39 protein-coding genes are annotated in these 47,565 nt (G+C 41.4%); 9 read left to right on the forward strand and 30 right to left on the reverse strand.

Features of this window, described 5'->3' with window-relative positions; genetic code table 11:
• Positions 1-115: 115 nt before the first annotated feature.
• Positions 116-1,666: a bifunctional GNAT family N-acetyltransferase/carbon-nitrogen hydrolase family protein gene (locus tag EGM47_RS15670; protein ID WP_124981783.1), complete on the forward strand. Its 1,551-nt coding sequence runs from the start codon at positions 116-118 to the stop codon at positions 1,664-1,666.
• A 69-nt stretch (positions 1,667-1,735) separates the two neighbouring features.
• Here EGM47_RS15670 and EGM47_RS15675 read toward each other — a convergent pair whose 3' ends face one another.
• From EGM47_RS15675 to EGM47_RS15710, 8 genes are all read right to left on the reverse strand, one after another.
• Positions 1,736-2,401, reverse strand: coding sequence for a peptidoglycan-binding domain-containing protein (locus EGM47_RS15675; RefSeq protein ID WP_124981784.1), 666 nt, complete (start codon positions 2,399-2,401; stop codon positions 1,736-1,738).
• A 161-nt stretch (positions 2,402-2,562) separates the two neighbouring features.
• Positions 2,563-3,957 carry a hypothetical protein gene (locus tag EGM47_RS15680; protein ID WP_240642496.1) on the reverse strand — a complete coding sequence of 465 codons (1,395 nt, stop codon included), beginning with the start codon at positions 3,955-3,957 and terminating at the stop codon, positions 2,563-2,565.
• Positions 3,954-5,441 carry a cellulose synthase family protein gene (locus tag EGM47_RS15685; RefSeq protein WP_124981785.1) on the reverse strand — a complete coding sequence of 496 codons (1,488 nt, stop codon included), beginning with the start codon at positions 5,439-5,441 and terminating at the stop codon, positions 3,954-3,956. The genes EGM47_RS15680 and EGM47_RS15685 overlap by 4 nt, the downstream gene beginning before the upstream one ends.
• Positions 5,438-6,139, reverse strand: a complete 702-nt coding sequence (locus EGM47_RS15690) for a glycosyltransferase family 2 protein (RefSeq protein WP_124981823.1) — start codon at positions 6,137-6,139, stop codon at positions 5,438-5,440. Before EGM47_RS15690 ends, EGM47_RS15685 begins: the two co-directional genes overlap by 4 nt.
• A gap of 62 nt (positions 6,140-6,201) precedes the next feature.
• Entirely contained in the window at positions 6,202-6,693 is a 492-nt protein-coding gene (locus EGM47_RS15695; RefSeq protein ID WP_124981786.1) for a toxin-antitoxin system YwqK family antitoxin, read from the reverse strand.
• Between the two features lie 136 nt (positions 6,694-6,829).
• Positions 6,830-9,592: an outer membrane beta-barrel protein gene (locus EGM47_RS15700; RefSeq protein ID WP_124981787.1), complete on the reverse strand. Its 2,763-nt coding sequence runs from the start codon at positions 9,590-9,592 to the stop codon at positions 6,830-6,832.
• A 123-nt stretch (positions 9,593-9,715) separates the two neighbouring features.
• Positions 9,716-11,017: a ribosome biogenesis GTPase Der gene (gene der / locus EGM47_RS15705; protein ID WP_124981788.1), complete on the reverse strand. Its 1,302-nt coding sequence runs from the start codon at positions 11,015-11,017 to the stop codon at positions 9,716-9,718.
• Between the two features lie 176 nt (positions 11,018-11,193).
• Positions 11,194-12,171 carry a polyprenyl synthetase family protein gene (locus EGM47_RS15710; RefSeq protein WP_124981789.1) on the reverse strand — a complete coding sequence of 326 codons (978 nt, stop codon included), beginning with the start codon at positions 12,169-12,171 and terminating at the stop codon, positions 11,194-11,196.
• 207 nt (positions 12,172-12,378) lie between these two features.
• Here EGM47_RS15710 and EGM47_RS15715 point away from each other — a divergent pair, with 207 nt between their 5' ends.
• A complete protein-coding gene (locus EGM47_RS15715) occupies positions 12,379-13,851 on the forward strand; it encodes a T9SS-dependent choice-of-anchor J family protein (protein ID WP_124981790.1) in 1,473 nt (490 codons plus the stop codon).
• Positions 13,852-14,611: 760 nt separating this feature from the next.
• Here the strand turns inward: EGM47_RS15715 and rlmN are convergent.
• The 13 genes from rlmN to EGM47_RS15780 form a co-directional block, all read right to left on the reverse strand.
• A complete protein-coding gene (gene rlmN / locus EGM47_RS15720; RefSeq protein ID WP_124981791.1) occupies positions 14,612-15,652 on the reverse strand; it encodes a 23S rRNA (adenine(2503)-C(2))-methyltransferase RlmN in 1,041 nt (346 codons plus the stop codon).
• 127 nt (positions 15,653-15,779) lie between these two features.
• Complete coding sequence (locus EGM47_RS15725; RefSeq protein WP_124981792.1) at positions 15,780-17,468, reverse strand: T9SS type A sorting domain-containing protein; 1,689 nt, start codon at positions 17,466-17,468, stop codon at positions 15,780-15,782.
• 170 nt (positions 17,469-17,638) lie between these two features.
• Positions 17,639-18,691 (reverse strand): tRNA preQ1(34) S-adenosylmethionine ribosyltransferase-isomerase QueA, encoded by a 1,053-nt coding sequence (gene queA, locus EGM47_RS15730; RefSeq protein ID WP_124981793.1) that lies wholly within the window; start codon positions 18,689-18,691, stop codon positions 17,639-17,641.
• A 67-nt stretch (positions 18,692-18,758) separates the two neighbouring features.
• The gene (locus EGM47_RS15735; protein WP_124981794.1) at positions 18,759-20,015 is read right to left on the reverse strand and encodes a 3-phosphoshikimate 1-carboxyvinyltransferase; all 1,257 of its coding nucleotides are present in this window, start codon (positions 20,013-20,015) and stop codon (positions 18,759-18,761) included.
• Positions 20,016-20,018: 3 nt separating this feature from the next.
• Positions 20,019-20,348 (reverse strand): nucleotide pyrophosphohydrolase, encoded by a 330-nt coding sequence (locus EGM47_RS15740; RefSeq protein ID WP_124981795.1) that lies wholly within the window; start codon positions 20,346-20,348, stop codon positions 20,019-20,021.
• 3 nt (positions 20,349-20,351) lie between these two features.
• Positions 20,352-22,331 carry a DUF3857 domain-containing protein gene (locus EGM47_RS15745; protein ID WP_124981796.1) on the reverse strand — a complete coding sequence of 660 codons (1,980 nt, stop codon included), beginning with the start codon at positions 22,329-22,331 and terminating at the stop codon, positions 20,352-20,354.
• Positions 22,328-24,238, reverse strand: coding sequence for a DUF3857 domain-containing protein (locus EGM47_RS15750; RefSeq protein WP_124981797.1), 1,911 nt, complete (start codon positions 24,236-24,238; stop codon positions 22,328-22,330). Before EGM47_RS15750 ends, EGM47_RS15745 begins: the two co-directional genes overlap by 4 nt.
• 83 nt (positions 24,239-24,321) lie before the next feature.
• Positions 24,322-24,774 (reverse strand): D-aminoacyl-tRNA deacylase, encoded by a 453-nt coding sequence (gene dtd, locus EGM47_RS15755; protein ID WP_124981798.1) that lies wholly within the window; start codon positions 24,772-24,774, stop codon positions 24,322-24,324.
• Positions 24,771-25,778, reverse strand: coding sequence for a ribosome small subunit-dependent GTPase A (rsgA, locus tag EGM47_RS15760; protein ID WP_124981799.1), 1,008 nt, complete (start codon positions 25,776-25,778; stop codon positions 24,771-24,773). Before rsgA ends, dtd begins: the two co-directional genes overlap by 4 nt.
• 85 nt (positions 25,779-25,863) lie before the next feature.
• Positions 25,864-26,946, reverse strand: a complete 1,083-nt coding sequence (locus EGM47_RS15765; RefSeq protein ID WP_124981800.1) for a bifunctional 3-deoxy-7-phosphoheptulonate synthase/chorismate mutase type II — start codon at positions 26,944-26,946, stop codon at positions 25,864-25,866.
• On the reverse strand, positions 26,936-27,796 hold the full coding sequence (locus EGM47_RS15770; protein ID WP_124981801.1) for a prephenate dehydrogenase: 861 nt from the start codon (positions 27,794-27,796) through the stop codon (positions 26,936-26,938). The genes EGM47_RS15765 and EGM47_RS15770 overlap by 11 nt, the downstream gene beginning before the upstream one ends.
• Entirely contained in the window at positions 27,793-28,953 is a 1,161-nt protein-coding gene (locus EGM47_RS15775) for a pyridoxal phosphate-dependent aminotransferase (protein ID WP_124981802.1), read from the reverse strand. The genes EGM47_RS15770 and EGM47_RS15775 overlap by 4 nt, the downstream gene beginning before the upstream one ends.
• On the reverse strand, positions 28,950-29,762 hold the full coding sequence (locus tag EGM47_RS15780) for a prephenate dehydratase (protein WP_124981803.1): 813 nt from the start codon (positions 29,760-29,762) through the stop codon (positions 28,950-28,952). The genes EGM47_RS15775 and EGM47_RS15780 overlap by 4 nt, the downstream gene beginning before the upstream one ends.
• A 303-nt stretch (positions 29,763-30,065) precedes the next feature.
• Here EGM47_RS15780 and gldA point away from each other — a divergent pair, with 303 nt between their 5' ends.
• On the forward strand, positions 30,066-30,977 hold the full coding sequence (gene gldA, locus EGM47_RS15785; RefSeq protein WP_124981804.1) for a gliding motility-associated ABC transporter ATP-binding subunit GldA: 912 nt from the start codon (positions 30,066-30,068) through the stop codon (positions 30,975-30,977).
• Between the two features lie 10 nt (positions 30,978-30,987).
• On the opposite strand, the gene EGM47_RS15790 is transcribed toward gldA, so the two are convergent.
• The 4 genes from EGM47_RS15790 to EGM47_RS15805 all read right to left on the reverse strand — a co-directional run bounded on the left by EGM47_RS15790 (position 30,988) and on the right by EGM47_RS15805 (position 34,072).
• The gene (locus tag EGM47_RS15790; RefSeq protein ID WP_124981805.1) at positions 30,988-31,692 is read right to left on the reverse strand and encodes a TIGR04283 family arsenosugar biosynthesis glycosyltransferase; all 705 of its coding nucleotides are present in this window, start codon (positions 31,690-31,692) and stop codon (positions 30,988-30,990) included.
• Positions 31,693-31,727: 35 nt separating this feature from the next.
• Entirely contained in the window at positions 31,728-32,504 is a 777-nt protein-coding gene (locus tag EGM47_RS15795) for a DUF547 domain-containing protein (protein ID WP_124981806.1), read from the reverse strand.
• A 129-nt stretch (positions 32,505-32,633) separates the two neighbouring features.
• The gene (locus EGM47_RS15800) at positions 32,634-33,452 is read right to left on the reverse strand and encodes a purine-nucleoside phosphorylase (protein WP_124981807.1); all 819 of its coding nucleotides are present in this window, start codon (positions 33,450-33,452) and stop codon (positions 32,634-32,636) included.
• Positions 33,446-34,072, reverse strand: a complete 627-nt coding sequence (locus EGM47_RS15805) for a TIGR04282 family arsenosugar biosynthesis glycosyltransferase (protein ID WP_124981808.1) — start codon at positions 34,070-34,072, stop codon at positions 33,446-33,448. The genes EGM47_RS15800 and EGM47_RS15805 overlap by 7 nt, the downstream gene beginning before the upstream one ends.
• 443 nt (positions 34,073-34,515) lie before the next feature.
• Between EGM47_RS15805 and rpsO the strand changes: the two genes are divergently transcribed.
• The 5 genes from rpsO (at position 34,516) to EGM47_RS15830 (ending at position 39,783) form a co-directional block, all read left to right on the forward strand.
• On the forward strand, positions 34,516-34,785 hold the full coding sequence (rpsO, locus tag EGM47_RS15810) for a 30S ribosomal protein S15 (RefSeq protein WP_124981809.1): 270 nt from the start codon (positions 34,516-34,518) through the stop codon (positions 34,783-34,785).
• Positions 34,786-34,961: 176 nt separating this feature from the next.
• Entirely contained in the window at positions 34,962-37,214 is a 2,253-nt protein-coding gene (locus tag EGM47_RS15815) for a polyribonucleotide nucleotidyltransferase (protein WP_124981810.1), read from the forward strand.
• Positions 37,215-38,173: 959 nt separating this feature from the next.
• Positions 38,174-38,833, forward strand: coding sequence for a ribulose-phosphate 3-epimerase (rpe, locus tag EGM47_RS15820; protein ID WP_124981811.1), 660 nt, complete (start codon positions 38,174-38,176; stop codon positions 38,831-38,833).
• Between the two features lie 141 nt (positions 38,834-38,974).
• The gene (locus EGM47_RS15825; protein WP_240642497.1) at positions 38,975-39,577 is read left to right on the forward strand and encodes a MarC family protein; all 603 of its coding nucleotides are present in this window, start codon (positions 38,975-38,977) and stop codon (positions 39,575-39,577) included.
• Between the two features lie 2 nt (positions 39,578-39,579).
• Complete coding sequence (locus EGM47_RS15830; RefSeq protein WP_124981812.1) at positions 39,580-39,783, forward strand: hypothetical protein; 204 nt, start codon at positions 39,580-39,582, stop codon at positions 39,781-39,783.
• Here the strand turns inward: EGM47_RS15830 and EGM47_RS15835 are convergent.
• The 3 genes from EGM47_RS15835 to EGM47_RS15845 all read right to left on the reverse strand — a co-directional run bounded on the left by EGM47_RS15835 (position 39,780) and on the right by EGM47_RS15845 (position 42,568).
• Entirely contained in the window at positions 39,780-41,384 is a 1,605-nt protein-coding gene (locus EGM47_RS15835; RefSeq protein WP_124981813.1) for a S41 family peptidase, read from the reverse strand. The genes EGM47_RS15830 and EGM47_RS15835 overlap by 4 nt on opposite strands.
• The gene (locus EGM47_RS15840) at positions 41,384-41,812 is read right to left on the reverse strand and encodes a deoxycytidylate deaminase (RefSeq protein ID WP_124981814.1); all 429 of its coding nucleotides are present in this window, start codon (positions 41,810-41,812) and stop codon (positions 41,384-41,386) included. The genes EGM47_RS15835 and EGM47_RS15840 overlap by 1 nt, the downstream gene beginning before the upstream one ends.
• Positions 41,813-41,977: 165 nt before the next feature.
• The gene (locus EGM47_RS15845) at positions 41,978-42,568 is read right to left on the reverse strand and encodes a HupE/UreJ family protein (RefSeq protein ID WP_124981815.1); all 591 of its coding nucleotides are present in this window, start codon (positions 42,566-42,568) and stop codon (positions 41,978-41,980) included.
• Between the two features lie 328 nt (positions 42,569-42,896).
• On the opposite strand from EGM47_RS15845, the gene EGM47_RS15850 reads away from it, so the two are divergent.
• A complete protein-coding gene (locus EGM47_RS15850) occupies positions 42,897-45,053 on the forward strand; it encodes a response regulator (protein ID WP_124981816.1) in 2,157 nt (718 codons plus the stop codon).
• A gap of 2 nt (positions 45,054-45,055) precedes the next feature.
• Here EGM47_RS15850 and EGM47_RS15855 read toward each other — a convergent pair whose 3' ends face one another.
• Together EGM47_RS15855 and EGM47_RS15860 are read right to left on the reverse strand one after the other, a co-directional pair.
• Complete coding sequence (locus EGM47_RS15855) at positions 45,056-45,520, reverse strand: CBS domain-containing protein (RefSeq protein WP_124981817.1); 465 nt, start codon at positions 45,518-45,520, stop codon at positions 45,056-45,058.
• A 399-nt stretch (positions 45,521-45,919) separates the two neighbouring features.
• Positions 45,920-46,252: a hypothetical protein gene (locus tag EGM47_RS15860; RefSeq protein WP_317126906.1), complete on the reverse strand. Its 333-nt coding sequence runs from the start codon at positions 46,250-46,252 to the stop codon at positions 45,920-45,922.
• Positions 46,253-47,565: the final 1,313 nt, after the last annotated feature.

A 47,565-nucleotide genomic window follows, 5' to 3' on the forward strand; every position in this document is an offset into this window, starting at 1 on the left:
GATATTGTATCTTAAAGCTACCTGTTGATTGATGCATGTGGATGATGTCGCTTTCGCGAAAGCGAACCATATCTTATTTAATGGCTTTAAATAATACTAAATAGAAGAAATAACAATGAGCGAACCTGTGGTACCCAAAGTGGAGAACTTAAGTCTGGAATTCCTCAAAATTGAGGACTATGACGACTTGAAGTCGGCCATGATCGATGCCTATCCGCAATTGCCAGATTCTTATTGGTTGAAATCCGAAATTAAAGCGCTCTGTACCAAATTTCCAGAGGGCCAGGTCGTGCTGAAGGCCAACGATGAAATTGTAGGCTGTGCATTGAGCATCATAGTGACTTATGACGCTTACAGGGGACCTTACACCTATGAACAAGTTACCGGTAATTATAAGTTCAGCACCCATAATCCGGATGGTGATGTACTGTATGGCATAGAAATATTTATTCGCCCTGGTTACCGCGGTTTACGATTGGGTCGACGCCTGTACGACTACAGAAAAGAGCTTTGTGAAAACCTGAATTTGCGTGGGATCGCCTTTGGGGGACGCATACCTATGTATCACGGATACGCCCAAGAAATGACACCCAAGCAATACATTGAGAAAGTCAAATCCAAAGAAATCGAGGATCCTGTACTTAACTTTCAATTGAGCAACGATTTCCATGTCTCCCGCGTTTTAAAAAACTATCTGGATGGCGATGAGGCCAGTAAGGAATACGCCGTGCTGATGGAATGGGACAATATTTATTACACCAAACCAGTCACAGAAAACACCACCACCAGCCTGAAAAGTACCGTACGCCTAGGCTTGGTGCAATGGCAGATGCGTCCTTATTCTGGCTTTGAGGAATTGATGCAGCAGGTCGAATATTTTGTAGATGCGCTGGCTGCCTATCGTGCAGACTTTGCCTTGTTCCCAGAATATTTTAATGCGCCCCTAATGGCAGCCTACAACGATCGAAGTGTTAGTGAAGCCATGCGCGAACTCTCCAAGTATACCACCATGATCAGGGATAGGTTTTCTGAATTGGCGATCAAATACAACATCAATATCATTACCGGCAGCATGCCTGAAGTAATCGATGGTCAGTTGTTCAATGTCGGAAATTTGTGTAGACGTAATGGAAGCATCGAGCGATACGAAAAAATCCACGTCACTCCAGACGAGGAAAAGCTATGGGGTTTACAGGGAGGTAACCTGATCCAAACTTTTGACACGGATTGTGGTAAAATCGGTATCCTAATTTGTTATGACAGTGAATTTCCAGAATTGAGCCGAATTATGGCCGAGGATGGTATGCAAATCCTTTTTGTGCCCTTCCTGACAGACACCCAAAATGCTTTTGCCCGGGTAAAACTATGTTGCCAGGCCAGAGCCGTAGAGAATGAGTGTTATGTCGCTATCGCAGGAAGCGTAGGTAATCTGCCTGCGGTAGAAAATATGGATATCTCTTATGCGCAGAGTGCGGTATTTACGCCCTGTGACTTTGCCTTTCCTTCCAATGGTATAAAAGCTGAGGCTACGGCCAATACTGAAATGATACTGTTGGCTGATGTGGACTTGGATCTTTTAAAAGAATTGCACAATTACGGCGCGGTCAAAAATCTCAAGGACAGAAGGACGGATTTGTATGAGGTTTACCCAAAAAGAAAGCGTTGATAAGTTCAACGGCAATTTGACTTTCCAACTATCTTTTCCCTTTTTCTTACCCACCAAAAACTAGCTAAATCAAGGTTGATTTTTAATTAATTGGGAAAAAGTAAGTACATCCAATTGGCCGTCAGGATACAAATTATTTTGTTCTTCAAATGCTTGTACGGCCTCTGAGGTAATACGGCTATAAACCCCATCTACCGGAATTTCCTGACCTGACTGAACCAGCAATCGCTGAGCTTCAAAGACAAGCGGACCTCGATCGCCGGCCTCAAGGCTGGCAGACGGCTTATCTTTCAGCATTTGTTGGAGCAATAATAACCTTTTTTGATGGTCGGTAGGTAGAGGTTGTGAGATACCTAATTCCTTGTTGCGGATACGCTCATTGTCCCATCCCTGCGCTTTCCATTGTGCCGACTGTTCTAGTTTTCGCTCATAATAAGCGACCGTGGCTTGAAGGTCTGCATATTCTTCCAAACTTACCCAGGTCATATCGTCATCTGATTCTGGATAGCGCAGGTCAATATCGTGAGCCGTCCATTGCAGCTGTACAAAATTGTCCAAAGCAGCAACAGCCTTGTAATAATCACGTAGCGTTTGCGAGTCATGATAGTTGACATCTATCTTATTGCTCTTTTTGTAGGCCGCAACAGAAGGGTGAAATCGCCTCCAGTCCCCATAAAAGTCATAAACGATAAAACCCAAAATGACGAGCAGGAGAAAAATGATGATTTGTTTCATGGTCAGTGGTTTAGGGTCTCGTAAATATAGTCATACGATGCTATTCTAAATTATCAGACATCCACTATCTCAGCACCAACAGTCACCCAACCATATCTTTTGGCTAATGTATTTAAGCAGTTCTGTCATTATATCTTCTGCTGGATTGATATAGGGAATACTTAACCTAGCTCCTTTACCCCATTTCTACCCTTGTAGATTTCTATTATTAATACGCTTAGGGTAATCAGGTATTCCACTGCAATCAGAAGCAAATTTTCCTTGTAGTCTGGATGTGAATAGGCCTGATAACTTAAGAATACGAGCAGGCTCCATACCAGCATAAACCGAAATCTGGTAAATATGCTGAAAAGCAATGGAATGGTTAGATACCATGGATGTACGGTAGTGGAACATAGCAGATAGATAACATAGCTAAAAAGAAGACTAGATATCCAGAGGTCTGGACGGCTATTATTTCTTAAAAAGGTCAACCCTAAAACGCAAATTAGTGTTACTACAGGTAAAACCTTTCCAACGGTACCGATGATGTTATAACCTGCCGTTTGAAACCCTATCCACCTGATCATATAGTACAAACTGGCGTTGAACTCAAAATTTCCAAACCAAAGCCCTACTGAACTCGAATAATGTTGGATAACCTCAGCAGAGAAGAAGGGTATAAACGCAGCCAAAACGATGATGCCCACCAAGCTGTAGTAGAAGAAGGCTTTTTTGAAATTCAACTTTCTCATCACCAATGGTAGGGCAATCAGTGGCAATAATTTGATGATTACGCCTGCTCCCATGGCAATCGCGCTTTTCCAAGTTTTTGCCACAAATAGCCAATAGACTGCTAGCAACATTAAAAACGCCATAACACCTTCCCAATGTAAGTTACCGGTGAGTTCGATGATCACAAATGGATTTAAAAAGTATAACAGGATAAGATAGGGAGGCTTGTTGAGCCATTGCAGTAACTTGACCCCAACGAAAAAGACACCTATGTCGGCCGAGATGATCATCAATCGCATCCAGATCATAGTGGCTTGGATGCTATCCCCTCCCCACCATGCCGCCAGGCCAAAACAAAGTTGGTTCAAAGGTGGATAATTCGTGTAATTCCCTGCAGAAAGCGCTCCCATTTTGGCGTGTAGAAAAGAGGCATTTGGTATATGTTGTGCACCAGTAAGTAGAACCTCATCGGGCAGGTACAAATACGGGTTGTAGCCATTGATCAGTTGATGACCATCCCATATAAATCTGAAGAAGTCTTGGGAAAGATTGGGTGTTTGGTTCAATAACGCGAGTCGGCAAATCAAACCGATCACTAAAATGGCCAGGGAAGTTGAATGGAGCTTGAATACCTGAGTAAAAATTACAGGAAGCAATTTAATATCCGATCTGGCTGCACGAGAGATAACGATATACAATCCACCGAATAGGAGAAAAAGGCCGAGATAAAGTAGGGAGATTTGGGTAAACTGCTTTCGCGAAAGCGAGAAAAAAAACACATAAGCCAATACGCTAAGCAAACCGAGAATACCATAGATATTTCCCAGCTTGGCGTTGATCATTGCTTATCGGTTAAACTGCGGAAAAAAACAAAACCAAAACCTAAAAAGAGCATTAAGTGGAAAGGAAATAAACCAAAGTCTCCACCCTGGTCACCCACAATGAAAGCTGAGTACATTCCAAAGGCAAAATACAACATCAAGACCCCCTCGATCACCACATGCGGACTCAGTTTCCGGCGCAGGTATTTATTGGCTTTCCAGTTGCCTCCCACTGCGGCCAGGTTAAACTTGGGCGTACGTACGAATTCGCTGCGTTTTCCCAAATGTCCTTCAATGACTGCGATAGAATTGTGAAAAGAAAAGCCCATTGCGATAGAGAAAAAGGTAAAAAACATCCCGATATAGGAAATAAAATTTTTGAATCCGCCGCCGTAGGTGTTTTTGTACATGTACCAGTAGCAAACAAAAAAAATGATGGTGCTGATGACAAAAAAGCTCATGACAATGAAGTATTCCCTTAAATGACCGTATTCATTTTTAATGTAGAGCATAGGTATGCTTAAAACACCAACAATAAGGACATTGAGAAACATGGTACTGTTCAATAAATGTAGGATACCATGCACTTTGGATTTGAAAGACAGTTTGGAGCTTACTACCCTTTTAAACATTTTCCTGAAATTTTCTGCCCCTCCTTTATTCCAGCGAAACTGTTGGGAACGGGCAGCACTGATCACGATGGGTAATTCTGCTGGCGTGGTAACATCTTCCAGGTATTTGAATTTCCAGTTTTTCAGCTGGGCGCGGTAACTGAGGTCAAGGTCTTCGGTAAGCGTGTCTCCCTCCCAGTTTCCAGCATCAATAATGGTTTCTTTACGCCAGATTCCAGCAGTCCCATTAAAATTGATAAAATGACCTTTTGAATTACGGCCCACTTGTTCCAACGTAAAATGGGCATCCAAAGCAAAGGCCTGGATTTGGGTTAGAATAGAAAAATCTCGATTCAGGTGAGACCATCTGGTTTGAACGACTCCAATAGAGGGGTCTTTGAAATAGATCACGGTTTTCTTGAGCCAGTCCGGAGCAGGCAGAAAGTCAGCATCAAATATGGCTATAAACTCACCTTTGGCAATCTTCAGACCTTCTTTTAAGGCACCGGCTTTAAAACCACTGCGGTTGGTCCGCGTGATATGCGTAATGTTCAATCCAGCGGCGGCCAATCTGGTGACATGCTCCTTGGTCGAGATGAGGGTTTCATCAGTAGAGTCGTCTAATACTTGAATCTCCAGTCGATCTTGTGGATAATCCATCAGTGCGATATTATCCAGCAAGCGGTCCATTACATAAGCCTCGTTGAAAACAGGCAGTTGAATAGTGACATACGGAACCTGATTGACTTGATCAAGATCAAAAGTTGGCGCATCAGTTACCTTTTTTTGCGCACTCAGGTAGTTAAACAACAAATTGAGTTGGGCAAAAGCATAAAATAAGATCAGCAATAATGCTACTGAATATACAGTTATACATATCCACTCTAAAATCATTTTTTAAAACCGTATTTAAAAATCCAAGTTAAAATTTTAACGCCAGCAAAGATAGCACCTTTGAGTGTTCCTGACACTTTAGAGACACCTATTCTATTCCGATATCTCACAGGCACCTCTTTATAGGCCATTGATTTTTTCAGCACCTTGAGCTGCATTTCTACCGTCCAACCATAGGTTTTATCCTGCATATCTAATTCTAGCAGGCGCTCGTATTTGATGGCACGGAAAGGTCCCAAATCCGTAAACTTAGAATTAAAAAACCATCGCATTAAGGTTGTCGCTAGCCAGTTTCCAAAAATCTGAGGACGGGTCATGGATCCCTTTTCGCGCAAAGCGGCATCCCTTGCTCCTACCACCAAATCTATATTTTCCTCAAGAATAGGGTGGACTAATTTTTCCAATTCCTCTGGGTAATCACTGAAATCGCCATCTAAAAAAACGATGATATCTGTTTCTTCCTTTAAAGCCTTCACATAAGCCAAGCCTTTGAGGCAGGCATATCCATACCCTGGTCTGCTCTCCTCTACAACTGTAGCTCCGTGTTGGCGAGCACGAGCCACTGTGCCATCCGTTGAATTATTACTGGCTACAATGATTTCCTGCACATTGGAAGGAATAGCATCAATCACTAGACCGATAGAATCCTGCTCGTTATAGGCCGGAATAATAACACGTATGATAGGACGCTGATGCAGCAAGAGGGCAGTTTAAAAAGTGGCGCAAGTTAAGTATAATGAATGAGTGGGAAATAAAATACTCAGTAAGAATTCCCCTTAAGTTCATTTAATCGAAAATTTGGATGATCCGACTTAAATTTCCACCAACTGGTCCAGGATCCTAACTTAATGCCGTTGTCATATTCAGTTACCCGTTTGAGACTGGAGTTTTTGTAATATAGGCTAAAACCAGACTTCTTACCTTCTTTGTAATGAACTTTAGTTTTGGAATTTGTTATCGGCTGATATTGTATCCACCAAGCTTCTCTAGCCCCTTGATTGTATCGACCTTCTTCAACTAATTGCCCTTTACTATAAAAAAACCAATAGCCGTTTTTAATACCACGCTCAAAGGCACCTTTTCTGACCAAATGATCGTCTTGATAAAACTTCCAGTAGCCATGTCTTTCTCCATCACGAATCCAGCCTTCCTCTTTCAAATTTCCATCCTGATATTTTTTAATATAATACTCTTCAGGTACGGCAAATGCAATTTGAAAAGTCAGGAGCGCCAGTATGGTTAGAGATTTCATATCCTATTGTATTTGGATATAAAGAAATAGAGGCCAATTCACAAAGCAATCACAGCAAGGTCACATTTAAAACACAGGTTGCGGGTAGAAGTTATTTTTTACCGAGAAAGAAAGCATTTGGGATGACAACAAATCCTTATCCTTTATTGGGGTCTTTACCTCCAAATTTTGAGAATTTATAGGTGAAGCTGAGCATAAAATATTGCTGAAGGACAAGGCTACTGGTATCGGCCACAAAATCATCTGTAATGGTACGTCTGGTGTTAATCACTTCATTGAGTATGTCGTAGGCCTTGAGTTTGACCACCGCTTTGTCTTTGGCAAATTTATAGCCCAAACTACCAATCAGCACAAATGAGTCATTATCAAACTCATCTGATACATTACCAAATTTGTTGTATTCTCCCCTTAAACCAAGGATAACATTTTCTGGCCAATAGGTGGTCAAGTCAATGGCGGCATTCTGATTTAAAAAGTCTTGTTCCTGAATGCTACCAATGGAATACTGGGTGCTGTTTTGCGTGATCCCTAACTCTACATCCAGGTCAAATATGTCCTTGATCTCATAATTAAAATCCAATCCAGGGGACAATCCGTAACTGTCAGATTCATAAGCTACGCCATTGGAAAATCCCTTATTAAAGTTAACATCAGCGTTCATTCCGACTCTAAAACCTATGGTACGATCGTCTTTTTTCCAAGATTTACGGTAATTGGCATACATATAGCCACTATAAATACCATCAATATTCCTATAGGTTGTGGTTCGGATCAGGTTATCATCTGTGGTGGTGATTGCAGCGACCCTATTATCGGTGTAGGTAAAACCTCCTCCAGCATAGAACCCAGAACCTTTTTCCCAATCGTATTTGCTCAAATTAAAGTAGATATTATGACGCTGGCTTGCATCTAGATCAGGATTACCTACCACAATATTTTGCGGATTGGTACGATCTTCCACAGGTTGTAATTGTCGTACAGCAGGAACTCCAATACTGTTTCTATAATTGATGTATGCACGTCCAAATTTCCCAAATTTGTAGTTGACATATGCCCGAATATATGGATCAGTAAATTCCTTATCAAAGCTATTGTCCAACAAAGCGTCTTCACTTTCCAACGCCTGGTTGATGATACCCATGTCAAGATTAATCCTTAATTTGTCTTTTTTATACCTCAACCCGAGACTAGGTCTATTTTGGGAAGTCGTGATCCGGTAATCATTACTTAAGTTGGGGTTGAAGACTTCCCCTCCAGTACCATCCCGATCAAAAACACTTCTGATGTTTTCCTGTTGTCCATATTCAAGATTATAACTGGCAGATAAACTGAGGACTTCGGAGATTTTTTTGGTAAAATTGGGGGTGATGGACAAACTGTTCCCCTCTCCATTTTCAGTGATGAGTTGGTTTTGGACTTCCTGATCATCTTGATTCCCTGCGTCGTCAAAGGTCGTCCTCACACTGTTGAAATCACTAGAAGATTCGTTAATACTGCGATTCAGATTACCATATACCCCATAATAGGTGCCTTTTTCCTTAGTGCGTCTGGAAAAGTTAAGATTTATTGTTGCGCTGTTATCTGAGGCATCAGAATTTCTAGACGTGGTCGCTGTATTTATTATTGAACCATCAGACGCAGTTGCTGTTGCATTGGATGAACTCGAATTGACACGATCAGACAGGTTGATATTAGGACGTATGGAAATGCTGGTTAATGTGTCAGGCTTTACTTCCAGCCTACCACTTATGCGATGCGACATCCCATCAGTTTTTCCATTGGAAGTTGAATTGGTATTAAAGCTACGATCCGGCAGAAAAGTAGTTCGCCTGGATTCTCTGGCAGAGACAGTGTTGTTGCCTCCGTAGAAGTAATTCAATTGCATTTCTACAACTTCTCCCCAATCATTGGAAAGATTGACCCCACCGCTTTTACTGGAAGTTATTCCTCCACCTCCACCACCAAAGTTGACCCCATTGATGCCAAAACTACCGTTACTACTGCGGCTGACAGAATAAGCACTACTACCCATGGCATCATAGATCTCATCAAAACTAAAACCTGGGCTATTTATATTGTTACTGCTGCCCAGCACACTGACTTTAAAATCTTTATTGAAATAGTTGGCAATTCCGCTCATTGAGTACCGGTCATCCGTTCCTCCCCCTAATGTCAGTCTGGAAAACCAGCCTTTATTTTTGTCCTCGTCGATGGTAATATTGATCTCACTCACATTGGCATCTCCATCTTCCCCGGTAGCTTTTTGGGCGTCAGTCTTTGATTCAGTAACTTGGATTTTATCAATAATTTCTTTCGGCAGATTTTTCAGAGCGATTTTTGGATCATCTCCAAAAAACTCTTTCCCATTCACCAAAATTTTAGACACTTCTTTTCCATTGACGGTAATCTGACCATCCTTGTCTACTTCGACCCCAGGCAACTCACTGATCACATCTTCCAAGGTGGCATCCGCTTTTGTATTAAATGACTTGGCATTAAACTCTAAGGTGTCCTGCTTGATTGTAACAGGTGCTTTTCGAGCGACTACAGTTACTCCATCAAGGGCTTCAATATTGCTATTTAAAGATAGAACACCCAAGTCCAAGTCTCTGCCCTGGCTCAAATCCAGCGCTTTGGTATACTCCTGATAACCTTGATATGAAGTGTAAAAATTAACCTGCTCATATCCCGTATTTCCTGTCAGATTAAACTTCCCATCTGCGTCTGTGATGCTGTAGGTGATTAAGGTGGAATCACTCACACTTTCTAAGAAAACGGTGGCGCTTTGTAATTTTTCTCGGCTTAAAGAGTCTTGAACAGTTCCGGTAATATTGAATTGCTGAGCTGGGCAAGTAAAGGTTAGGGCCATCGTAGTGATGACGGCGATCCATAATCTCATAAATAATTGGAATAGTTGGTTGATATGACTACTAACGCAATGATAGGCTCGCAAGTCTACACCGGTAAGGAACTTAACAAAAAGTTAGGAAATCACTTTATTGAAAAGACGAGGAATACAATTCTATTTTTTTCGCATATAGACGCTTACAGGCACTCCGGTAAAATCAAAGTTTTTTCTAAGTTGGTTTTCCAGATAGCGCTTGTAAGAATCCTTAACATATTGTGGTAGATTACAAAAAAACGCAAACTGCGGTTGGGGCGTAGGTAATTGGGTAACAAATTTGATTTTGACAAATTTACCTTTTAACGAGGGCGGCGGATAACTTTCTATAAGTGGCAGCATCACTTCATTCAAGGTACTCGTTTTAATACGCTTACTGCGATTTTTATAAACCTCCACAGCTGTTTCAATAGCTTTAAAGATGCGCTGCTTATTGAGCACAGAAATAAAAACGATAGGAACATCAGTAAAAGGTTCCATCTGTTTTCTTATGTAAGCTTCAAATTCTTTGGCCGTATTGGTTTCCTTGTCCACAAGGTCCCATTTATTGATCAGGACGACGATGCCTTTTCGGTTGCGTTCTGCCAACCAAAAAATGTTTTGTACCTGACCGTCAAAACCTCTGGTCGCATCCAGCATTAATAAGCAAACATCACAATGCTCAATCGCACGTACACTGCGCATTACGCTGTAGAATTCAAGATCCTCGCGTACCTTTTTCTTTCTTCTGATTCCAGCAGTATCCACCAGGTTAAATTCAAAACCAAATCTATTGTACTTAGTATCTATAGAGTCGCGGGTTGTTCCAGCAATATCGGTGACGATATATCGGTCCTCTCCGATTAATGCGTTGATGAATGAGCTTTTCCCTGCGTTAGGGCGTCCCACTACGGCAAATCTAGGCAGGTCATCCTTTTCTTCGTCCACCTCATCAGGCAATATCTCTACCAAAGCATCTAGGAGTTCGCCGGTTCCGTTCCCATTCATACTGGAAATACTGAAATAATCGCCTAGTCCAAGGTTATAAAACTCAAAGGCATCCTGCTCGCGCTGGTTGTTATCCACTTTATTCACGACCAAGAAAACAGGTTTTTCCACCCTGCGTAGGAGTTTGGCAACATCTTCATCCATGCCTGTGATGCCAGTTTCAGCATCTACCATAAAGATGATGGCATCGGCCTCATCGATGGCCAGTTCAACCTGACGGTCAATTTCGGCCTCAAAAATGTCGTCACTACCAATGACGTATCCACCGGTATCAATCAGTGAGAATTCCTTTCCATTCCAATCGCTTTTTCCATAATGCCGGTCCCTAGTCACCCCACTGACAGCATCGGTAATCGCCTCTCTACGTTTGATCATACGGTTGAAAAGGGTGGATTTACCTACATTGGGTCTTCCTACGATGGCTACTATACTCATGACGCGGTTTTTGCAGTTGCAAAGGTAGTTTTTTAATTGGGATCCAGACAGATTTAAAATTACCGTTGGGGAGCTGTTGAGTTCGCTTTCGCGAAAGCTTACAAACCTGATGTACTATACAAAATAACTGAATTAAATAGCTGATTTACAACCTGATAAAAAGAAAGGTCTTTATTTTACTTTTTACGGTCGATCACATAGTCTACCATCATCATGAGCGATTGTTTATACTCTGACGATGGATAGGTTTCCAAAATGGTGAGGGCTTCATTCTTGTACTCATACATAGCCTTGATCGCGTAATCCAATCCACCGTGATCCTTGACAAATTGAATAACCTCCCTTACTCGTTTCTTATCCCGGTTGTACTTTTTGACACTGTTGACCAACCACTTGCGATCTTTTGGCGAAGCGTTTTGAATCACATGTATCAACGGCAATGTCATTTTTTGTTCTTTAATATCAATTCCGGTGGGTTTACCAATGCGCTGGTTACCATAGTCAAAAAGATCATCCTTGATTTGAAAAGCTATACCGATAAGTTCGCCAAACTTCCTCATTTTTTCCACATCTTCACTTCCAGGAGATACGGCACAGGCTCCAAGACTACAACAAGCAGCAATTAAGGTGGCCGTCTTCATGCGAATGATATCAAAGTAAACCTCTTCGGTGATATCAAGTCGTCTGGCTTTCTCAATTTGTAGGAGTTCGCCCTCACTCATCTCCCGCACTGCCACACTTATAATTTGCAAAAGGTCAAAATCTTTGTTATCGATGCTAAGCAGCAGACCTTTGGAGAGCAGGTAATCACCTACCAAGACAGCAATTTTATTTTTCCAGAGGGCATTGATAGAAAAGAAACCACGTCTTTTTAAGCTGTCATCTACTACATCATCGTGTACCAAGGTAGCCGTATGTATGAGCTCAATGACCGAAGCACCTCTGTAGGTACGCTCATTGATCTGACCTTTCCCAATCATTTTGGCGACCAGAAACACAAACATGGGTCGCATTTGTTTCCCCTTTCGGTTGACAATAAAATGAGTGATACGGTTAAGCAGTGCTATACGGGATGCCATCGAAAGCTGGAATTTCTTTTCAAACAATTCCATTTCCAAGGCAATAGGCCGCTTAATCTGTTCAACGATTTTCATGCAATGCAAATATAAGTCAGAGAGCGGATCGCATACGAATGAAGAAGAGCATTATCAATGAACTTCATTATTCATTCATCGATAAATCGATTAAGTTTATCGAATAAACAACCAGTAAAAAGCGAACGGATCAATATGTTGAACATATCTTTTATAAAATCTAGATTATTCTTTTATATTTAGAGCCAAAGAATTAAATCCATAACTATGAAAAAAATTACTTTATTGATTATGCTTCTGGCGACAGCTTTAGCTCATGCCCAGCTACCAGAAGATTTTAACGGCGCAGCATTTCCACCAGCCGGGTGGTTGATAGCTGATGGCGCTAATGGTCTTGGGACTACAGAGCAATGGCAACAAGACGGAACGAGCCCTGAGTTCTTTGCTTTAAGCCTCTGGGAGGCTGTAGCAACAGGTCAGTCGGCAGAAGATTGGTTGGTTACTCCATTAGTCTCTATCACTTCCACTGAAAATCTTTTACAGTTTTTGTCCACCGACCTTAACCAAGGAGAATTTGGTTCCGTACTGTCAATAAGGGTATCCACCACTTCTCAGAGCAACCAAGCCAGTTTTACTGAGGTGGCAAGTTTTACGGAAGATGATTTAGGAAATGATCAGAACGCAGCATTTGCTCAATTTACTGTAAATCTTAACGCATATTTGAATCAAAGTGTTTATATCGCTTTTGTCCATGTTCAAAACGACGGTGATGGAATTGTCGTAGATAACGTTGAACTGGTTGAAGCGGCAGCAGGGCCTCCAGGACCGGCCAACACACCTACGCCAGCGGATATGGCCACAGGAGTTGTTGTCGACATTACCGATGGTGCTGATGCGAATACCTTACCTGATAATGCGGTAACTTTTGCCTGGTCTGCAGACACCTCATTAGGAAGTGTGCCACCTTCTGAATTTGAATTCTTATTGGGAGATAGTCCAACTACTTTGGCTTCTTTGGGAGTAGTTCCAGCTACCACAACCAGTGTTCCTGTTCAAGGGTTCCAATATAACACCACTTATTACTGGCAAATTATTCCTAGAAATAATGCGGGTGATGCTACAAATAATCCTGTATGGAGCTTCACCACCGAAGCAGGAAATGTTAGCGCACCTGGCGTAGCCACTTCCCCTGTCCCGGCAGATATGGCCACCGGAGTACTACTAAGAGGTGATGACTTGAATATGGATGGTAATCCAGATAATGCTGTAGATTTTTCTTGGGGCGCACCTGTAACAGGTGATCCTGTAGAATCCTACATTTTTAATTTGGGTACCACAAGTGCAGTGGATTTATTTGTAAGCAATCGAGGAAATGCAACGACTTTACGATTGAGCGGATTACAGCCTAGCACAACTTACTTTTGGAGACTTGATACTTCTAACGTGGGTGGAACAACAACTGGTCAAGTTTGGGAATTCACCACCGACTCCACAGCTGGAATTGACGACGAGAAAACCAAACTATTCACCATTAGCCCTAATCCCACTAGTGATTTCTTGAATATAACAAGTGGTTTGCAAATCGACCAGCTAGAAATTTACAACGGGTTAGGTCAACAAGTAAAATCCTTTAAGCAGTTTACAGATAATGTAGATGTACAAGATCTTCCACAAGGAACCTATTTTGTGCGAGCTCAAAGTGGTGAGTTGACTCAAACGATAAAATTTATTAAGAAATAAATTTTTATAAATAACTAAAGGAAGCCGTTTTACCTGTGCGTAAAACGGCTTTTTTATTTTTGATTCCATTCTTTGTTGTTAGCTGACTTGGATAATCAAAGCATGAACACGGACAACAAAAATCCAAACGACAAATGACTTTATTCTGCTATGCCTGCAAATGCAATAATCCAACATTGTACTAGACCTTAATTTCATTTATTTTTCTTTGTGCCTATGCTCAGGCATAGCTGTTTGAGGCAAAAGACTTTAGTAAACGTACTTGTCATGATGTGAAAACAATGTCGACCTTGGCGCAATTAACCGAGTCGGATAATTTCCATTTACCAGTAGGTGTGAAGTAATTTTATGAACGACTGGCCTTCCCATAATAGGCATGCACAATTAGAACTTGTTGTAGGTAGAGGAAAAGGCACGAAAGGTCTACAAATTATTAAATAAAAGATTGTGAACAACCTTAACGAATCCAGTAGCTTACCGGTACGATGCAAGCAAAAAATTGGCAACAGTACAGCTGAAACCGAATATTTTATTTACACTAGGTTAAATAGTACTGGTGACACGTCAATGGTTTGTTATCAGGTAATAATGTAGGAGTAACTAGCCAAAATGTGGTTAGTTTTTAAATAACCAGGATGGATTTTAACTTTAGATCTGATCCACTGACCTATTCTGGAATTTGTTGCCTTAATCAATTGGAGTGAATAACAGAAATACAACACTACTTTGGATCTCATTTGTATCGATCTAAAAACAAATTCTATTTTTTATTAGCCAATTGACCACAAGCAGCATCTATGTCTTTACCTCGACTGCGACGCACGTTAACGATAATTCGGTTTTTTTCTAGTGCATTTTGATACATTTGAATTGCTTGCGATGATGCCTGTTCAAACCTTGGGTCATCTATACTGTTATATTCAATAATATTGACTTTGCACGGGATGACTTTACAGAACTTGACTAATTCGTGCACATCCTCTTCGGTATCGTTGATGCCTTTCCATACCACGTATTCATAGGTGACTCTGGTACCAGTTTGATCGTACCAATATTTTAATGCCTCCTTAATATCAGACAACGGAAATTGCTCATTGAAGGGCATAATTTGGGTGCGTTTGCTATCTATAGCACTGTGCAAAGAAAGCGCAAGGTTGAATTTTGGTTGGTCATCGGCCAATTTTTTGATCATCTTTGGCACTCCGCTGGTAGAAAGTGTAATGCGCTTGGGGGACATGTTCAATCCTTCTTCACCAGTTATTTTTTCGATGGATTTAAGTACATTTTTGTAATTCATCAAAGGCTCACCCATTCCCATGAAAACGATATTGGATAAGGGCATATGGTGGTAGGCCCTGCTTTGTGCGTCTATGGCAACAACTTGATCGTATATCTCGTCTGGATTGAGGTTACGCATCCGCTTTAAACGGGCTGTAGCGCAGAAGGCACAATTCAAGCTACAACCTACTTGAGAAGAAACACAGGCGGTTGTCCTGGTAGCAGTAGGTATAAGAACAGATTCAACGGTAAGCCCATCATGCAGTTTAACAGCGTTTTTAATGGTTCCATCATTGCTACGTTGCATATCGTCAACCTGAATATGATTGATCACAAAGTGCTCCTCCAGAAAAGCCCGAGTTGACATAGACAGGTTGGTCATGTCATCAAAGTTATGAGCACCCTTTTTCCACAACCACTCATAAACTTGGTTTCCTCTAAAAGCCTGTTCGCCATTGTCCACAAAAAATTGTCGTAAGGCTTCCTTATCCCAAGACCTGATATCTGTTTTTTCTTTCTTCAAATTCCTCAAATAAAAACGCGTTGCAAAATTAAGGGTTTTGCAACGCGTTCTGGAAATTTGACTGAACTTATTCAGCCACTGGTTCCGTTCATGATTGATTTTACAAGATTAAAATCAATACTTGAAATTACTTTTTAATGATTTTCTTTACCTCCCTTTTACCAGAGAGCTCGATGGAAAAGAAGTACATACCACTCCTTAATTCAGCGATATTCAATTGTGGTTTGTTCTGTTCAACGACACCAGTCATCAGTACAGCACCTGTGATATCATAAATATTATATCTAGCTGTTTCCTGTACCTCAACGTTGAGGATCTCATCTACGGGATTAGGGTAGATACTCCAGTCAGCTTGCTCATTTGCAATTCCATCTACACTAAGTGTAGAAAAGTAATCACCATCAAAGACAGACACACCAAGATTGGCAGGATCTAGCCAGTTCCTTAATCTTGTACTATTTGTTCCACCACCATTCCATGCGATATTGAATCTTCCATAAAAATCAGGAGATCCATTATCAGTAGTTCCGGAACAAGCTGCTCCACCTCCCAATAATTCACCGACAATATGTCCTGATGGACTGAGTAGCACGCTTCCTGAAGAACCTCCTTCTGTAACGCCATAGTCCCAATCTCCAACTGTATAAATATCCACTATTGCACCTCCAAAACTAATAGTTTGATTTACAGCAGGCTGATCATTTCTACATAATTTCATTATGTCAAAAGCTGGATGATGAACTCCAAGTTGAGAACTAGGTACATTAGTGGATCGATCCCAACCTGCATAATATAAGTCCCAACTGGCCGGAGGAGTCTGGTTAAGCTCTAGCAAGGCTGTATCACTTCCAGAGTGGTTTGCTCTTAAAACAGCTCCGCTAAGAACTTGCGAAGGGTTGGCAGGCCCTTGAGTCGGATTAAAGGTCGCACAATCTGGGGTGTTCGTATACCATTCAAAACCAAATGAATAGTTGCTGCCATTAAAAGCTCCTGTAGCTCCATCTGCCGTATCTATACAGTGGTTTGCTGTGTAAAAATAAGGTACTGTATCAGCATTGGTATTATTGATCATGGTTCCCGTACAGGTGAACGTTGCACCGTTTCTCGGAATTATTATCCTGGCAACGGCATGTATAAAATCATCTCTCACTGGTGTCCAATCCTGGCCATTGCTGGAGCCAAAATTTGGATCACACAAAACATCCACATTACATGGACCTGAGTTGTTCAGCATTTTTGCATTTACCTCATCTGCTTTAGATAGTCCCCTGTAACCGTGACCGATCTCACTGATGGACAATCGGCCTAATCCTTTAACCGCTGCAGGTTCAAAATACTCCAAAACAACATGATCTCCACGGATAACCCAGGAACCTAATTGACCGTCTGGTTGATTTTCTTTGGCAGTATATGGACCAATACGATCACTTTTATCCTTGGAATAAATATATAATTCAGCGCCTTCAGGCAGGTCGTAACGATCAAAAATAAAATTGATAGTAGTGGCATCGTTAGCATGCACTTCCATCATCCAAATACGATCGCCATTAGGCAGTACAGTCCATGACCCAGAATCGAATAAATTAATCTGAGCAGGAATATTGATGGCAAATCGATAAGGCACACCTAATAATTTGTCATTGACTGCATCTTGCTTTTTGACCGATTCAAAGTCAATTGCTGGTAAATCTTTTACCGGAACATTGTTTTTTGAAATGGATAGTCCCCAGCTTCTGGGAATAGCTTCATTCGTAACCTGCGCCGTGGACCATTGAAACAAGAATAAAATAACAGGAATAAATAGTATTTTTTTCATCTGAATAGTTTAGGGATTTGACTGGGCAATATACTAACTCCATTTAATTTTCCCTTAACTTTTATCTAAAAAATGAACATAAGACACTAATTGTTATAGTTTTGTGATAAATCAGCAAAAAACCTGCTACAAATCATATCGTAGCAGGTTTGAACATATTGTTGAAATGATTAATCCAATATCAACATGGCGTCGCCATAAGTGCTGAACTTATAATCTTCCTTCAACGCGATATCATAAGCTTTCTTTAGAAAATCATATCCTGCAAATGCTGCGGCCTGCATCATCAATGTGGATTTGGGATGATGGAAATTAGTAATCATACTATTGGCGATACTGAATTCGTAAGGAGGGAAAATAAATTTGTTGGTCCATTCATTGAATGGGTTCAAATGTCCATCACTACTCACTGAACTCTCCAGTGTACGCATAGTCGTTGTACCTACCGCACATACATTCTTCTTTTGATCGATTGCTTTATTGACCATATCACAGGCTTCCTGCGTGATAATCGCCTGCTCACTGTCCATTTTGTGTTTCGACAAATCCTCTACCTCTACAGGAGAAAAAGTCCCCAAACCAATATGCATGGTCACGTGAGCAACATTTACACCTTTGATTTCAAGACGTTTTAATAAATGCTTTGAAAAATGAAGACCCGCAACTGGAGCAGCAACAGCTCCTTCATTAGCAGCAAAAATGGTTTGGTATCGCTCTTCATCCTCAGGTTCAACATCTCTATTTAATTCTCTAGGAAGAGGTGTCTCACCTAATTCGTTCAATTTCTCACGAAATTCCTCATAGCTTCCATCGTATAAAAATCTCAAGGTACGTCCACGGGAAGTCGTATTGTCGATAACCTCAGCCACTAGACTTTCATCTTCGCCAAAATACAGTTTGTTACCAATTCTAATCTTTCTGGCAGGATCAACCAGCACATCCCACAATTTGGTCGTAGGATTTAATTCGCGCAGCAAGAAAACTTCAATACGCGCACCAGTCTTTTCCTTATTCCCGTATAATCTTGCCGGAAAGACCTTAGTATCGTTCATGACAAAAATGTCATCCTCATTAAAATAATCGATTACATCCTTGAACAACTTGTGTTCTATCTCACCAGATTTCCTGTGCAGCACCATCAATTTTGACTCGTCTCTATTTTCTGATGGATACTTGGCAATACGATCTTCTGGCAAGTCGTACCCGAATTGTGATAATTTCATTCAACGATTTTTAAGATAAACGACAAATATACAATTTGCAGACAGGGGTTGTCAAGTAAATTAAGCGTTAAATTTCTGTCGCGCTTACATTTAGACGACTAAGGTCTTCCCAAAAGGACTTATAACTCTTAGTAACTACCTGGGCATCCTTTACAATGATGTCAGTTCGACAAACTAAGGGAGCAAAGGCCATCGCCATCCGATGATCTTGGAATGTATCCACCACAACCCTATCATTAAATGGGGATGCGGTCGGAAAATTGAGTTTAATTTCCTTATCCGTGGTAGTTATTTCGCTTTCGCGAAAGCGAGAACCTACGAGCTTCATGGCTTCAATACGATCCGTTTCTTTAATCTTTAAGGTATGAAGTCCAGTCAGGTGCGCATTGACACCAAGGCCCAAACAGGTGGCAAAAACCGTTTGTGCCTGATCTGGTTCATGCGTCATATCCAACATAAACAGATCAGGAAGTTCCTTTTCTGTTTTGGTCAATACGATTTGCTCCCCTTGGTGTTCCGTAGTTACACCAAAAGAGGTGTAGATACCAGCCAACGCACGATCACCCTGTAAGGAATCCTCGAGGAAACTGGAAATAGAAATGGTATATCCAGGATCTTGGAGGGCTGTCCAGGCGTACCAATAACCAGCACTACTCCAATCACTTTCTATCTTTGCATTGGTCTGGCCAGCAGTTTCTAGTGATTTTACAACAATGGTTTCCAAACGATCGACCTGAGTGGCAGACCAATGCACGTCTACCCCTAATTCTTGTAAAATACGAACCGTCATTTCTAAATATGGTCGTGAGGTTAGCGCTGTCTTTAGTTTCAACAGCAGACCATACTCAAAGGTAGGAGCCATCAACAGCAAGGCTGTAAGGTACTGACTGGAAACACTCCCGTCCATAGTGAGCTCTCCTCCCAACAATTTTTTCCCTTTAATCGATAGCGGTGGGTAACCTTCTTTTTCCAAATACTTAATATCTGCACCCAATTCTCTCAAAGCCTCCACTAAAATACCGATGGGCCGTTGCTTCATGCGATCGCTTCCAGTAAGACTGATCTGTCTTCCTGGCTGACAAGCAAAATAGGCGGTACCAAATCGCATGGCCGTCCCTGCGTGACCTATATCCAGTACTTCATCCTTACTGTACAACACTTGTTTTAAATGGTGGGAGTCATCACTATCTGACAAATTATGGATTTGAATTTGTTGATAAATAGCTTGCAGGATGAGCCATCTATTGGACTCACTTTTTGAGCCCGATATCCTGAGGTGCCTCCCTGAAGGGGGAGAATCTAACTGTTCAAGTTTTATATCCATGACTCAGGATTTTAATTTGTCATTGTTGTGATGTCGATCGTGATCTCGCCTTGTCTTGAGCTCCATTTTTTTCTGAAAAGCTTCCTCCAGATCAGTCCCTGTTTGATTAGCGAGACAGAGTACTACAAATAGTACATCGGCCAGTTCTTCCCCCAGATCCTTATCTCTATCGCTCTCTTTTTCACTTTGCTCTCCATACCTTCTTGCGATAATTCGGGCCACCTCTCCTACCTCCTCGGTTAGCTGAGCCATATTGGTCAGCTCATTGAAGTATCTGACCCCATGGTCTGCAATCCATTGATCAACTTGTTCCTGTGATTTTTTGATGCTCATAGGTCATATCTTTTTCAGCACAATTTTTTCTGCATCCAAATCTACGATGGAAATAAAGAACTCTCTCCAAGAGGGATAAAGATCTGGCATGACCAAACTCTGGGTCATTTCAAATTCTGCTCTTATATTAACAGCTCCTGGGGTTAAACTGGTGTAATAGGAGTAACTTCCGATATTATCGCCAAAAACAAGCTTTTTAGACTCTGGAAGTGATTCGACTTCGTAGCCTTCTGGTATGTCTATATTTACGATGGTCTTGGTCAGAAATGGATATCTCAAATCCACAGGTAGGTTCCTTTCTTTTTTCTTAAATGGGTTTTCATCGTTCGCCTCAAACAACAAAGGAGTGAGATAGATCTTGTCCCCAATCTTTTCGGCCGCGTCTTTATAAGTTAGATTATACTTAAAGGTAATGGGACTCGACTTAGTTTCATAACCGTCGACTTTTAAATCAGATATGTTGAGGTTTTGAGCATCATCAACGAGCATTTTTTTTAATTTATCTTTTTGTCCAGAAGTCTCATTTCTGGTATGATAAGCCCGGTAATCGGTTTGTCTTCTTTGGACAGCCCCCTTTGCGACGAGGTCATCATCTAAGCTTAAATTCATCATGATTAACTCCTTGGTCGGATTCTCACTCATTAATGAGACCCAGCTAGACTGACCACCTTCCTTGATCACCCTTCCTTGCCAGTTGAGCGCTCTGACCGGCAATAAGTTTGGAGCTGCATTAGGTTCTGTTGCGTCTAATAGGATTAAGCCTTTTTCAGATTGCACGCTCGCTATCACATAGTTAAAACCATCTTGTGTAGGGAATAAAGGAATTCCATGAGATTTTGAGCTGAGAAGCACTGGGTATGAAGTGAGTCCTGCTTCTTTAAAAGCTGCAATCAGGAATAAATTAATGTCAGCTACGTTTCCAGCACCTTCTTTATATGCCTCTTTGATCCCTTTACGAGCGAACTTTCCATAATAGCCGTCCCACTTTATTTTAGACTTGACCATTTCATAAATCACCATCATTTTTTCCTGATCAGAAGTCACACCATAAAGTAAGGCCTCCAGCTCGTCCCTGAAAAATCTGGTATTTTTAAGCTGATCCCCAAAGTTGGGATGATCCAATATTTTTTTTGAAACATCCTCCCAACTGGAAGCAAAATTCTCATAGGGCTCTTGCGGGAATCTGCTACCAGATAACTCAATGATCATTTTTGCCCTATAATTCTCCAGACTTCCAGACATGGGTTCTGGGGTCAAGGCCGGCACATTGTTAGTATCCAAGCTAAGTATTTCATTCCTTGCAGTCCTGTTTGAAGCTGCTCCCGTCTGGGCACCGTTTCCTACAAAAAAGGTTTGATTTCCCGAAGTTTTGTCAAAACTAGGGAGATAATTGGCCCTCGGATTAAACATGACATTGTAGACATAATACTCTAACATCTCTACCTTGACATGCAGGTTGGCTATAGGGATAGTATATTGTAAATCTATATCGTCAATGCTAGGAAATGGAGACCTGATCGTGTATTCGTATTCTACAATAGAACCTATATTCACGTTGGGCATGGTAAAACTTTCTTGTTTCCAAACATCATCCAGATCCTCTTCAAAAGTCCCTGATCTTCTCAACTTGGTTTTTTTGACTTTACCATCGACCATGGTGTAAGTCGCCCCCTTCAAACCTGTCATCTTTTCTTTGGTTCGATTGTTTTTGTTATACAAACGCACCTGGTGGGTAGCATATTCCAAACCTTTCTCACTATTGATTTTGATACGTTCTTGCACGTTACGCAGTTGGGAAAAGCCTTCCCCTGGAACATATTCAAACCGAACTTCCACACTGCGATAGATCACATGGGCATCCTGATCACCCTCCACACTTGGTATCTCAAAATCGAGCTTACTTACATCACCATAGTCCAGGTCCTGGGCATTGGAAATGTAGGCTATAGCAACTATCGCTAAAAATAAAAATCTGTACTTCATATCGTTTTAATTACGGCCTTTCTGTTATCACTTTTTACTATCTCTGCGCGGAATTTTCTAAATTCCTCATATTCTTCTTTTGCATATTGACCATTATTGATTTTGAGGTAGCGGTAAGCTTGTATATTACCTGACTCATTCTTCTCAAATCTAGATTCGTACCGACCAAATTTTGTTTCCAAGTGAATGGGTTCAGGCAAGGCATCTATAGCCATACCTTCATCCAATTTAATCTCATAGGTATCTTCATCTATATAGCCTCTTTCAATGACAAGATCATACTTCCGGTTGTCATAGGCCTCAGGAAGAACATCATTATGATTAAAAATTAAAGGCGAAAAGAGAAAAAGATTCCCTGCCTTTGAAGCAAATTTTCTGATCGACAAATCCAGCTGTTCCCGAAAGATCGCCCTCTCATCATCTCGTTGAAATTCTTTGGATACAACTTCTAACCCATTGATGTCTCCCCACTGCTGTTGATACACACGATCAGCTTTGTTATCATCCAACTCCCTGAGACCTTCCCTAAGCTGAAACTGATAACCTTGGGTTTGAATCTTAATCTTAGCATCTGCACTTCCATCTTTGTTAAGTTGAATACTGATATCGGATGTTTGTGTATTTTCTTCTGTAGGGTAGGCCGTGGTGTGTACAATCCTTCCCCCATCCTTATTCACAACCAATGCATCCCGATCATCAGTCCAGCCTGCGATATAACCAAATGGATTGGTTTTGCTGGTGCATTCCAGCCACACATCTTCCTGATTATCCAGCTGAGGCAAGTATAGTACAACATGATTACCTTGAGTGGAGCTGAAATCCTTGTCAATATTCTTGATACCTCTATCACCATAAATTACTGCATATTCGGCTTTAACGCCCACGGTTTCCATGAGTGCCCTGGTATAATTACTTAACCCCTTACAATCTCCGTAGGCCATTTTATGAACCTCATCAGCCTCAATAGGTTTCCAACCACCTATACCTACTTGAACACTGATATATCGAGAGCGATCCTGCATGAATTGATATATCAACTTAGCTTTTTCCCTTTCGGTCTTTGCATTGGCTGTAAGCGCCAATACTTCTTCTTTTACAGCTTGGTCCAACTCACCCACATCAGACAACAGTTCGTCGTGCATCCATTTACCGAATGTTTGCCAATCTTTATTAGTTCCTTCAACGCCTTCCATCTTAAAATGCTCTAAAGCAATCTTAACCTGAGGACCGAATGTGAGGAATTCAGGACTGTAGTCTTGGGGTTGTATCGCTGGAATATTTGTAGCGCTGTAGGACAAGTTCCCTAGTTTCTCAATATTATAATCTTCCAGATTGGACTCCTTTACTTTGATAACCTCATCCGCATCATTGATCACTTTAAAGTGGGAGGATTGGGTACTGGCATAGTAATAATTCAAAGGCGTCCAGCTGGGTAAAAAGGCAGTGCTTTTGAACTTAACTTTGGATGTAAAATGAAAAGTGATAGGATATTGTCGTGGGATATATCTCAGAAATTTGACCCTACTATCACTGTACAAGGTACCGTTGGACACCGCACTTTCTTCTACAAAATCTCTTTCCTTTATTTCAGTCAATTCGTTTCCGTCGCTATCATATACGATGACGTTCAAATCACGGATGGAAGTCTGGTCGTCAAAAAATTGATGAGCCAGGACATCTCCCATTCCAGATTCATTGCGGACAGTAACAATCCTGTCGCGCTCCACTGTGACTTGATCGTAGCTTTCAATATGGACGGTGACTTCATCCTTCCTGATGATGGCATTGGCATCTTCGATCAGCTCGACTGGAATGGAAGAATAGGTAAGATAATCAGGTTCCTGACCGAAACCAACGGCAGCAACCAGTATGCCCCATATAAGGGCGGGTTGGCGGAAATTACTCATAATCACAAATAAAGCCAAAAAAAGCTATAGCGACAACTTCTTAACGGTTTGTTAAACTTGAAATGCTACTTTATCGATAATTACTATTCCTTCCGTTTAGAATCCATCACAATAGTGACTGGACCGTCATTGGTCAGAGCTACTTGCATATCTGCACCAAAAACTCCTGTCGCTAGTGGACGTCCCAGCTTTCGCGAAAGCGATGCGACAAAAGCGTCGTATAAAGGAATGGCGCTTAAAGGTTTTGCAGCCTTGATAAAACTAGGCCGATTTCCCTTTCTCGTGCTAGCCATTAATGTAAATTGTGAGATCACCATGGCATCCCCATCTGTATCGGCCAGGCTCAAATTCATTTTACCATTTTCATCAGAAAATAGGCGCATACCTGCGATCTTAGCGACCAGCCAATCCACATCTTCTTTGGAATCCTCTTCTTCAACACCCAATAGAATCAACAAACCTTTACCAATAGCTGCATGCTCTTTGTCTTCGATGGTTACCTGAGCCTGGGATACGCGTTGCAATACGACTCTCATGATGGCAAGGCGTGTTTATCCTGTCGATAATTATCTTCATCGCCTGTGACAATCTGCACATAACTCTCATACCTACTGAGCATGATATCTCCCGACTCCACAGCTTCTTTAATCGCACATTTGGGTTCTTCTAGGTGCAAACAATTATGAAATTTGCAGTCCTGCTTTAAAGCAAATATTTCAGGGAAATAATCACCGACCTCTTCCTTTTCCATATCCACCACACCGAATCCCTTGATTCCTGGAGTATCAATCAATCTCGCCCCAAAATCCAAATCAAACATCTCTGCAAAAGTGGTCGTGTGTTGACCTTGGCGATGCTGATCAGAAATCTCCTTGGTTTTCAGATTTAGTCCTGGCTGGATAGCATTGGCGAGCGTACTCTTTCCAGCGCCGCTATGTCCAGCAAACATGCTGGTGGCACCTTCCATTTTTGATTTGACCTGATTAACATTTTTACCATCGGCCGCACTGATGGCCAGACATTCATAACCTATAGATTTGTACAAAGCCATTAAGTATCTGACTTGATCCAACTCGGTCATGGTAAGCATTTCCTCGCCGGTATCCGGATCCAGAGTGACAACATCCTGGTCATCATTGTAAGTATCTACTTTATTAAAAGTCAAGACTACAGGAATATGGTAGGCCTCGGCCGTCACCAAAAACCTATCGATAAAGCTGGTAAAGGTTGGTGGGTTGTTCAACGTCACCAATAAAAATACCTGATCTATATTGGCGGCAATGATATGGGTTTGTTTAGACAGATTGACCGATTTCCTGACGATATAATTTTCGCGTTCATGAATCTCATGAATAATTCCGATCTCTTCATCTCCTTTGGTTTCTGTTTCAAAATCTACACGGTCGCCCACCGCTACCGGATTGGTACTCTTGATACCTTTTAAACGGAACTTTCCCTTGATCCGACAGGAATAAAACTGCCCGTCGCTTCCCTTGACCTCGTACCAGCTTCCGGTGGATCTGTAAACCGTACCCGTCATTTAAACCGTGTTTTCAACCTCATTACACAAAAATAGGTGTTTTCAATCATCGGTAGGAAATTACCCGTTGAACAAAATACGGCAATTACCCATTGATCACTTTCTCCTGATGATTGATCGATTCTTGGTGAACGGCTTTAAACACGCGCAGTATAAATTCTTCACTAAGCCCATGCTGCTCCCCTTCCAAGATCATTTTACCCAAAATCTCATTCCATCGTTTAGATTGTAAAACGGCCACATTGCGCTCTTTTTTAAGTACACCAATCGCATCAGCAGTTTTCATGCGTTTCCCCAGGGTCTCAATGATGGAATTGTCCAACACGTCAATTTGCGTTCGCAACTGACCCAATTTTGATTGATATCCTGCCTCATCATCCTGCTCCTTTCTGATACGCAAGTCTTTGAATATTTGTAGCAAGGTGGTTGGTGTCACTTGTTGAGCAGCATCACTCCAGGCATTGTCAGGGTCGTGGTGTGTTTCAATCATCAAGCCATCGTAATTCAAATCTAAGGCAGTTTGAGAAACATCAAAGATCATATCTCTTTTCCCTGTAATATGTGAAGGATCGCAGATCAATGGTATATCTGGATATCTGGTTTGAAAGTCAACGGCCAACTGCCACTCCGGATTGTTGCGGTATCTACTTTTATCATAGGTAGAAAAGCCACGATGAATCACTCCCAGATTTTTAATATTGGCGGTATGAAAACGTTCCAAAGCACCTATCCATAACGCCAGGTCCGGATTCACAGGATTCTTAACCAACACCACTTTATCCGTTCCTTCCAATGCATCAGCAATTTCTTGAACGATAAAAGGGCTCACGGTAGATCGGGCTCCAATCCACAATAGATCAATATCGTGTTCCAGTGCCAGCTCCACATGAGCGCGATTGGCCACCTCGGTAGCTGTAAGTAGTCCGGTTTCCTCTTTGGCTTTTTGCAACCATTTGAGTCCGATGGCGCCAACACCCTCAAAATTACCTGGACGAGTTCTGGGTTTCCATATCCCAGCTCTGAGATATGTCACATCACTATCCTTTAATTCATTGGCAATCCTGAGCACTTGATCCTCTGTCTCTGCACTACATGGCCCTGCGATCACCAGTGGATGCTCCAATTCATGGGCATCTAACCAGTTTCTGAATTCCTTTTTATTTTCCATTTTCCATTCCTTTTAATATGGTTCTGATTCTATTGGTTTGTTCCATATCCTCAAATATGGCATTAAAGTCATTGTTTTTTACGCTTTCGCGAAAGCGGGATAAATTGGCGATATAACCGTCTAGGCTATCCAGTACATGCTCCCTATTCTGGGCAAATATGGGCGTCCACATGGCAGGCGAACTCTTGGCGAGTCGCACTGTACTTTCAAATCCGCTGCCTGCCAAATCAAAAATATCCCGTTCATTCTCCTCTTCCTGGATCACGGTTTTCCCCAACATAAAGCTGGAGATATGGGATAAGTGTGACACATAAGCAATATGTCGATCATGGGCAGCTGGGGTCATATAACGCACCCGCATACCTAAATGTTCAAATATCTCTTTGGCACGTTCTTGCAAGGCAAAGGCGGTTTGCTCTACCTCGCATACAATCATGGTTTTTTGACCAAACAAACCTTTATGCGCTGCCTGCGGACCTGAAAACTCAGTTCCAGCAATCGGATGGGCAGCCATAAAATGGCGTCGATGAGCGTGGCCTCTGACTGTCTTACAAATTGCTTCCTTGGTAGAGCCAACATCCATCACCAGAGACTGCTCTCCTATTTGATCCAAAACCTTTGGCAACAGTTGTACCGTTGCATCAACGGGTATGGCAATCACCACCAGATCTGCGGCTGACAGCACTTCCATTCCAGACACTAGGTCTATTAGACCCAATTCTTTTGCTTTAGCAGCATGTTGCTTATCAGCATCGATCCCATGAAATACGGCAGATGGGTAAGCTTCTCGCAAATCCAACATCATTGATCCACCTATCAATCCTGTGCCTATGAGAACGATCTGCTTCATATCTCAACGGTTTTTTTCAAACGCTGGTTGATTTCATCGATACTTTCTTCATCAATACACAAAGAAAATCGAACGTATCCACGGCCATTGCTACCAAAAATGCTTCCAGGAGCAATAAAAATATGATGTTCATGAAGCAACCGATCTACAAATTTTTTATCGTCTAGATCGTTGTTGAGAGCACACCAGACAAACAAACCTCCTTGTTGCTCTAGCACCTTTACATCCAATTTACCAGCAACTTCTATCATCTTGCGGCGTCTGCTGGCATAAATCTCATCTTGCCTGAGCATCCAGGATGGATCAGTTTCCAAGGCTGCAATGGCTCCCTTTTGGATCGCATAAAACATCCCGCTGTCCATATTGGTCTTCACTTTTAATATTTCCTTTAAAAAAACAGGATTACCAGAGAGCATTCCTACACGCCAACCAGCCATATTAAAAGTTTTGGAGACAGAATTGAGCTCCAGGGCAATCTCCATTGACCCCTTCACTTGGTGAATACTATGCTTATCAGGGTAACCTACACAACTGTACGGATTGTCATTAACGATCAGGATTTGGTGTTTTTTTCCAAAATCTATCAGCTTGCTGAACAACTCGTTTGTGGCAGGTGCGCCTGTGGGCATGTGCGGGTAATTCACCCACATGATTTTTACATTGGACAGATCCATTTGCTCCAGTTCATCCAGATCCGGCAACCAATTATTTTCTGCTGTCAGCGCATAAGGAATAGCGGTAGCCTCACATAATTCGGTGGCGCTAGTATAGGTCGGGTAACCAGGATTGGGCAACAACACCGCATCGCCAGGATTTAAAAAAGCCATAGAAATATGCAAGATACCTTCTTTACTCCCCATTAAAGGCATAATGTCTGAAACGGGATTGAGCTTTACTCCATAATGACGCTTGTAAAAGGTGGAAATGGCCTCTCTTAATTCAGGTAAACCCAAATAACTTTGATAACCGTGGGCTTTGTTGTCCCCCAAAGCTTTAGTCAAGGCTGGTACGACTTGTGGCGGTGGAAGCAAATCAGGATTACCGATTCCAGCATTAATTACTGGTAAACCCTGGTCAATCATGGCTTTCACCTCACGCAATTTAGCAGAGAAGTAGTATTCCTGCACCGAGTTCAATCTGTGGGCTGTTTTGATCATAACTGCTCCGCTTTATAAATTCCTAGAATATTCATGGATTCCACCAAAATACCGATCTCCAACTGTGCCACCTCAAATTGAGCCAGGTCTTCAAATTCAAGATCAGCTACAAAGGAGTAAAGAAATGGTTTGTCCACGATCGGAATAGACTGGATTTTTGATAAGTTGACTCCCAGATCTCCCAAGGTATTCAGTATCCTACCCAAACTACCGGGTTGGTGGCTAGCGGTGAAGTTGATCGTAGCCTTGTTAGCCCCTTGTACAGTTCTGGGTTGACGCTCCAATACCACAAACCTGGTGGCATTGTTACGAACCTGCTGTATTCTTTTTTCAATAATGTCAAGGCCATACATTTGGGCCGCTTGGGCAGAAGCGATGGCAGCGACTCCTTTTTGTCCATTTTGGGCAATGCGTTGTGCTGCCGCTGCGGTATCATCTGTCTCAACGGCACGAATTCGCGGATGTTTCCTAAAAAAATCCCTGCACTGCAACAAGGCCATAGGATGGGATTGGACCTCGTGAATACTATGGATGTCCTGACCCTTTAAACACATCAGCTGGTGGTTGATATTCAGGTAATGCTCTGCAGTAATAGCCAACGCCTCGCTCTGGATCAAAGCATAGTTGGGCAAAATGCTTCCAGCGATGGAGTTACCTATGGCCATTATCCCACAGTCCACTTGGCCTGTCGAAACCAACACAGCGAGTTCGTCAAATGTACTGCACTCGCTCAGCTTTTGATTTCCAAACAATATCGTGGCGACCTGATGATGGTAAGAGCCTTTTATTCCTTGTATGGCTATTCTCATTTTGAACTAAAAAAAAAGTCCCGATTGGATCAGGACTTTATTGTTTATCGTGTTTGACTTATTACAATACCGCCCTGACCTCTGTAAAATAGAAGTAAAAGTTATACCAGAAATAAGCAGTTGTTATCATAATATGGGACTAATGTAAATCAGAAAATCTAAATTACCGCAGTATCAACACATTTTATGCGATTTTTGTAACGTTAACGTTATAGTTGTCGTATCTAAGTAGCTTTACGTACGTGACAAAAAATTGATCTGCTTTCGCGAAAGCGCTTACCACACAATCATTATCTTTACCCTATGTCTATAGTTGTTGATCAAATCACCAAATATTACGGATCCCAAAAAGCTTTGGATAAAGTGAGCTTTAACATTCAAGAAGGTGAAATTGTTGGGTTTTTAGGTCCTAATGGAGCAGGTAAATCTACCATGATGCGCATTCTGACTACTTATCTCAACCCAGATGAAGGCCATGGCACAGTCAATGGTCATGATTTAATCACCGCATCCAAGGCAGTACGAAGCAGCATAGGTTATCTGCCCGAGCAAAATCCTTTGTATCCAGAAATGTATGTCAGGGAGTATCTGCAATTTAGCGCTAGCGTATACGCTCTGTCAGATGTTCAACATCGAATTGATACAATTATCGGAGAAACCGGCCTGGATTCCCATGCCCACAAAAAGATCAGCGAACTCTCCAAAGGCTACAAGCAACGTGTAGGATTAGCCAATGCCTTATTGCACCAGCCCAAGGTACTGATCCTGGATGAACCCACAACTGGACTGGACCCGAATCAACTGGTGGGCATTCGGCAACTGATCAGAAAAGTAGGACAGCATACGACCATCTTGTTATCCACCCACATCATGCAAGAAGTAGAAGCTATGTGTGATCGCGTGATCATCATAAATAAAGGAAAAATAGTGGCCGATGATTACCTGGCCGACCTGAAAAGTGATGCGGTACAGGAGATCGAAGTAGAATTTGACTACAAGGTCGAACCAGAACTACTGCAGCAGATAAATAAAGTACGAGAGGTCGAAGATCTAATCAAACAACAAGGATTTTATTACCGACTGAAATTTGAGACCACAGAAGATATGCGCAGCGCCGTTTTTGATTTTGCTCACGATAATGAATTGCGCATTTTGGCTTTGAATAAAAGGAACAAAAATCTGGAATCCATGTTTCAGGAACTCACCAAGGATTGACAAGCCTGCTTTAACTGCACTTGCTCAAATAATATTGATAGATTTCATCTATACTGGCTCCGCGGAATTTGCGCCAGTAAATCGTTAGATAAAACCATTGTAATTTGAAAACACCCTTATCATGGTAACGTCTGGCACTGGTCTCGAGCCACTGCGGAATCACATAAAACTCTTCCCGGTCGTATAATTTGTGGATGAGGTCATAGTCTTCATAAATTGGGATTTGGGTATTATAACCACCCAGTTCATGATATAAATCTTTGGTGATATATTGAGATTGATCCCCACCACGACTGGCCCTCCAGGAAAACCTCGTAAACCATCCCATCAGCTTCAACCAAGGGTGCCTACTTTTGAATTTCATTCTAAAACAACCTGCGTTGCGACCTTCTCCTACCGCAGCACGAATGTACATATCATAAAAGGCTGGTGGAAATGAATCGGCGTGTAGAAAGTAAAGGATGTCACCCGTGGCTTTTAATGCCCCCGAATGTAATTGCTTGCCCCTACCCTTTTCTGATTCGATGCATTTTACCGCTAGCTCAGGATGCTTTTGAGCAAATAGATCAATTCTATCCACTGTATTATCCATACTACCGCCATCAACTACCAGGACCTCGATTTCCTCTGGGCATCGAGCCTGATCGTGAAGATGAGTGAGCAACGTCTGGATGCCGGCTTCTTCATTGAGAACGGGAATGACAATACTTATCATGGGCTCAAATATACGTAAGCACCATGGCTTTAGTTTTAATCTTGTTTATTTAAACTCCAATCATAATCCTTATAACTTAGCTCCGCTCCAGGATTGATTTTGTTGTCTGCATATTGATTGACATATTCAATAATACTAAGCCCGCCAGCTTTGAAGTCACTGGGGTAGAATTTGAATATGGAACTCAATTTTGGATGGTTCGGATCTGTCAGATCATTCTTATCAGAATTGACAAAATCATCGGCCGCCTGATCCATCATCTGATCGACATTCTCTGCAGTATAGGCTTTATTCATAAGTTTGGGGCAAGAATAACTTGCACAATTAATAGCAAAATGTATCCTAGGGTCACCCATTTTTTGCAGGACACTTTTTTCAATATCCGCTAGGGAGTAATCCTTTTTACCTACCTTAATAAAATCCTGGATCCATACTGGATTGAGTGTAGAGCCAATGTCTTTGATACTTCCCGGCTGGTCATTTTCCAAAATGATCTCTACCGTAGCAGCATTGTATAGGTTGATGTAATAGGCAAACTGCTCGCTGATACTCCAGGATTTCTGAGGTGGATTTGTCCCCAGGTAAGTTAGATATTCTTTGAGTGCGGACCGGTCCTCTTCCATGCCGTCATAATCCACGAATCCCTCCTCGTTTACATGTTTGTTAAGGAGCTGATCCCATTGACTGTGGTCCAACTGACCTTTGTCTGAAGGAATTTCTTGGTCTTTTTGGAGGCTTTGGTAATAAAGATCCCCACTACCTATGCAGGAAACGGTAAATATTAATACTAAAAACGTGCAGATGTATTTCATGATCATTGATTTGGTCATACGAATGTCTAATTTTTCCAACATCGGATGATTGGATAATAAAACTACCAGTATGGTATCACATGTTCATCACGATTAACACAAGGCTAACCCTTATTAACAAGGAAATAACTAAAGACGCTCAATCAAGCCCTTGAACAAATCCACCATTAAAGGTTCAGCTTTACCAGCGATCTCAATAATTTCGGGAACATTTACTGGCTCTAGGTTATCAGGATCACACTCATCGGTAAGTACAGAAACTGCAATAACGGGAAGCCCCAAATGATTGGCTACGATAACTTCGGGAACCGTACTCATTCCTACGGCATCAGCACCCATGATTTTAAGCATACGGTATTCTGCCCTGGTTTCTAATTGAGGCCCCACCACGCTAGCATAAACTCCTTCATGCAAAGGAACCCCTTTTTCTTTTGCGAGTTCTTTCAGGATTCCGTTCATTTTTTTATCGTAGGGCGCACTCATATCTGTAAATCGCTCTCCAAATTCGCTCACGCCTTTAAACGCCAGCGGGCTACCTCCCTGCAAGTTAATATGGTCATCGATCAACATCATATCTCCTTTTTTCATATCCAGGTTAATGGCTCCGGCGGCATTAGAGACCAAGAGTTTTGTAATCCCCAAGGCGTGCATCACACGAATGGGATAAGTAATATCGATAAAGTCGTAACCCTCGTACAGGTGAAATCTCCCCTGCATCACCACTACTTTCTTCCCTCCGAGGTTACCGTAAATCAATTTACCACTGTGGAATTCGACCGTAGCCAGTGGAAAAGAAGGGATTTGGTTGTAATGGGCCAAGAGCGGATTTTCAATACTGTCCACCAATTTGCCCAATCCAGTACCAAGGACGATGCCTATTTCTGGTGCATCAAAGCCTTGTGCTTGTAAATATTCAACCGATTTTTCTATTTGTATACTGCTTAACATACCATGTGTTTTAAATAAGGTTCAAAAGCCGGTTCATCCTTGATGTCTTCATAGTAATCTACATCATTCCGTGTTTCCAGCATGTGGTATCCCACTTTGTTTAAGTCATTGATGGTAGCTTGTAGCACTTGATCCGTGCCCCATTCTTTGTTTTGAAAAACTCCCTCTACCAACTCCTTCTTAAAGCCCAGCAAATAATAACCCCCATCTTGCGCAGGACCGATGACTGCCGGATGAGTATCCAGGGCTTGAAAAGCTTTTTGCAGATCAGAGGATTGTAGATCAAACAAATCTGAACCTATGATCACCACTTTTTCATGCTGCTCCAGCGCCTGTTCAAATGCGTTTTTCATACGTTCACCCAGGTCTGTACCCTTTTGGGCATACTTGTCATAAATGGTCTCATCCCACTGATCGCCCCGGTGTACTTTTTCACTGTACCAAACCTTTTTGTTTACGGATAGATCGCGGGTGACCTCGCGGGTATGGGCCAAAAGAAACTTATAGATCTCAAAAGCAGCCTGATCACCTACGCTAGCCGCGAGACGTCTCTTCCCTTTACCCAATTCAGGATTACGGGTAAATATAATCAGGCAAGAATCTGTTTGTTGGTCTTTCAAGATATTGGGTTTTGCTACAATATTAAAACATAGTTGGAATCCTGAGGTAAAAGTTTGGTATGAAATAGTAGAAATTTAAAAAGAAAAAGACGCTATGAGAGAGTTATAACCGATGCTTAAAACAGCACTCCTCGCAGGTGCCAACCCTGTTTTACCGGTTTTCTTTAGGATTGAACAAGGTATGGTCAAAGGCATTTATTTCCGACTGATTTTAAACTGTTCGATCAAATAAAAGTTGGTAATCATGCTATGTAGTGAGCCTTAACTTTTAAAGCAGTCCATGGTGAGCCATGAATTACAAGCTTTTAACCATTAAAAATTTAAATGATAGACACTATTTAATCCAACTATTGTTGTACTTTTGCAGCCGCTTTGGAATCCAATTCCGGGCGACGTCAGAAAGTCTGGCATACATAATATTCATTATTTCAAATAATTTTGGCATGTATCTAAGTGCAGAAAAAAAAGCAGAAATTTTTGCTAAATACGGTAAAGATGCAAATGACACCGGTAATACTGATGCGCAAATCGCATTGTTTACTTACCGTATCAATCACCTAACTGAACACCTTAAGAAAAACCGTCACGACTACAACACAGAGCGTAGTCTGGTGAAGCTTGTTGGTAAGCGTCGTTCTCTTCTAGACTATAGAATGAAGAAGGATATCGTAGCCTACCGTGAGTTGATCAAGGAACTAGGTATCAGAAAGTAAGAACCAAGGGGACTTTTTTGAGTCCCCTTTTTTATTATATTGCAGTAAGGATTTTCCTGGGTACGCTTTCGCGAAAGCGTCACAAAACAATTATCGCGACATATAAAAGCTGGTTTCTCAATAAGTAAACGCCTTCTCTTACACACACAACTTGAGATAACGTTTAAACCATAAACATGAAACCACAAGTTTTCAAACAGGTCATCAAGATGGCCAATGGTCCAGACATCACCATTGAAACCGGTGCACTGGCCAAACAAGCTCATGGTTCCGTAGTCATCACTTGCGGAAAAACCATGCTACTGGGTACGGTTGTATCCAGCTATAAATCTACTGGATTGGACTTCTTACCACTAACGGTAGATTTCCGTGAAAAATTTGCCTCTGCTGGTAAATATCCAGGCGGATTCTTCAAGCGCGAGGCGCGCCCTAATGATGGAGAGGTTCTTACCATGCGTTTGGTAGACCGAGTATTGCGCCCATTGTTCCCTAAAGATTACCATGCCGAAGTACAGGTCATGATCCAATTGATGTCTCACGACGAAGATGTCATGCCAGATGCATTGGCTGGACTTGCCGCTTCTACAGCTATCCAATTGTCTGACATTCCATTTGAATGCGCTATTTCTGAGGTGCGTGTTGCCCGAGTGGACGGTGAGATGATTATCAATCCGAGTTTTGAGCAACTGGAAGCTTCTGACATCGATATGATGATTGGTGCCAGTGCTGATTCCGTAATGATGGTTGAAGGTGAGATGAGCGAAATCTCTGAAGAAGAGATGATCGAGGCCATCAAGGCTGCTCACGAGGCGATCAAGGATCAGTGTGCCGCACAGTTGGCACTGGTGGATCAGGTAGGACGCAAGGAAGTACGTGAATATGAAGGAGAGGATGAAGATGAAGCTATCGAGCAAAAAGTAGCTGAGCTTGCCTATGACAAGGTCTATGAAATTGCTAAAAAAGGCAGTGAAAAGCATGAGCGTAGCGCGGCTTTTGGCGAGTTGAAGGAAGAGATCAAAGCCAGTTTCTCTGAAGAAGAGCAGGAAGAAAAAGGAGATCTGATTTCTAAGTATTTCAACAAAACCCATAAGAAAGCTGTACGTGACGTACTATTGAAAGAAGGTATTCGCCTGGATGGTCGTAAGACTACAGATGTGCGAGATATCTGGTGTGAGGTAGATTACCTGCCTTCTACTCACGGTAGTGCGATCTTCTCTCGTGGAGAAACGCAGGCCCTGGCCACCGTAACCCTAGGAACTTCCAGAGATGCCAACATCATTGATATGGCTTCCCAAGAAGGTGAAGAGCGTTTTTACCTACATTATAACTTCCCACCTTTCTCTACCGGTGAGGCAAGACCATTGCGTGGTACTTCAAGACGCGAAGTTGGACATGGAAACCTGGCCCAACGTGCTTTGAAAAACATGCTTCCAGATGATCTTCCGTACACGGTAAGAGTAGTATCTGAAGTATTGGAATCCAACGGATCATCTTCTATGGCAACCGTATGTGCGGGAACCATGGCATTGATGGACGCTGGATTGCCGATGAAAAAACCCGTTTCTGGTATCGCCATGGGATTGATCACTGAAGGTGACAACTATGCGGTTCTTTCAGATATCTTGGGAGATGAGGATCACTTGGGTGATATGGACTTTAAAGTAACCGGAACCGAAGATGGTATCACTGCCTGCCAGATGGACATCAAAGTAAAAGGACTTTCTTATGAAATCCTTACCAATGCATTGATGCAAGCTAAGGAAGGCCGTATGCACATCTTAGGAAAGCTTACCGACACCATCGCTACACCTGCTAGTGACGTGAAGCCACATGCTCCAAAGATGGAATCTATGGAAATTGAGGGTAAATACATCGGAGCCGTTATTGGACCTGGTGGAAAAGTCATCCAAGAAATGCAAAAAGAGACCGATACCGTCATCAACATCAAGGAGGAAGACGAGATGGGAATCATTGAAATCGCTGGTACGGATCGTGCCAAGATCGAAGCAGCTCTTGAAAAGATACGCAACATCATCTTTGAACCAGAAGTAGGCTCTGTTTACGAGGTGAAAGTGGTAAAAATGTTAGACTTCGGTGCAGTGGTTGAATTTAAGCCAGGTAAAGAAACTTTACTACACGTCAGTGAATTTGATTACAAGCGTATAGAGGATCCATCTACAGTGTTGAGCGTAGGGGATGTATTGGATGTGAAGTATATGGGAATCGACCCACGTACTAAAAAGCAAAAAGTATCTCGTAAAGCGGTGTTGCCTAAGCCAGAAGGCTGGGAAGAGCGTCCACCACGCAAACGTGATGATAGTCGCGGTCGTGGTAGGGATGACCGCCGCGGTGGTGGAGGACGTCGTGACGATCGTCGCAGAGATGACCGCCCACGTCGCGATAACGACAATAATAAGTCGGAAGACTAGGATACCGCACTTCGAGGGCCTCATTGCTCAGAAGTGTTATAAAATAAAATGCCTCTTGATGAATTTCAAGAGGCATTTTTTGTTTGCTTTCTTGAAAGTGTTTAAAGAAAAAACCCGCAGATATAAAGGTAATTGACTTTCACCTTAGCATAGAATGTGATGTCTTCTAGCCGAATTGAGTTTCGATTGGAGTGTTTCCTCGTGTTTATACTTATTTGCCAGATAAAGTCTGTATTTCTTCGAAGACCATACATAATAGCAATAAATAAAGGCTATAAACACCACAAGGCTATAAATTTGAGGTTCGGTATTAAAAATAAATACTAGATATAATATCAAAAACAGATATAACGGTATCGTAATCAATAGCCAACCTTTGTGCAAATCCTTTTTCATTATTTTTTATTTATCTGGTTCACAAGAATGACAATTTACAGCACAGGCACTCATATCGCTTTTCGGCTTTTTGCGTCAACGGATGTTTGATTTACAAGTCAAGACAAAGCAAAAAAAAAAAGAGAGAGAAGTCAAAAAGGGGGATGCCTCTTAACAAAACCCTAACGATTCGACGATCGCAGTTGTTAAGGTTTCATAAAAAACTGTGAATCATTTAAGAATAGCTTCCTAAAAATTAACGAACAGACCCGAAAGCTTACCAATAAAAAATCCCTCTAGCTGTTTGCTAGAGGGATCTTTAATGCTACTTATTTAAAACTCAATTTCTTGTTTTTATACTCGTAATCATTTTCAATTAGATCAGGATAGAACCATTTAAAATGACCAGCTCCGTAGACGACAGTTATCCCCTTCATCTGAAAGTATTGCAGATTCTTCTATGAAGATACCATATACATTTTAACTGAATATGGTTGATTGAGCGGTTATTCATTAAATGAATTGATAAGGCTTTCGCGAAAGCGTATCCAAAAACCTATTTTTGCCATACAAAACCTCAATTCATGTCAAAACTAATTGCTCCTTCGATTCTTGCTGCCGACTTCGCCAACCTACAACGGGATGTAGAAATGGTCAACCGTTCTGATGCTGACTGGTTCCATATCGACATCATGGATGGTGTGTTTGTACCCAATATTTCCTTTGGTATGCCCGTATTGAGAGATATTGCCAAACATGCGACAAAAACCATCGATACGCACTTGATGATTGTGGACCCTGATCGATATGTAAAGACTTTTGCTGAATTGGGTTGTGATGTACTTACTGTGCATTACGAGGCCTGCACTCACTTGCACCGAACTCTGCAATTGATAAAATCCCACGGTATGAAAGCCGGTGTGGCTTTGAATCCGCATACGAGTGTTCATTTATTAAGCGATGTTATACAAGATATTGATTTGGTGTGCCTGATGAGCGTCAATCCAGGATTTGGCGGTCAACAGTTTATTGAAAATACTTACGATAAGATCACCCAACTCAAAAAAATCATTGGAGCTAAAAATACAGATACCTTGATTGAGATTGATGGGGGTGTTACAGACAAAAATGCGGTACAATTAATAGAAGCAGGCGCCGACGTGCTGGTCGCAGGAAGCTATGTTTTTAAGGCTACAGATCAAGAAGCCACTATTGCTCATCTTAAGACCTTGGTGAATCCTTAAGTTACACCAACTCAAGTGCTAAAAAACTTAGCACCAGAAATGTTTTAGACAGGACACATAACTTAATGATTATTTAACTTATGTCCATGACAATCAAACTATTAAATAGCAGTACTTTTGCGCCCTCAAAAAATGAGATATATGAGTGCTGCGATGGTTACCGAATTTTTCACATCCTTTAATTTTAAGGATACTTTTACGGCAGGAATGATCCTGTTTGCGGTTATTGATATCATCGGGAGTATTCCCATTATTGTAGATTTGCGACGCAAGGTGGGTCACGTGCAAAGTGAAAAAGCCTCGATCGTGGCAGGTATCCTCATGATCGTATTTATGTTTGTAGGGGAAAGCATGTTGGGCCTAATAGGTATTGACGTTAACTCTTTTGCCGTGGCAGGAGCCTTTATTATTTTCTTTATCGCCTTGGAAATGATTCTGGGTATCCAACTCTACAAAGACGACGCTCCAGAAACTGCCGCTATCATTCCGATTGCGTTTCCACTAATTGCTGGTGCGGGAACTCTAACTTCTGTACTCTCACTGAGATCCGAGTTTGCCGCCATCAATATTATCGTGGCGATTATTTTTAACATTGGCTTTGTGTATGTGGTGCTAAAGAACTCAGGCAGAATCGAGAAGCTGATCGGAAAGCAAGGCATCAACGTGGTCAGAAAGATTTTTGGTGTTATCTTGCTGGCCATCGCCGTTAAACTTTTTGCGACCAATATCAAAGAATTGTTCTAGAGATGAAGTACGTGTATTACAGTATAATTATGCTGGCCACCGCCAGTTTTATTTTCAATGCCACCAAATTAGATTTGGACAACCTGCTCGTAGGCGAAAGCCAGATAGGAGTGATAAGTATGATTGCCGCTTTATGCGTGGTTGTACTGATGGCCATCATGTTGGTTTCCCAACGCATAAAAAACAAATATGAAGCGCTTTCCTAGGATCTAGTATCTTCTTGCTGTGCTTTTTTATCCAACTCCAGTAGTTTTTCAATCATCCGGTCTTGCTCATTGAGCAACATAATTTTGAGCTGGGTTGAAAATAATTGCTCTGCCATCGAGGATTTAATAATTAAGCCAATCTCGTCCCGGTAACCAGGTAATTTGATACTGGTGTTATATAACTGGGCGTAATTGATAAACTCCCTCATCAAACTTTCTGGAACCTGATAATCATTTAAGAAGGTTTGTTTATCTATATCCCGGATGTATTGACCTTCTCCTTGTAAATAGCGATTGACAAATTGATCAGCAAATCCTGTTCGTCCAAAGTAGTCCAGCGTTTGTAATACATACCCCTCTGGACTGGGAACAAATATATCTGGGATGATGCCGCCACCGCCATAGACAATTTTACCGCCAGGCGTCACTCTTTTCAAGGAATCGTTTACTTCAATATTATCTGCATTTTCGAGTTCGCCATTCTGATACCTATCAATATATTCCTTAAAATAGGCTTCATTGCCATCGTCATAGGGACGCTGAATACTTCTTCCCGTAGGGGTATAATAACGCGCAATTGTGAGACGCACCGAACTACCATCTCCCAGTTTAATTTCCTGCTGCACCAAGCCTTTTCCGAAACTTCTTCTACCCAGGATCACTCCCCTATCATTGTCTTGTAAAGCTCCTGCGATCACCTCACTAGCACTTGCACTGTTCTCATTGATAAGGATATACACCTCTTTGTCTTCATAGCTTCCCTCATCTGTTGCATAGCTATCTTTTCTTTTATTATTTCGGTCCTTTTGAAATAGGATCAACTGATTCTCTTTTAAGAATTCGTCGGCAATTCTGACGGCTGCGCTCAAGACCCCGCCAGGATTATCTCTCAGGTCCAATGCCAGACGGCGCGCACCTTTTCTTTTTAATCGGTTGACAGCGGTCAAAAATTCTTTTTCGGTCGTTTCGGAAAATCGATTGATTTTGATGTACCCCAAATCTTCGGCAAGCATATAGGCTGCGTCAATACTTTTAAGTGATACGTCTCCTCTAATAACTGGGATATTAATTACTTCATCATCGCCAGGCCGTAAAACCCCTAAGATAACCTTGGATCCTTTTTCTCCTTTCAACACATCGGTTGAAACTTTGTTTTCACCGTACAGGGGTTTTCCATCCACGTAGAGAATCTTATCTCCTCCTTTGATACCAGCCCGGTCGCTGGGCCCATTTTCTATAGCTCTTAAAACGGAGATACTGTCTTCATTGACAAAAAATCTAATCCCAATACCGACAAAGTCACCACGCATGCTATTGGCAATATCCTCTGCCTCGTCGCTCGGGATATAGACAGAATGTGGATCCAGGTTTTGCATGATTTCATTCACCGTAACATCCACAATGCTATCTGTGTTTACTTTATCCACATAACGCTCGTCAATCAAATCGATCAAGCGGTTGAGTTTGCGCTTTTTAAGACTACTCGTGGTTGCTATGTATTCAGCGCCCAGGCCATCGCCGCCTACGACATTTCCCAACCACATGCCAATGGCAAAGAATATACCCAAGAAAAGTGGATAGAAAATATAGCCTTTTTTCATCAATCGAGTTTTTCAATTTGCTGCAGAACAACACCGGCTTTTTCTAGAAATCGGAGTCCGCTGTCGTCCTTGTATGCCTCTTGGTACACTACACGTTTTATGCCGCTTTGATGAATCAGCTTACTGCAATCCTTACAAGGTGACATGGTAATGTAAAGCGTGGCATCTTGGCAACTTTGGGTAGAACCTGCCACTTTGAGAATAGCATTGGCCTCAGCATGGAGTACGTACCACTTAGTATACCCCTCCTCATCCTCACAAAAATTTTCAAATCCGCTGGGTGTACCATTATATCCATCGCTGATGATCATGCGGTCCCTGACGATCAGGGCGCCTACTTGGCGGCGCTGACAATGGGAAAGTTTGGCCCATTCTGCAGCCATACGTAGATAGGCTATATCGTAGCGCATTTGTTTTTGCTTGTTCAATCTATTGTTTTGTTAATTCAGCGACTTGTTAGAAGGTAAATATAAAAAACTGTAGAGAAGTCCGTTAGGCGTCAATTGTTAATATGTGTTATGCAGCAGTCCAGCCTGGACCTATAGTTCAGGTTTGACCATGGTTAGCGTGAATCAAAACTAACAGGTAAATCTCTAAAAAATCCAGCGACTGATCAATAGTGGTAGGACCATCCCAAAAATAATGGCTGATATAATTTGCACCCATTCCTTTTTATTGAAACGAAAGAGACCTGTAAATAGAAAATTGAGTATCAGAACAATAAAAATGATGAGCAATTGGCCAATCTCAATACCTAAGGCAAATTCCAAGAGTACTAATAACTTACTTTCTGCTCCGGCGGCCAACATTTGAAATTCGCTGGCAAAACCAAAACCATGGATGAGACCAAAGAAAAGGGCAAAAATCATCGTTATCCAATTGGCATGGTCACGATGCCGTCTACCCGCTGTAAAGATGTTGTACAAGGCCGTTACGGCTATGGTCACTACAATGAGAAATTCTATGTAAGAGCTGTTCATCCGGACCCCACCGTATTCTACTAAAATTAAGGACAGAATATGACCCACAGTAAATGCCAAACTTAGCCCCAACAACTTTTTCCAACTATTGAATAAAAAAGGAACCGCCATCAATATGAAAAATAGAACATGGTCATAAGCACCTATTCTAAAGTTGATCACATGATAAAAACCCTCCTTGACATATAAAATAAAATCATCCATAAGTAAACATCAGCATAAAAACCAAATGTACTATATACTAAAATGCAATAAAAACCTAAGACCCATGTTTTATCCAAGAAGTTCAAAATCAGGCGCAATCATAGCTAAGAAGAGTGTGTTTTATCGACAAAGAACCCAACTTAAAGTTAAAAAGAAAGAATAGCTCGACATTTTCCCTAGTACACCTAAAGATTAAGTATTTTTGTATTCCTTTAAAATTGAAGCGTTGAGCCGGTTCTTTTGTTTTTTATTTATCCTGACAATTCATGTTGTAGGTAATGCACAACAACTGACGGAAAATCGTATTGATCCTGTCAAAAAAGATTCGATGCTCGCAGTGGTGGATTCCTTGTTAAACACATCCTACTACCTCTTTGCCGAGGGGCGATTCAAAGACTCTTTTGCCACCAACCTCAAATCTCTACAGCTATCCATGGAGCTGGAAAACGACCGGTATACTGCTACGGCCTACGGATATTTAGGTTATGACTACTTGTACCAGGGAGACACCCTTGCCGGACTTAAAAGTTTTGAAAATGCGCACGAGATCGCCCTTAAGATTGGGGACTCACTAATGTTGGCTAATACATTTGGTGATCTAGCTAGTCTTTATGCGGGTATGTCAGGCATGGAGAAAAAGGGGAGGCAATATACCTTAAAGGCGATGGATATGTACGAGCGTATGAAGGATACCATTGGACTTCAATATGTGTATTATAATTACGCCGATGGCTTAAATTCAAAAGGTAAGCACGACGAGATGAAAGTGCTGCTGGATAAATTAAATTCCAGCATGTTTGATCGTGTTAGAGACACCGGATATAGGGCAGGAATTAACACCCTAATGGCAGATTACTTTATTGCTAAAAACGATACCAATAGAGCTGATTCAGTCTTACTAGCAACTATCGAATTAGGGCAACGTCAACCTATCTCAAATGAGTTGGAACGGTCCTATTTTCTCTACTCCCAGAGTCTTGCCGACCAGAAAAAATATAAGCAGGCTTATGAATATCGCCTGAAATATGAACAAGTACACGATGCCAACCTAAAAGAGAAAAATTCGGCAGAGAATAAACGTCTGGCTGCAGCTTTTCAGATAGATCAATTTAGAAAGGAATTAGAGCAGTCGGAAAATCAAAACCAACTCCAAGAAGAAAAAATGAAGAGTCAAACCCTCTTCAACTACATACTCATTGCAGTTTCCATGGTGGCCTTTACTGGTTTTATCATCATATTTTTGCTTTCGCGAAAGCGAAAAGAACTCAATCAGTTACTCCGCGCAAAAAACAGAGAATACCTGGAAGCAAAAGCGCAATCTGAGCAATTGGCCAGGGTAAAAAGTGACTTCTTTAGTACAGTGAGCCACGAATTGCGCACACCACTGTATGGAGTAATCGGACTCAGTAGCATTCTCTTGGAAAACAATACCGATAAATCCAAAGAAGATGATCTGCGCAGCTTAAAATTTTCTGCCGATTATCTTTTGGCCTTGATCAATGATGTTTTACAGATCAACAAGATCGATTCCAACAAGATCGATGATGAGCAAATAGATTTTGACGTCAAGGAATTAATAGAAAAGATTGTGATCACCTTTGAGTATATGAAAAGGCAGAACAACAACCAGATCTATATCCACTTGCCTGCTGATTTGCCTAAAAAACTGCATGGAAACGCTACTCGCTTGTCACAAATTTTGATGAATCTAATAGGTAATGCCAATAAATTTACCGAAAATGGTCGTATCGATATCAGATTACAAACTACCCCATTAAAGAACGACCGTGTTAAAATTGCTTTTTCAGTCAAAGACAACGGAGCTGGAATTTCTAAATCCAAGCAGCAACATGTTTTTGAAGAATTCAAACAAGGTGATTCGCACAGTTACAATTATCAAGGTACTGGATTGGGATTGCCGATTGTTAAAAGATTACTAGAACTTTCAGGTTCTTCCATCCAATTGGAAAGCGAACTGGGGGTGGGGTCTGAATTTTCTTTTGAACTTTCCTACCCGGTCGTAGAGGCAGCAGACCAGAGCAATGACCAGATTGACAGCACTCCAGAAGAACCTGCCAAAATTGTGGTCCATACCGATGAATTACAAGGCAAAAACATACTGATTGCAGAAGACAACCGCATCAACCAGATGGTGACCAAAAAAATTCTGGAAAAAGAAGGCGTCAATTGTGCCATTGCAGAAAACGGTCAGGAAGCAATAGAGGCTTTACAAAAACAAGATTTTGATTTGGTTTTGATGGATGTGAACATGCCCGTTATGGATGGTCTGGAAGCCACTTTAGAAATCAGACAATTCAGTGATGTTCCCATCGTCGCTCTTACTGCCGTGGAAATCGAGGAAATGAGGGAAAGCATCATGGTCTCAGGCATGAACGACATTATCGTCAAACCCTATGATGTCAAAGCCTTTAAAAAGATAATCGTCAAGAACCTGAATCCGCACCTCGCTCATATACGCTCATAGATTTAGCGCCACTCGTCTCCACGTAATTTTGTAGCCGCAATGATGACGTCCATTCTGGAAATCTGACCAATCAACTTGCCATTTTCAGTCACTGGAAATCGGCGATGGCCAGTTTTTAAAAATCTAGAAGCCGCATCAAAAATATCTGCGTCCTGTGCTATAGTGGCAGGCTGTGAAGACATATACTCACTGACTTTCCTATCACCTACTGGCATGTTGTGGTATCTGCTATCACCGATGACATGCATCAAATCCGTATCACTAATAATGCCTACTAGATTTCCATCTGCATCCACCACTGGCCCACCTGTCACTCGTTGTTTTAGCAAGGTTTCCATGACTTCAGTAATTCCCTGATCTGGGGTAAAGGTGATCAGTTTACGGGTCATATAATCCTTGACCTGAAACAGTTGTTTGGCCGATACTTCTTTTTCGGCACGACGGCCCATAAAACTTTTGATACCCATAAGAACATGATTTTTAAAGCCATAGAAGATACGAATTTTTCTATGAATCTTGTTAGACTTATTCGATGGAGGCTCCGTTTCAGATGAAATAGGCAAGATGCAGCCTTCATCCTGCATGGGTCATTGCCTTCAGGTAAGGTATAACAGCCAGAGGTCAAAAATCCAACCATCTTTCTTTGTTATTTTGAAAGCCACTAAAAGGAGCACATCAGTTGAAAAGTCGACGAATTTTTAATTAGTTGCTGGGATTAGATTTCCCACCATCTCTACGGGTAGCTAATCTTTTGCCTTGAGAAAGCACTATAAAATCCCGACCATCCGGATCAATCGCATTCATCGGATTGTTAGCCCCGCTACCGCCAGTTTGCAACTGGTGGTCACAACAGTAAGCCCACAAATCTAGCCCATAAACCCAATATCATCTATTTTCAAAATCGTATGGTCTTCCGCAAAATTTCGTGCGCTGCTATACTTCCAATCCGTGGGTTCAGTCACAAATCCCGACTCAACAGGATTATTATGTATATAATCCAACTTCTGTTTGATGACCTTGCTACTCCATAATTCAATTGGCTTATTATGATGTTGCCAAAATTGATACTTCGATATGTTGTCTTTTTTCTTGCCAGCTCTTTCGAACATCAATAACAACCACTCCGTTCTACTTTCCTGCGGATTCTCTTCAATTGCTTTAATTATTTTTTTGGAAGTATGTTTTTTGAAATCAGCCAATAGACCGTTGCAAAACTCACGGAATATGCGCCGGCCTTGTTGTGGAATTTGTAGTTTCTACTCATTTCTCAAAAATACAAAAGCTGCAACACTACATTACAGCTCCTGTTTTTTATTTCTTACTCGGCACGCCACTAGTCACAGACTAGCGGTAGCGGGGGATTTCGAATTTCTATTTAAACCTACTTTGGTAAAAATCGTGTCACCATTTTTTGTGGTAGTCATTTCATAGACATCATAAAATTCTTACTTGCAGGCTCATTTTGTTCAAGTTTCTTGAACAGTTCTAAAAAATTTTTTCATCCTCTAGACTGATTGTATAAATATTTCATTCTACTTCTAGATTTTCACCTCGATAAATAGTAAAAACTAAATTATTTTATTCTATACATATCGACTGTCTCAAATCCTCCCTTCACGTCAATTGTATAACGTAAAAATTCAAAATTATCTTGATGAGTGTGCTTGATTTACGACTTGCCGATTGTTCAAATGAATTACAGCTTGATAAAATTGAGACTATAAAAATGATATATATTTTCTTCATTAGTAAGTGGCTCTTTTGTTCCGTCGATTTTCAGATCATTTTCGGTAATATTTAGAAGTCAAATTTCCCCTAACCTCTGCTGTCCATAACTCTTCCTATCGAGCTGTAAAAGCTCCATATCCTATTCTATCAGAAACGCAAAATTGTACCTGGCAAACTGCTGAAGGTTGAAATTTATATAGATCTGAAAAGTCAAAAAAGTAAAATAAGGAATTACTAACACTATTTTCCATAGTAATTGCTTCTTCTTAATAATATCTAATAAAACCCACAATGAAAATATTAAACCTACACCCAATAAGGGCCAAAAACATAAGTACGTGAAAATTCTATGTGTTGAACTATAAAAATGTATGATACCCGAAATAAGTAAGATATCATATAAGATTAGCAATAATGAAACTGCAAATGAAATATAAGCTTTACATATAAATCTAAACATGATAGAAGTTATTTTGATATCTAATAAGGATAATAAAATCCTTGAGCTAACGCACGCTGGTCGGCTGATGAATCTAAGCCGTTCCTTGTCAACCAACTATTTGCATGAGCTCCCCTTGAAACTTGCTTTGGAGTAAGGCCTATTATGCTGAAAGCCTTACCAGTCATGAAATTACCAGCGTCATAAATGTTAAAAAGCGTATTCGAGTTTTCGAATTTTATAAAACCCCCGCTACCGCCAGTTTGAAACTGGTGGTCACAACAGTATGCCCACAAATCTAGCCCATAAACCCAATATCATCTATTTTCAAAATCGTATGGTCTT

Source organism: Nonlabens xiamenensis (assembly GCF_003865345.1).
In the GTDB taxonomy this organism is placed as follows: domain Bacteria; phylum Bacteroidota; class Bacteroidia; order Flavobacteriales; family Flavobacteriaceae; genus Nonlabens; species Nonlabens xiamenensis.

Excerpts from the sequence above, each read along its gene's own strand:
- EGM47_RS15680 (WP_240642496.1), bottom strand. The coding sequence starts at position 3,957 with ATGATCAACGCCAAGCTGGGAAATATCTATGGTATTCTCGGTTTGCTT.
- EGM47_RS15675 (WP_124981784.1), bottom strand. The coding sequence starts at position 2,401 with ATGAAACAAATCATCATTTTTCTCCTGCTCGTCATTTTGGGTTTTATC.
- EGM47_RS15740 (WP_124981795.1), bottom strand. The coding sequence starts at position 20,348 with ATGAGCATCAAAAAATCACAGGAACAAGTTGATCAATGGATTGCAGAC.
- EGM47_RS15770 (WP_124981801.1), bottom strand. The coding sequence starts at position 27,796 with ATGAAGCAGATCGTTCTCATAGGCACAGGATTGATAGGTGGATCAATG.
- EGM47_RS15835 (WP_124981813.1), bottom strand. The coding sequence starts at position 41,384 with ATGAAAAAAGGCTATATTTTCTATCCACTTTTCTTGGGTATATTCTTT.
- dtd (WP_124981798.1), bottom strand. The coding sequence starts at position 24,774 with ATGAGAGTCGTATTGCAACGCGTATCCCAGGCTCAGGTAACCATCGAA.
- EGM47_RS15745 (WP_124981796.1), bottom strand. The coding sequence starts at position 22,331 with ATGAAGTACAGATTTTTATTTTTAGCGATAGTTGCTATAGCCTACATT.
- der (WP_124981788.1), bottom strand. The coding sequence starts at position 11,017 with ATGAGTATAGTAGCCATCGTAGGAAGACCCAATGTAGGTAAATCCACC.
- EGM47_RS15710 (WP_124981789.1), bottom strand. The coding sequence starts at position 12,171 with ATGAAAATCGTTGAACAGATTAAGCGGCCTATTGCCTTGGAAATGGAA.
- EGM47_RS15775 (WP_124981802.1), bottom strand. The coding sequence starts at position 28,953 with ATGATCAAAACAGCCCACAGATTGAACTCGGTGCAGGAATACTACTTC.
- EGM47_RS15830 (WP_124981812.1), top strand. The coding sequence starts at position 39,580 with ATGAAGTACGTGTATTACAGTATAATTATGCTGGCCACCGCCAGTTTT.
- queA (WP_124981793.1), bottom strand. The coding sequence starts at position 18,691 with ATGAAATTATCACAATTCGGGTACGACTTGCCAGAAGATCGTATTGCC.
- EGM47_RS15850 (WP_124981816.1), top strand. The coding sequence starts at position 42,897 with ATGCTCGCAGTGGTGGATTCCTTGTTAAACACATCCTACTACCTCTTT.
- EGM47_RS15845 (WP_124981815.1), bottom strand. The coding sequence starts at position 42,568 with ATGGATGATTTTATTTTATATGTCAAGGAGGGTTTTTATCATGTGATC.
- EGM47_RS15780 (WP_124981803.1), bottom strand. The coding sequence starts at position 29,762 with ATGAGAATAGCCATACAAGGAATAAAAGGCTCTTACCATCATCAGGTC.
- EGM47_RS15800 (WP_124981807.1), bottom strand. The coding sequence starts at position 33,452 with ATGTTAAGCAGTATACAAATAGAAAAATCGGTTGAATATTTACAAGCA.
- rpsO (WP_124981809.1), top strand. The coding sequence starts at position 34,516 with ATGTATCTAAGTGCAGAAAAAAAAGCAGAAATTTTTGCTAAATACGGT.
- EGM47_RS15795 (WP_124981806.1), bottom strand. The coding sequence starts at position 32,504 with ATGAAATACATCTGCACGTTTTTAGTATTAATATTTACCGTTTCCTGC.
- EGM47_RS15715 (WP_124981790.1), top strand. The coding sequence starts at position 12,379 with ATGAAAAAAATTACTTTATTGATTATGCTTCTGGCGACAGCTTTAGCT.
- EGM47_RS15735 (WP_124981794.1), bottom strand. The coding sequence starts at position 20,015 with ATGGATATAAAACTTGAACAGTTAGATTCTCCCCCTTCAGGGAGGCAC.
- EGM47_RS15855 (WP_124981817.1), bottom strand. The coding sequence starts at position 45,520 with ATGGGTATCAAAAGTTTTATGGGCCGTCGTGCCGAAAAAGAAGTATCG.
- EGM47_RS15765 (WP_124981800.1), bottom strand. The coding sequence starts at position 26,946 with ATGGAAAATAAAAAGGAATTCAGAAACTGGTTAGATGCCCATGAATTG.
- EGM47_RS15725 (WP_124981792.1), bottom strand. The coding sequence starts at position 17,468 with ATGAAAAAAATACTATTTATTCCTGTTATTTTATTCTTGTTTCAATGG.
- EGM47_RS15685 (WP_124981785.1), bottom strand. The coding sequence starts at position 5,441 with ATGATTTTAGAGTGGATATGTATAACTGTATATTCAGTAGCATTATTG.
- EGM47_RS15815 (WP_124981810.1), top strand. The coding sequence starts at position 34,962 with ATGAAACCACAAGTTTTCAAACAGGTCATCAAGATGGCCAATGGTCCA.
- EGM47_RS15750 (WP_124981797.1), bottom strand. The coding sequence starts at position 24,238 with ATGAGTAATTTCCGCCAACCCGCCCTTATATGGGGCATACTGGTTGCT.
- rpe (WP_124981811.1), top strand. The coding sequence starts at position 38,174 with ATGTCAAAACTAATTGCTCCTTCGATTCTTGCTGCCGACTTCGCCAAC.
- EGM47_RS15790 (WP_124981805.1), bottom strand. The coding sequence starts at position 31,692 with ATGATAAGTATTGTCATTCCCGTTCTCAATGAAGAAGCCGGCATCCAG.
- rsgA (WP_124981799.1), bottom strand. The coding sequence starts at position 25,778 with ATGACGGGTACGGTTTACAGATCCACCGGAAGCTGGTACGAGGTCAAG.
- EGM47_RS15700 (WP_124981787.1), bottom strand. The coding sequence starts at position 9,592 with ATGAGATTATGGATCGCCGTCATCACTACGATGGCCCTAACCTTTACT.
- EGM47_RS15825 (WP_240642497.1), top strand. The coding sequence starts at position 38,975 with ATGAGTGCTGCGATGGTTACCGAATTTTTCACATCCTTTAATTTTAAG.
- gldA (WP_124981804.1), top strand. The coding sequence starts at position 30,066 with ATGTCTATAGTTGTTGATCAAATCACCAAATATTACGGATCCCAAAAA.
- EGM47_RS15695 (WP_124981786.1), bottom strand. The coding sequence starts at position 6,693 with ATGAAATCTCTAACCATACTGGCGCTCCTGACTTTTCAAATTGCATTT.
- EGM47_RS15670 (WP_124981783.1), top strand. The coding sequence starts at position 116 with ATGAGCGAACCTGTGGTACCCAAAGTGGAGAACTTAAGTCTGGAATTC.